This is a genomic window from Fructilactobacillus fructivorans (genome assembly GCF_000814735.1).
In the GTDB taxonomy this organism is placed as follows: Bacteria; Bacillota; Bacilli; order Lactobacillales; family Lactobacillaceae; genus Fructilactobacillus; species Fructilactobacillus fructivorans.
Genome location: NZ_JOJZ01000010.1, coordinates 57,672 through 115,342, shown reverse-complemented (window position 1 = coordinate 115,342; position 57,671 = coordinate 57,672). Strand labels below are relative to the sequence as shown.

The 57,671-nt window shown below is 36.9% G+C and carries 65 protein-coding genes, 1 tRNA gene and 3 other annotated features (1 of these 69 only partly in view); of the genes, 5 read left to right on the top strand and 61 right to left on the bottom strand.

What is annotated here, in order from left to right:
* From ftsY to LfDm3_RS02805, 8 genes are all read right to left on the bottom strand, one after another.
* Positions 1 to 479 carry the 5' end (the start) of a signal recognition particle-docking protein FtsY gene (ftsY, locus tag LfDm3_RS02840; RefSeq protein ID WP_039143976.1) on the bottom strand. 817 nt of this gene lie to the left of the window's left edge, so 479 of the gene's 1,296 nt are visible here — the first part of the coding sequence; its start codon is at positions 477 to 479; its stop codon lies beyond the left edge, outside the window.
* Positions 479 to 4,015, bottom strand: coding sequence for a chromosome segregation protein SMC (gene smc / locus LfDm3_RS02835; RefSeq protein WP_039143974.1), 3,537 nt, complete (start codon positions 4,013 to 4,015; stop codon positions 479 to 481). Before smc ends, ftsY begins: the two co-directional genes overlap by 1 nt.
* A gap of 13 nt (positions 4,016 to 4,028) precedes the next feature.
* A complete protein-coding gene (rnc, locus tag LfDm3_RS02830) occupies positions 4,029 to 4,736 on the bottom strand; it encodes a ribonuclease III (RefSeq protein ID WP_010021506.1) in 708 nt (235 codons plus the stop codon).
* A gap of 103 nt (positions 4,737 to 4,839) precedes the next feature.
* A complete protein-coding gene (locus tag LfDm3_RS02825; RefSeq protein ID WP_052236584.1) occupies positions 4,840 to 5,112 on the bottom strand; it encodes an acyl carrier protein in 273 nt (90 codons plus the stop codon).
* 12 nt (positions 5,113 to 5,124) lie between these two features.
* Positions 5,125 to 6,156 (bottom strand): phosphate acyltransferase PlsX, encoded by a 1,032-nt coding sequence (gene plsX / locus LfDm3_RS02820; protein ID WP_156112343.1) that lies wholly within the window; start codon positions 6,154 to 6,156, stop codon positions 5,125 to 5,127.
* Between the two features lie 15 nt (positions 6,157 to 6,171).
* Positions 6,172 to 8,202 carry an ATP-dependent DNA helicase RecG gene (gene recG, locus LfDm3_RS02815; RefSeq protein ID WP_039143970.1) on the bottom strand — a complete coding sequence of 677 codons (2,031 nt, stop codon included), beginning with the start codon at positions 8,200 to 8,202 and terminating at the stop codon, positions 6,172 to 6,174.
* Between the two features lie 78 nt (positions 8,203 to 8,280).
* Entirely contained in the window at positions 8,281 to 9,987 is a 1,707-nt protein-coding gene (locus LfDm3_RS02810; RefSeq protein ID WP_039143968.1) for a DAK2 domain-containing protein, read from the bottom strand.
* Positions 9,988 to 10,017: 30 nt separating this feature from the next.
* On the bottom strand, positions 10,018 to 10,380 hold the full coding sequence (locus LfDm3_RS02805; protein ID WP_010021513.1) for an Asp23/Gls24 family envelope stress response protein: 363 nt from the start codon (positions 10,378 to 10,380) through the stop codon (positions 10,018 to 10,020).
* Between the two features lie 193 nt (positions 10,381 to 10,573).
* Here LfDm3_RS02805 and rpmB point away from each other — a divergent pair, with 193 nt between their 5' ends.
* Positions 10,574 to 10,759 carry a 50S ribosomal protein L28 gene (gene rpmB / locus LfDm3_RS02800; protein WP_010021515.1) on the top strand — a complete coding sequence of 62 codons (186 nt, stop codon included), beginning with the start codon at positions 10,574 to 10,576 and terminating at the stop codon, positions 10,757 to 10,759.
* 63 nt (positions 10,760 to 10,822) lie between these two features.
* Here the strand turns inward: rpmB and LfDm3_RS02795 are convergent, their stop codons facing one another.
* From LfDm3_RS02795 to miaA, 24 genes are all read right to left on the bottom strand, one after another.
* Positions 10,823 to 11,467, bottom strand: coding sequence for a thiamine diphosphokinase (locus LfDm3_RS02795; protein ID WP_039143966.1), 645 nt, complete (start codon positions 11,465 to 11,467; stop codon positions 10,823 to 10,825).
* A gap of 2 nt (positions 11,468 to 11,469) precedes the next feature.
* Positions 11,470 to 12,129, bottom strand: a complete 660-nt coding sequence (gene rpe, locus LfDm3_RS02790) for a ribulose-phosphate 3-epimerase (RefSeq protein ID WP_010021518.1) — start codon at positions 12,127 to 12,129, stop codon at positions 11,470 to 11,472.
* Positions 12,130 to 12,131: 2 nt separating this feature from the next.
* Positions 12,132 to 13,037, bottom strand: coding sequence for a ribosome small subunit-dependent GTPase A (gene rsgA / locus LfDm3_RS02785; protein ID WP_039143963.1), 906 nt, complete (start codon positions 13,035 to 13,037; stop codon positions 12,132 to 12,134).
* Between the two features lie 9 nt (positions 13,038 to 13,046).
* Positions 13,047 to 14,387 (bottom strand): 16S rRNA (cytosine(967)-C(5))-methyltransferase RsmB, encoded by a 1,341-nt coding sequence (gene rsmB / locus LfDm3_RS02780; protein ID WP_039143961.1) that lies wholly within the window; start codon positions 14,385 to 14,387, stop codon positions 13,047 to 13,049.
* Positions 14,374 to 15,318 carry a methionyl-tRNA formyltransferase gene (gene fmt, locus LfDm3_RS02775; protein WP_039143958.1) on the bottom strand — a complete coding sequence of 315 codons (945 nt, stop codon included), beginning with the start codon at positions 15,316 to 15,318 and terminating at the stop codon, positions 14,374 to 14,376. The genes rsmB and fmt overlap by 14 nt, the downstream gene beginning before the upstream one ends.
* 10 nt (positions 15,319 to 15,328) lie before the next feature.
* Positions 15,329 to 17,734 (bottom strand): primosomal protein N', encoded by a 2,406-nt coding sequence (gene priA / locus LfDm3_RS02770; RefSeq protein ID WP_039143956.1) that lies wholly within the window; start codon positions 17,732 to 17,734, stop codon positions 15,329 to 15,331.
* Between the two features lie 34 nt (positions 17,735 to 17,768).
* Positions 17,769 to 18,977, bottom strand: a complete 1,209-nt coding sequence (coaBC, locus tag LfDm3_RS02765; RefSeq protein ID WP_039143954.1) for a bifunctional phosphopantothenoylcysteine decarboxylase/phosphopantothenate--cysteine ligase CoaBC — start codon at positions 18,975 to 18,977, stop codon at positions 17,769 to 17,771.
* Positions 18,978 to 19,079: 102 nt separating this feature from the next.
* On the bottom strand, positions 19,080 to 19,283 hold the full coding sequence (gene rpoZ / locus LfDm3_RS02760; RefSeq protein ID WP_010021524.1) for a DNA-directed RNA polymerase subunit omega: 204 nt from the start codon (positions 19,281 to 19,283) through the stop codon (positions 19,080 to 19,082).
* The gene (gmk, locus tag LfDm3_RS02755) at positions 19,283 to 19,900 is read right to left on the bottom strand and encodes a guanylate kinase (protein WP_010021525.1); all 618 of its coding nucleotides are present in this window, start codon (positions 19,898 to 19,900) and stop codon (positions 19,283 to 19,285) included. Before gmk ends, rpoZ begins: the two co-directional genes overlap by 1 nt.
* An 82-nt stretch (positions 19,901 to 19,982) precedes the next feature.
* The gene (gene recN / locus LfDm3_RS02750; RefSeq protein WP_039143951.1) at positions 19,983 to 21,689 is read right to left on the bottom strand and encodes a DNA repair protein RecN; all 1,707 of its coding nucleotides are present in this window, start codon (positions 21,687 to 21,689) and stop codon (positions 19,983 to 19,985) included.
* A 12-nt stretch (positions 21,690 to 21,701) separates the two neighbouring features.
* A complete protein-coding gene (locus tag LfDm3_RS02745; protein WP_039143950.1) occupies positions 21,702 to 22,520 on the bottom strand; it encodes a TlyA family RNA methyltransferase in 819 nt (272 codons plus the stop codon).
* A 7-nt stretch (positions 22,521 to 22,527) separates the two neighbouring features.
* A complete protein-coding gene (locus LfDm3_RS02740; protein WP_225349312.1) occupies positions 22,528 to 23,400 on the bottom strand; it encodes a polyprenyl synthetase family protein in 873 nt (290 codons plus the stop codon).
* Positions 23,387 to 23,638, bottom strand: a complete 252-nt coding sequence (locus tag LfDm3_RS02735) for an exodeoxyribonuclease VII small subunit (protein WP_010021530.1) — start codon at positions 23,636 to 23,638, stop codon at positions 23,387 to 23,389. Before LfDm3_RS02735 ends, LfDm3_RS02740 begins: the two co-directional genes overlap by 14 nt.
* Complete coding sequence (gene xseA, locus LfDm3_RS02730; protein ID WP_039143946.1) at positions 23,638 to 24,987, bottom strand: exodeoxyribonuclease VII large subunit; 1,350 nt, start codon at positions 24,985 to 24,987, stop codon at positions 23,638 to 23,640. Before xseA ends, LfDm3_RS02735 begins: the two co-directional genes overlap by 1 nt.
* Positions 24,977 to 25,840 carry a bifunctional 5,10-methylenetetrahydrofolate dehydrogenase/5,10-methenyltetrahydrofolate cyclohydrolase gene (locus tag LfDm3_RS02725; protein WP_039143944.1) on the bottom strand — a complete coding sequence of 288 codons (864 nt, stop codon included), beginning with the start codon at positions 25,838 to 25,840 and terminating at the stop codon, positions 24,977 to 24,979. Before LfDm3_RS02725 ends, xseA begins: the two co-directional genes overlap by 11 nt.
* A 94-nt stretch (positions 25,841 to 25,934) precedes the next feature.
* Positions 25,935 to 26,333: a transcription antitermination factor NusB gene (gene nusB, locus LfDm3_RS02720; protein ID WP_039143943.1), complete on the bottom strand. Its 399-nt coding sequence runs from the start codon at positions 26,331 to 26,333 to the stop codon at positions 25,935 to 25,937.
* Positions 26,330 to 26,758, bottom strand: a complete 429-nt coding sequence (locus LfDm3_RS02715; protein WP_010021536.1) for an Asp23/Gls24 family envelope stress response protein — start codon at positions 26,756 to 26,758, stop codon at positions 26,330 to 26,332. Before LfDm3_RS02715 ends, nusB begins: the two co-directional genes overlap by 4 nt.
* 44 nt (positions 26,759 to 26,802) lie before the next feature.
* Positions 26,803 to 27,363: an elongation factor P gene (gene efp, locus LfDm3_RS02710; protein ID WP_039143941.1), complete on the bottom strand. Its 561-nt coding sequence runs from the start codon at positions 27,361 to 27,363 to the stop codon at positions 26,803 to 26,805.
* 114 nt (positions 27,364 to 27,477) lie between these two features.
* Positions 27,478 to 27,774 (bottom strand): 50S ribosomal protein L27, encoded by a 297-nt coding sequence (rpmA, locus tag LfDm3_RS02705; protein WP_010021538.1) that lies wholly within the window; start codon positions 27,772 to 27,774, stop codon positions 27,478 to 27,480.
* 29 nt (positions 27,775 to 27,803) lie between these two features.
* Positions 27,804 to 28,124, bottom strand: a complete 321-nt coding sequence (locus tag LfDm3_RS02700; protein WP_010021540.1) for a ribosomal-processing cysteine protease Prp — start codon at positions 28,122 to 28,124, stop codon at positions 27,804 to 27,806.
* Between the two features lie 5 nt (positions 28,125 to 28,129).
* Positions 28,130 to 28,438, bottom strand: coding sequence for a 50S ribosomal protein L21 (rplU, locus tag LfDm3_RS02695; protein ID WP_010021542.1), 309 nt, complete (start codon positions 28,436 to 28,438; stop codon positions 28,130 to 28,132).
* Positions 28,439 to 28,454: 16 nt separating this feature from the next.
* Positions 28,455 to 28,527: a sequence feature (ribosomal protein L21 leader region), on the bottom strand.
* A 94-nt stretch (positions 28,528 to 28,621) separates the two neighbouring features.
* A tRNA-Arg gene (locus LfDm3_RS02690) sits at positions 28,622 to 28,695 on the bottom strand.
* Positions 28,696 to 28,769: 74 nt separating this feature from the next.
* Positions 28,770 to 29,291 (bottom strand): hypothetical protein, encoded by a 522-nt coding sequence (locus tag LfDm3_RS06680; protein WP_052236582.1) that lies wholly within the window; start codon positions 29,289 to 29,291, stop codon positions 28,770 to 28,772.
* Positions 29,292 to 29,293: 2 nt separating this feature from the next.
* Positions 29,294 to 30,202, bottom strand: a complete 909-nt coding sequence (gene miaA, locus LfDm3_RS02680) for a tRNA (adenosine(37)-N6)-dimethylallyltransferase MiaA (RefSeq protein WP_039143938.1) — start codon at positions 30,200 to 30,202, stop codon at positions 29,294 to 29,296.
* A gap of 92 nt (positions 30,203 to 30,294) precedes the next feature.
* Here miaA and LfDm3_RS06755 point away from each other — a divergent pair, with 92 nt between their 5' ends.
* Positions 30,295 to 30,471 carry a DUF3042 family protein gene (locus tag LfDm3_RS06755; protein ID WP_010021546.1) on the top strand — a complete coding sequence of 59 codons (177 nt, stop codon included), beginning with the start codon at positions 30,295 to 30,297 and terminating at the stop codon, positions 30,469 to 30,471.
* 45 nt (positions 30,472 to 30,516) lie between these two features.
* Here the strand turns inward: LfDm3_RS06755 and LfDm3_RS02675 are convergent, their stop codons facing one another.
* From LfDm3_RS02675 to LfDm3_RS02650, 7 genes are all read right to left on the bottom strand, one after another.
* The gene (locus LfDm3_RS02675) at positions 30,517 to 30,921 is read right to left on the bottom strand and encodes a rhodanese-like domain-containing protein (protein ID WP_052236581.1); all 405 of its coding nucleotides are present in this window, start codon (positions 30,919 to 30,921) and stop codon (positions 30,517 to 30,519) included.
* 20 nt (positions 30,922 to 30,941) lie between these two features.
* The gene (locus tag LfDm3_RS02670) at positions 30,942 to 31,904 is read right to left on the bottom strand and encodes an ROK family glucokinase (protein WP_010021548.1); all 963 of its coding nucleotides are present in this window, start codon (positions 31,902 to 31,904) and stop codon (positions 30,942 to 30,944) included.
* Between the two features lies 1 nt (position 31,905).
* Positions 31,906 to 32,133 carry a YqgQ family protein gene (locus LfDm3_RS02665; RefSeq protein ID WP_010021549.1) on the bottom strand — a complete coding sequence of 76 codons (228 nt, stop codon included), beginning with the start codon at positions 32,131 to 32,133 and terminating at the stop codon, positions 31,906 to 31,908.
* Positions 32,134 to 32,170: 37 nt separating this feature from the next.
* A complete protein-coding gene (locus tag LfDm3_RS02660) occupies positions 32,171 to 32,845 on the bottom strand; it encodes a rhomboid family intramembrane serine protease (protein WP_082019954.1) in 675 nt (224 codons plus the stop codon).
* Positions 32,846 to 32,847: 2 nt separating this feature from the next.
* Positions 32,848 to 33,396: a 5-formyltetrahydrofolate cyclo-ligase gene (locus LfDm3_RS02655; RefSeq protein ID WP_225349311.1), complete on the bottom strand. Its 549-nt coding sequence runs from the start codon at positions 33,394 to 33,396 to the stop codon at positions 32,848 to 32,850.
* A gap of 46 nt (positions 33,397 to 33,442) precedes the next feature.
* Positions 33,443 to 33,592 (bottom strand): 50S ribosomal protein L33, encoded by a 150-nt coding sequence (gene rpmG, locus LfDm3_RS06750; RefSeq protein WP_081454141.1) that lies wholly within the window; start codon positions 33,590 to 33,592, stop codon positions 33,443 to 33,445.
* A 120-nt stretch (positions 33,593 to 33,712) separates the two neighbouring features.
* Positions 33,713 to 35,776 carry a peptidoglycan D,D-transpeptidase FtsI family protein gene (locus LfDm3_RS02650; protein WP_039143932.1) on the bottom strand — a complete coding sequence of 688 codons (2,064 nt, stop codon included), beginning with the start codon at positions 35,774 to 35,776 and terminating at the stop codon, positions 33,713 to 33,715.
* 150 nt (positions 35,777 to 35,926) lie between these two features.
* Here LfDm3_RS02650 and LfDm3_RS02645 point away from each other — a divergent pair, with 150 nt between their 5' ends.
* Positions 35,927 to 38,563, top strand: coding sequence for a YfhO family protein (locus tag LfDm3_RS02645; RefSeq protein WP_039143930.1), 2,637 nt, complete (start codon positions 35,927 to 35,929; stop codon positions 38,561 to 38,563).
* Positions 38,564 to 38,610: 47 nt separating this feature from the next.
* Here the strand turns inward: LfDm3_RS02645 and greA are convergent, their stop codons facing one another.
* From greA to LfDm3_RS02605, 8 genes are all read right to left on the bottom strand, one after another.
* Positions 38,611 to 39,087, bottom strand: coding sequence for a transcription elongation factor GreA (greA, locus tag LfDm3_RS02640; protein WP_010021557.1), 477 nt, complete (start codon positions 39,085 to 39,087; stop codon positions 38,611 to 38,613).
* 63 nt (positions 39,088 to 39,150) lie between these two features.
* The gene (gene udk / locus LfDm3_RS02635; RefSeq protein WP_010021558.1) at positions 39,151 to 39,825 is read right to left on the bottom strand and encodes a uridine kinase; all 675 of its coding nucleotides are present in this window, start codon (positions 39,823 to 39,825) and stop codon (positions 39,151 to 39,153) included.
* Between the two features lie 12 nt (positions 39,826 to 39,837).
* Positions 39,838 to 40,965 (bottom strand): endolytic transglycosylase MltG, encoded by a 1,128-nt coding sequence (gene mltG, locus LfDm3_RS02630; protein ID WP_052236580.1) that lies wholly within the window; start codon positions 40,963 to 40,965, stop codon positions 39,838 to 39,840.
* A gap of 13 nt (positions 40,966 to 40,978) precedes the next feature.
* Positions 40,979 to 43,390, bottom strand: a complete 2,412-nt coding sequence (gene pheT, locus LfDm3_RS02625) for a phenylalanine--tRNA ligase subunit beta (RefSeq protein WP_039143929.1) — start codon at positions 43,388 to 43,390, stop codon at positions 40,979 to 40,981.
* Positions 43,391 to 43,404: 14 nt separating this feature from the next.
* Positions 43,405 to 44,442, bottom strand: coding sequence for a phenylalanine--tRNA ligase subunit alpha (pheS, locus tag LfDm3_RS02620; protein ID WP_039144011.1), 1,038 nt, complete (start codon positions 44,440 to 44,442; stop codon positions 43,405 to 43,407).
* A gap of 39 nt (positions 44,443 to 44,481) precedes the next feature.
* Positions 44,482 to 44,679 (bottom strand) — a binding site (T-box leader).
* 29 nt (positions 44,680 to 44,708) lie between these two features.
* Entirely contained in the window at positions 44,709 to 45,047 is a 339-nt protein-coding gene (locus tag LfDm3_RS02615) for a winged helix-turn-helix transcriptional regulator (RefSeq protein ID WP_010021564.1), read from the bottom strand.
* Between the two features lie 17 nt (positions 45,048 to 45,064).
* On the bottom strand, positions 45,065 to 45,547 hold the full coding sequence (locus LfDm3_RS02610) for an HDIG domain-containing metalloprotein (protein WP_010021565.1): 483 nt from the start codon (positions 45,545 to 45,547) through the stop codon (positions 45,065 to 45,067).
* Between the two features lie 87 nt (positions 45,548 to 45,634).
* Positions 45,635 to 46,402, bottom strand: coding sequence for a TrmH family RNA methyltransferase (locus tag LfDm3_RS02605; RefSeq protein WP_010021566.1), 768 nt, complete (start codon positions 46,400 to 46,402; stop codon positions 45,635 to 45,637).
* An 85-nt stretch (positions 46,403 to 46,487) separates the two neighbouring features.
* Here LfDm3_RS02605 and LfDm3_RS02600 point away from each other — a divergent pair, with 85 nt between their 5' ends.
* Complete coding sequence (locus LfDm3_RS02600) at positions 46,488 to 46,772, top strand: acylphosphatase (protein ID WP_039143928.1); 285 nt, start codon at positions 46,488 to 46,490, stop codon at positions 46,770 to 46,772.
* Between the two features lie 70 nt (positions 46,773 to 46,842).
* Positions 46,843 to 47,808: a membrane protein insertase YidC gene (gene yidC, locus LfDm3_RS02595; protein ID WP_039143927.1), complete on the top strand. Its 966-nt coding sequence runs from the start codon at positions 46,843 to 46,845 to the stop codon at positions 47,806 to 47,808.
* Between the two features lie 86 nt (positions 47,809 to 47,894).
* Here yidC and rpmF read toward each other — a convergent pair whose 3' ends face one another.
* The 14 genes from rpmF to thrS all read right to left on the bottom strand — a co-directional run bounded on the left by rpmF (position 47,895) and on the right by thrS (position 57,544).
* On the bottom strand, positions 47,895 to 48,074 hold the full coding sequence (rpmF, locus tag LfDm3_RS02590) for a 50S ribosomal protein L32 (RefSeq protein ID WP_010021570.1): 180 nt from the start codon (positions 48,072 to 48,074) through the stop codon (positions 47,895 to 47,897).
* 42 nt (positions 48,075 to 48,116) lie between these two features.
* Positions 48,117 to 48,671 carry a YceD family protein gene (locus tag LfDm3_RS02585; RefSeq protein ID WP_039143925.1) on the bottom strand — a complete coding sequence of 185 codons (555 nt, stop codon included), beginning with the start codon at positions 48,669 to 48,671 and terminating at the stop codon, positions 48,117 to 48,119.
* A gap of 82 nt (positions 48,672 to 48,753) precedes the next feature.
* Positions 48,754 to 49,872 (bottom strand): nucleotidyltransferase, encoded by a 1,119-nt coding sequence (locus tag LfDm3_RS02580; protein ID WP_225349313.1) that lies wholly within the window; start codon positions 49,870 to 49,872, stop codon positions 48,754 to 48,756.
* 5 nt (positions 49,873 to 49,877) lie between these two features.
* Positions 49,878 to 50,615 carry a class I SAM-dependent DNA methyltransferase gene (locus LfDm3_RS02575; RefSeq protein ID WP_039143920.1) on the bottom strand — a complete coding sequence of 246 codons (738 nt, stop codon included), beginning with the start codon at positions 50,613 to 50,615 and terminating at the stop codon, positions 49,878 to 49,880.
* 1 nt (position 50,616) lies between these two features.
* Complete coding sequence (gene rsfS, locus LfDm3_RS02570) at positions 50,617 to 50,976, bottom strand: ribosome silencing factor (RefSeq protein WP_039143918.1); 360 nt, start codon at positions 50,974 to 50,976, stop codon at positions 50,617 to 50,619.
* A gap of 11 nt (positions 50,977 to 50,987) precedes the next feature.
* The gene (gene yqeK / locus LfDm3_RS02565; RefSeq protein WP_039143916.1) at positions 50,988 to 51,587 is read right to left on the bottom strand and encodes a bis(5'-nucleosyl)-tetraphosphatase (symmetrical) YqeK; all 600 of its coding nucleotides are present in this window, start codon (positions 51,585 to 51,587) and stop codon (positions 50,988 to 50,990) included.
* Positions 51,580 to 52,149 (bottom strand): nicotinate-nucleotide adenylyltransferase, encoded by a 570-nt coding sequence (locus LfDm3_RS02560; RefSeq protein WP_082019953.1) that lies wholly within the window; start codon positions 52,147 to 52,149, stop codon positions 51,580 to 51,582. The genes yqeK and LfDm3_RS02560 overlap by 8 nt, the downstream gene beginning before the upstream one ends.
* 11 nt (positions 52,150 to 52,160) lie before the next feature.
* Complete coding sequence (gene yhbY, locus LfDm3_RS02555; protein WP_039143913.1) at positions 52,161 to 52,472, bottom strand: ribosome assembly RNA-binding protein YhbY; 312 nt, start codon at positions 52,470 to 52,472, stop codon at positions 52,161 to 52,163.
* Positions 52,473 to 52,484: 12 nt separating this feature from the next.
* Positions 52,485 to 53,603 carry a ribosome biogenesis GTPase YqeH gene (gene yqeH / locus LfDm3_RS02550; RefSeq protein WP_039143912.1) on the bottom strand — a complete coding sequence of 373 codons (1,119 nt, stop codon included), beginning with the start codon at positions 53,601 to 53,603 and terminating at the stop codon, positions 52,485 to 52,487.
* Positions 53,603 to 54,148, bottom strand: coding sequence for a YqeG family HAD IIIA-type phosphatase (locus tag LfDm3_RS02545; protein WP_328284172.1), 546 nt, complete (start codon positions 54,146 to 54,148; stop codon positions 53,603 to 53,605). The genes yqeH and LfDm3_RS02545 overlap by 1 nt, the downstream gene beginning before the upstream one ends.
* A gap of 102 nt (positions 54,149 to 54,250) precedes the next feature.
* Entirely contained in the window at positions 54,251 to 54,607 is a 357-nt protein-coding gene (gene rplT, locus LfDm3_RS02540; protein WP_010021582.1) for a 50S ribosomal protein L20, read from the bottom strand.
* 34 nt (positions 54,608 to 54,641) lie between these two features.
* The gene (gene rpmI / locus LfDm3_RS02535; protein ID WP_010021583.1) at positions 54,642 to 54,836 is read right to left on the bottom strand and encodes a 50S ribosomal protein L35; all 195 of its coding nucleotides are present in this window, start codon (positions 54,834 to 54,836) and stop codon (positions 54,642 to 54,644) included.
* 41 nt (positions 54,837 to 54,877) lie between these two features.
* Positions 54,878 to 55,384, bottom strand: a complete 507-nt coding sequence (infC, locus tag LfDm3_RS02530) for a translation initiation factor IF-3 (RefSeq protein ID WP_010021584.1) — start codon at positions 55,382 to 55,384, stop codon at positions 54,878 to 54,880.
* Between the two features lie 38 nt (positions 55,385 to 55,422).
* Positions 55,423 to 55,547: a sequence feature (ribosomal protein L20 leader region), on the bottom strand.
* 17 nt (positions 55,548 to 55,564) lie between these two features.
* The gene (gene thrS, locus LfDm3_RS02525) at positions 55,565 to 57,544 is read right to left on the bottom strand and encodes a threonine--tRNA ligase (RefSeq protein ID WP_039143908.1); all 1,980 of its coding nucleotides are present in this window, start codon (positions 57,542 to 57,544) and stop codon (positions 55,565 to 55,567) included.
* Positions 57,545 to 57,671: the final 127 nt, after the last annotated feature.

Below are 57,671 nucleotides of genomic sequence, written 5' to 3'. Positions count from 1 at the left end.
TCTAAATCATCAAAAAAGTTATCATCAACCGAACGAAAATTTGCAAATAAAGCATTTAATTTTTGTCCAAATGAAGAACGGGATTTCGCCAAACCATGTTCATAAGCTTTCTCATTAGACTCCGGTTTTGGTTCATTATCATTCTCCTCTGTTCTTTGATCTTCATTTTGCGATTTATCTTCCGAAGGAACCGTTTGTTTTGTCTCAGCTTGTTTATCTTCTGTCTCTTCAGAGACCTTGGCTGCCCGATTCTTTTCATCGTGGTGAGCTTCTGAATTCTCTTCTGTTTTAGATTTAGTTAACTTATCGGCTGATTTTTGCTCATTTTTACTCTGCTCATCTGATTTTAATTTCTCATCTTTCTGTTTTAATTCAGAATTATTATCTTCCTTTTTTTCATGATCCTCTTGTTGGTTCTGTTTCTTTGCTTTTTCCTCGGAATCTTTCTTTTTGCTTTTGAAAATATCAAATAAACCCATTATTTTTCTCCTAGCTTCTTGGACTCATCCAAATTTACTGACACAACTTTTGATACTCCAGAATCTTGCATTGTTACTCCATACAAATAATCAGCATAGACCATCGTTTCTTTTCGATGCGTAATTACTATGAACTGCGTCTTATCCTTTAAGCTCTGAATATACCGAGCAAACCGATCCACATTTGCAGGATCAAGGGCTGATTCAGCTTCATCAAGTATAACGAACGGAACTGGTTTCACCTCTAAAACTGAAAAAAGCAATGCCAGTGCGGTCAACGCTTTTTCACCACCGGATAAGAGATTTAAGTTGCGATATCTTTTACCTGGTGGCTTTACTAAAATATCAATTCCCGTTGTTAACAAGTGATGCGGATCGTCCATCTTTAAGCGGGCTTCACCACCACCAAAAATGTTCCGAAAAATACGACTAAATGCAGTTGCAATTTTATCATAAGTCTCATTAAATTTAACTTTTACCGTTTGATCCATCTGATTCATGATTTTAACCAATTGCTTCTTAGACTCAATCAAATCCTCTAATTGATGATTCATAAAATCATACCGTTCCTTGATCTCTGAGTAATCATCAATCGAATTAATATTAATTGGACCCAAGCTATCAATCTTCCGTTGATAATCTTGAATTAATGAATTGATTTTGTCTAAGTTAAAGTCAACTGGCTCTATTGATTGATCTTCATTAAATGATGTTTGGAGACGCTGATGTTCTGAAATAAGGTTATTCTCAACTACTTTTACCCTTGCTTTTAATTTTTGAATCACTTGTGTTTGAGAAATTAAACGATCTTGCCCTTGATTAATCTGACGTTCGTCATTTTGATCATCTTGACTGGCATCATTTACCTGATGATTAAGGTTGGTAAGTCGCACTTTGATTTCATCAATCTGCTTTTTTAAAGCCAAAACATCTACCTGAGTGAAGTCATCATCTTGTTTCATTGATTGATTCAAGGCTTTCATGTTACTCGTTAATTCGCTCAATTGGTTCTTCAAACTATTTCTTTGATCTATCAGTGAATTTTTTGTTTTCTCAAGTTGCTTATTTTGCTCTTTTGCAAGGATTAAACGTTCCTTTATGTCTGAAATCAATGAACTATTTTTACTAACTTCACCATTTAGCTGTTTAATTTCGTTTTTAACCAATGTGTTTTTAGTTTGATTTTGTTTAATTTTAAGTTTTAAACCATCAATCTTTTGAGAAACATCTGATTCATTATTACCGTGATCACTAAACGCATTTTTTAACTGTAAACGGAATGCATCGGCATCTCGCTGCGTTTCCCTTAAGCTCTTTTGACTAGCGTTAATATCCCCTTGTTTAACCTTAATTTTACTCTTGATTTCACTTAATTCCTGATACATCTGATCATGTTGAAGTTGTAGATCCTTTTGCTTCCCTTGGGCACGCTTAATGGCTTTCTCTCCAGCATTCATTTTTTGATCCATCTGATCAACCTGAAGGTTTAATTGGGTCAACTTTTCTTTTTGACTCAGCAATCCATTAGCTTGATTTCGGTTAGAACCGCCAGTTATTGAACCCCCAGCATTAATGACTTCGCCATTCAATGTCACAATCTGATTTCTATGATTAATTGCTTTACTAATGCCATTAGCAGTTTTTAAATCGTTAGCAATAATAATTCCACCAAGGAGATGATTCTTAACTCTCGTCATTTCGGATGGCATCTTAACCAGATCAGCGGCAACTCCAACAAAACCATCCATTTGACTCACATTATTTAAAATATTTACAGTTAAATAACGTTCATTAACAGCATTCATTGGCAAAAAAGTTACCCTACCGAGTTTATTTTTATTTAGATACTTAATAGCATCCCTCGCATCATGGACGTTTCTAGTAATTACCTGCTGAATTCTACTTCCTAAAGCCGTCTCAATTGCAAAGACATACTTATCAGGTACTTCGATAAAATCACTGACAGTTCCCTTAATTCCAGGCAGATCTTGCTTCTCTTTTAATAAGTTACGGATCCCACGATAGAGTGAATTATGATTTTCTAACATTGATTTAATGCTATCACGTTCGGTTTTGGTCTCCTGAAAGACTCGAAGTGCCCCATACCATCTTTTACGCATTTCTGCTGTCTTTTTATTCGAACTAGCGAGGGAACCATTAACTTGCTCAAGTTTACTTGCAATTCTTTTTTGATCATCGGTAAGATCTAAGAATTCCTGCTTTGAAACGTCCAGCTGTTGCCTTAATCGACTCGCTTGTTTATCAAGCGTAACAATTCTTTGTTCCTTTTCCTGTGATGCATTGTCACTACGTTTTGATAACTTCTGCATCAGTTTAAGGTCATTTTTAGCTTCAGCTAGTGACTGCATCAAATCTATGTAATCATTTCTAGTATCTTCTAACTCTGCTTGCTTTGCTACTAAACGTTCCTTAAAATGAGCAACTCTAGATTCCCTAATTTCTTGATTAAGTTTAGAAATAATGGTTCTTTTTTTATTAATTTGACTCTGATTATCATTAATATTTTGAACCACATCATCCAGTTTGATTCGAAGTTCTTTTAATTCTTTCTTCAAGTCAACATTTTTTTGTTGGTTAAATTCACGTCGTTGTTTAGATAACTTTTGTGCGCTATTAGCTGATTCAAGCTTCTTAGTATTATTTAATAGTTGATTTTGAAGGCTTTCACGCTCGCGTGATAACTCATTAATTTTTAAAGTTAACTTCCGCTTATGGCTTTGAATTGAATTAACTTTGGCTTTTAATTTATTGTAATCATTTTGCTGTTGCTTAAGTTTAAAGTTTAGACTCGAGCGACTATCTTCATGCTGTTTAATTTGAAATGTTAGCAGTGAATACTCCAAGCGATCCAAATACTTCTTTTTAGACAAATACAGCGAAGCATTTTCGCTTTGCTGTTTTAATGGCCCCATCTGTTTATCTAATTCATTAATAATATCTGAAATCCGGTCAAGATTTCCCTGAGTATCTGCTAATTTTTGTTCGGTTTCATTTTTCTGTTTCTTGTATCGATAAACTCCAGCTGCCGTTTCAATAATTGAACGCCGCTTTTCAGCATTATCATTTAAAATCTCATCTACGTTCCCCTGCGAAATAATCGAAAGGGATCCTTCACCTAGACCTGTGTCCATAAAAAGATTGTTAATGTCTTTAAGTCGACATTCTTTATCATTAATTGAATAAGAACTCTCACCATTACGATAAACTTTACGGGTAATTTTTATTTCAGTAAAATCTGAGTCTAAAAAATGATCTGAATTATCAAAATCAATGCTAACTTCCGCACGATTAAGAGCTCTGCGCCCTTTGGACCCAGAGAAAATCACATCTAACATCTTTTTACCACGTAAGGTTTTGGCGGATTGTTCACCTAATACCCAGCGAATTGCTTCAATAACGTTGCTTTTCCCGCTACCATTGGGTCCAACAATTCCTGTCAATCCGTCCTGAAAGTCAATTGTGGTTTTATCTGCGAAGGATTTAAACCCCGCAATCTCAATTGATTTTAACTTCACCTTAATGCCTCATTTACTTAATACTTGTGCTTACTCCTAGTTCATTTAAGGCCTTTTTAGCTGCCTTCTGTTCAGCATCTTTTTTAGAATGACCTAAACCAACTCCCATTTCTTTCCCATTGATCTTAACGGCTACTTTAAATTTACGGTCATTGTCAGGACCATCTTCACTAACTAATTCATAATCTAGGTCGACTGGTCCATCCTCTTGAACCACTTCTTGAAGCTCAGTTTTATGATCAAAAAACTCGTCAAACCAACCCTCATCCAATTTAGGAAAAATAACAATTTCACAAAAATGTTTAACGGTTGCCATTCCTTGATCTAAATATACTGCTCCAATAAATGACTCAAAAATATCACATAATAGTGAGTCACGTTGCCTAGCATTCGCTTTTTCTTCGCCTTTACCTAAACGAATGTACTTATCAAAATGACATTCACGGGCAAACCGACTAAAACTGTGTTCATTAACCATGGCCGCCCTTAATCTAGTCAATCGACCTTGTGGTAATTCAGGGAAACGTCTAAAGATGTAGTCAGAAACCACTAACTGATAAACGGCATCCCCCAAGAATTCCAAACGTTCATAAAACTTTAATCCCTGACCCGGATGCTCATTAACATATGAAGCTTGTGTCATGGCCTCATCTAAAAGTGATTCATCGTTAAATTTAATATTGAACTTGTCTTCTAACAAGTCATCAAACTGCTTTTGCAATTCCATTTCCTCCAAAGGTAACATTTTTCTTTTAATTATATCATTAATGCCTAAAATCCGATAATTGCATAATAAAAAATGACTCGTCATCATAACGAATCATTTATTTCTTTGAAATGTGTTTTTTGGACTTAGGATCAGTGTCTCTTATAATCACATCAACCAAGTCGCTAACATCACTAATATTTTCAGTATTCTCACTGGTAAATACATCACCAAATTCATCTTCAAGTTCCACAATAAACCCCGCCATGTCAATAAAATCGGCACCTAAATCATTAGTGAAGTTTAAATCATCAGTGACCTTATCAACTGGAACCTTAAAACGATTCGAAGTAATCTCTGCTACTTTTTTAAATACTATTTCTCTATCCATTAGTGATTCCTCCTACTGCTCACCTTTTTTAATGTCATCCATCTCGTCAGTGTGATTAGAAAAATAATTTTTCACCGATCCCACAAAGTTAGAAGTAATGATTTGTTCAATTTGAACTACAGTGTTTCTAACGGTTTTAGCTTTACTGCTTCCATGACTTTTAACCACCGGAGCCCTTAATCCAAGTAAGACCGCACCTCCATACTTAGTGTAATCCATTTTGTGAGCAATCTTTTTTAATGTATCTTTTAATAATAAAGCTCCCATTTTGGAGCCAAATCCACCATTAATAATACCATCTTTTAACATATTAATCATAGACAGTGCCGTTCCCTCAATACTCTTTAACACGGCATTGCCTGTAAAACCATCGGTCACTGCAACGTCAGTAATTCCGTCCAACAATCCACGTGATTCAATGTTGCCAATAAAATTAATGTCATCATTTTGACTGAGAGCTTGATACATCTTTTGATGAATTTTGTTTCCCTTATCAGACTCAGTTCCATTGTTGATTAATCCAATTCTGGGATTATTAATTTTAAGGACCTTTTCTGCGTAATACTTTCCAAGAAGAGCGTACTGGTAAACGTTCACTACTTTGGCATCAGCATTCGCTCCACAATCAATTAAAGTAAATCCAGTATCATTATTAATCACGGGAAGGGTCGTAATTAGTCCGGGACGATCAATCCCCTTGATTCTTCCAATTATCAGTAATCCCGCAACTAGTATCGCTCCAGTATTACCGCACGAATAAAAAGCATCAGCAGAACCATCTTTGACTGCTCGTGCTGCCATAACTAAACTAGAATTCTTCTTATCTTTAACGGCTCGAACTGGTTCGTCCTCCATTTTGATAACTTCATCTGATTGAATCACTTTAATCCGCTTTTTATTACTCAACAAAGAATTGATTTGGGTAGAATCACCAAATAGTTGAAATTCCACGTTATCTATTTCATTACGGGCAAGCTCAACTCCTTTAACAATTTCTTTTGGTGCATTATCTCCACCCATTGCATCAATAGCGATTTTTATCATTATAAGCAAAGCTCCTTAATCAAACTTAACGTCTTGATTCAAAGACTTAAGTCTTTTTACTAACATTCGATTTTGTGGTTCTTGTTCCCAGTTTTTATCATCAACAATTTCTTTTGCAACCGTCTGTGCGGTACTTAAAATGTTAATGTCTACTACTGGATCTCCAACTTTAAAGGTTGGAACTCCAGATTGATTTTTACCAAGAATATCCCCAGGACCTCTTAATTCTAAATCTTTTTGCGAAATAAAGAAACCATCAGTTGAGGAACACATTACGTTCATACGTTTGCGGCCAGTTTCGTTTTTAGGATTGGCAATTAAAATACAATATGATTGCTGATCTCCTCTCCCAACACGACCTCTAAGCTGATGAAGTTGGGCTAGTCCAAAGTGATCAGCATCATAGATGACAATGGTACTAGCATTTGAAACATCCACTCCCACTTCAATCACAGTTGTAGAAACCAAAACTTGAATCTTATTATCTTTAAACGCATCCATGACTTCATTTTTATCTTCATCATTCATCTGACCGTGAAGTAGTCCAACCGCATGCTGATCACCAAATTCGGCTTTAAAGCTTTGGTAGGTATCGGTTACGTTTCGCATGTCTACCGCATCGGATTCACCAATGAGTGGAACTACTACATATACCTGTTCGCCATCATTTAATCGTTTCCTTACAAATTTAAGCATGGTTTCAATTTGTTGATTCTTGATCCAGGCGGTTTTAATTGGCTTTCTTCCACCAGGTAATTCATCAATAACAGATACATCCATCTCACCATAAGCTGTAATTGAAAGCGTCCGTGGAATCGGTGTAGCTGTCATTGAAAGAACATTAGTTGCCTGTCCCTTTTCACGCATCGCTTTCCTTTGATTTACTCCAAAACGATGTTGTTCATCAATAACTGCAAGTCCAAGGTCTTGATACTTAACTTCCTTTTGAAATAAAGCATGCGTTCCAACTACCAAATTAATCTCGCCATTTTTAATTCGAGGTAATAGCTCGTTACGAGCTGATCTAGAAGTATCTCCGGTAAGTAAACCAATGTTAACCTTAGTATTTTCAAATAAATTTGCCAGACTATTGGCATGTTGCTCAGCCAAAATTTCAGTTGGTGCCATGATTACTGCCTGCTTGCCCGCTAAAACGGCAGCATAAATGGCAATGGCTGCCACAACGGTTTTACCACTTCCAACGTCACCTTGAAGAAGACGATTCATTTGGTAAGGACGTCCCAAATCGGCCAAAATTTCAGTTACCACTTTATCTTGTGCACCAGTTAATCGGTAAGGAAGAGCAGCAATAAATTTCTGCAAAGCCGAACGTTTGGGGATAATAACCGAACTTGCATCCGCCTCTTTTTGTTGCTTTAAAGTTTGCATACGCATTTGAAATAAAAAGAATTCGTCAAATTTGGCAGTTCTCCGTGCTAGAGCAGCTGCCCGATGATTTTTTGGAAAATGCATATTAGTAATGACACTTTTTAAATTCTCTAATTTATATTTTTGTAGAATCCAATCGGGTATAAAGTCCTCAATCTGATCTTGATACTGATCATAAGCCTCGGTTACCAATTGTCGAATTGTATTCTGCGTAATTTTATGATTGGCAGGATAAATTGAGCCAAATTTCTCTCCATCACCGGGTTTTAAAATTTTGATTCCAGCCATTGACTTCTTGTTAGCATCAAACTTTCCGTAAATGAGGATGTCATCCCCAGTCTCAACTTGTTTTTTTAACCACGGTTGATTAAAAAAGGTCACCGGAATTACATCATGACCCACCAGTAATTTAATGGTTAACCGACTTCGCCGTCTGCCAAAAAAGTTCACAGTTGGAGTTACTGCAACTCGACCTTTCAAAGTTACAACCTGTTGGTCAGAAATTTCATCCAAATTTTTAGTTCGAAAATCTTCATATCGAAACGGAAAATAAGTTAATAAATCGTAGACAGTCCGAATGCCTAAATCATCAAGAGCTTCAATCTTTTTAGGTCCAACTCCCTTTAGAGTTGCCACATTATCATCTAAGCCGCTCATAAAATTCACCTCCTAAAAAAACTGCTAATCCAATTGGACTAACAGTCTTGTTAAAAAGAAACACTATTCACATTTTACCTATTCGACAGAAATAATCAAAGGATAAACTGGTTGATCCCCTTCATGAGTCTCAACTTCCAGTTCATCATCGGTTGCTAATGCTGCATCAGATACCTTTTTCGCATCACTTGCTTTAGCATTTTTACCGAAAATAATCGTTACATTTTCGCTATCATCATCTAACATTTTTTTTAACATTTTAACGGCCGCGTCATCTAATGAATTTCCAAGGACCTCAATGTTACCATCAATAATCCCCATGTAACTCCCTTTCTTAATGTCCATTCCGTTAATCTTAGTATCACGGACTGCGGTTGTTACTTGGCCACTTTTAACGGTATTAAGAGAGGCATCCATTTGCTTCTGATTCTTCTCAAAACTGCTATCAGGATCAAATGAGAACATCGCTGTTAAGCCTTGGGGAATTGTCTTAGTATGAACAACTTCCATTGGAATATTTACAATTCCTTGTGCCTGTTCTGCTGCTAGAAAAATATTTTTATTGTTAGGAAGGACAATCGCCTTTTTAGCATTACTCTTATTAACAGCATCAACAATGTCCTGAGTACTAGGATTCATGGTCTGACCACCACTAATAATATTGGTAACACCTAAGCTTTTAAAAAGCTTCTCTAGACCAGCTCCAGCTACTACAGCAATGATAGCTAAGTCTCTTGGCTTTTTGTGATCTTCTTTTTCATTTTCAGCTCTTTTATCATTCTGTTGTGCTTTTTCGTCACTTTCCATGATTGATTCTTGTTGAAGCCGCATATTATCGACCTTAACAGTTGCTAAATCACCAAATTGTTGGCCCCACGAAAGAACCTTACCCGGATGTTCAGTATGAACATGGACTCGGACAACCTCATCATCATTGATAACTAATAATGAATCACCCAGTTTAGCTAAGTAATTGTAGAAAGTATCATAATCAAATTTTTGGGTTACTTGCTTACCCTTCCCAATTCGAACCATGATTTGAGTACAATATCCATAAACAATGTCTTCAGGATTTAACTTCCCTTGAGCACTTTTATGGTGTTCAACATCAATCATTTCATTCATTTCTTCAGAATTGGGTTGATGTTCACCCTTATCCTCGATTTTGCGTCCATTTAACACATCATCAAAGGCTTGAAAGACAAAAACTAATCCTTGACCACCTGAGTCAACTACGCCGACTTGCTTTAAAACGGGCAGGAGATCGGGGGTCTCTTTCAGGGCTTTCTTTGATGCACTAAGAATTGCATCCATTACTTCGATGATATCATCAGTATCGTCAGCCTTGCTTTCACCAGCTTTTGCTGCTAATCGAACAACGGTTAAAATGGTCCCTTCTGTAGGCTTCATCACTGAATTATAAGCAGTCTTGGCTCCTGCAATAATAGCGTCAGCAAATTCTTTAGCGTTAAGATCCTTTTTACCCTCAACGTCTTTAGCAAAACCACGGAAAATCTGGGACATAATTACCCCAGAATTCCCACGAGCTCCCATTAAAAGTCCCTTTGCAAGTGCCGAAGCTTTTCCACCAACCGTGTCATCAGTTGATTTATCAACATAACTTTCTCCACTTGATAATGATAAACTCATGTTAGTTCCAGTATCTCCATCTGGAACTGGGAACACATTTAATGAATTAATAAAATCAGTATTATTATTCAGAACGACCGCGGCAGCTTGAACCATTTGGTCGAACTCTTTAGTAGTAATCTTAGTTAATGACACTATTATCAAATCCTCCTTATACTTCAGCCGCTAGTCGTTAATTACTTTAACGCCTTGAACGATTACATTAACTGAATCGGCATTGATGCCCAACATTGATTCTAGGTTATATTTGACCTTTGATTGAACATTCCTAGAAACTTCAGAAATTTTGGTCCCATAACTTACAATCACATTAACATCGACTTGCACCTTTTTATTTACTTCTCTGACTACTACCCCTTTAGAGTAACTGTCCTTGCGAAGAATTTCATTCATATTATCTTTAAATTGGTTTTTGCTAGCCATGCCAACAACACCATAATTATCAGTTGCGGCACCACCGACTACTGTAGCAATTACATCATTATCAATATCAATTGATCCATATTGAGTGTTTAACTTTACAGCCATCGTTTGCATCCCCCTTATTTTTTCGAGCTCATAACGATATCTAATATTACCACACCCCATTATAAAACAAAAATATGAACAAAGCTGTCAAGGACATTTACTTGAAAGAAACTTTGCATTTATGGCTGTATTATGGTAAATTATTTAAGTGGACTATTAAATAAAAAAGAATTCCAAAATAAGGAGGGATATTATGGCAAAGGATCACATTAATGGCAAGAGAACTCATTTTGGTAATCGTCGTTCTCACGCTTTAAACTCCTCAAGAAGAAGTTGGAAGCCAAATCTACAAAAGGTACGTATCTTAGTTGATGGCAAGCCTAAGCGTGTTTGGGTTAGTGCTAGAACTTTAAAATCTGGTAAGGTTACCCGAGTATAATCAATGTATTTTAATTAATTAATTAAAAAAGCAGCATAACCATTCAGTGGTTATGCTGCTTTTTTAATCTCTGCTTTGAATTACCATTAATACTCCATCATCAAAAGAAAATGAAGCTTTATCACCAATAAACTCATTACTAGAATAAGAAGTTGGCTGACTTACCCACTTATGATTCAATTGATACCTTTCATCATTAAGGGTTAAATGCATGGCTGTTAAAGGACAAAAATCCAAATATTTCATTTCATTAATCTTCTCAATTTGATGCGAACCTGGCAAAAAATATCTAACCTGATTTTGACTGTCGATTAATTTCAAACGTTCTAAATATGGTTTGATGTTGGGTTTTAAAACCATTAATAGATTAGTAAGTAAATGATCCAATCGACCACCCGAAAATCCATAAACATCAATTTCCGAACTAGCGAAATGTTCACCAGCTGTCATCACACCTAGTTCCGTGTCAGTCTCATCCTTGACCGGATCGACTCGAATCACTTTTTTTGCATTTTGTGAGATTAATTTAAATTCCTCATCCGAAACTGAATCAAAGTCACCAACAGCATAATCAGGACGAATTCCCATTTTAATTAATCGTAGACTTCCTCGATCTACTCCAACAAACGGTCCCGAAATTTGGTTATCTTGTAAATTACTTGGCCAAAATTGAACTGGACCACCAACAACCACCTTAACTGTATTCATAATTAAAAGTTGGTGGCATCCTTTAAAGCTTGAATTCGAGCAGCAGGATCTTTGGCATCAAATACATACGAACCCGCTACAGCCACATTTGCTCCGGCATTATAAGCGCCAACGACAGTTTGATCATTAACTCCTCCATCAATCTCGATGTCATAAGAATAAGAATCATTTTCTTCACGGAGTCTGTTCAGTTCTTTAATCTTACTAATGGTCTCCGGAATGAATTTCTGGCCGCCAAAACCGGGATTAACGGTCATAACAAGAACTTGATCTACCATATATAAAACGGGCTTGATCATCTCTACGGGAGTCCCTGGGTTAATAACCACCTCAGCTTTAACGTTTTTATCTTTAATCATTTGAAGAGCTCTATGAATGTGAGGAGTAGATTCAACATGAACCCCGATAATATCAGCGCCGGCATCTGCAAAAGTATTAATGTATCGCTCAGGATTTTCAATCATCAAATGACAATCAAGAGTCAGACCAGTAATGGGACGAATTTCTTTTACCCAACCTGGACCATAAGCAATTGATGGAACAAACATTCCGTCCATAATGTCGATATGTAATAATTCGGCACCACCCTTATCAACTTTTTCAATGTCCTTTTGAAGGTTGACATAATCAGCACTCAAAATTGAAGGAGCAACTTTAATCATGATTAATTTCCTCTTTTCTTATTATAAACTGGCTTCTGTGCCTTTAATAAATTATATTCCTGCAGGTAATCGTCATACCTGCTCTTCAAGATTGTACCACTTTCAACTCCTGCTTTCACGGCACAACCGGGTTCATTTACATGGAGACATTCACGAAATTTACAGTTAGCTGATACTCGTTTAAATTCAGGAAAATAATTCTTTAATTCATTTGATTTAATATCAAGGGTATCAAACGAAGAAAACCCAGGCGTATCAGCAATTAAACCCTCATTTACTGTTAATAAGGAAACTTTTCTCGTCGTATGTTTTCCACGACTTAAAGACTTTGAAACCTCTCCTGTTTTTAATTTTAATTCCGGATCAATCTGATTAAGAAGAGTGGATTTTCCAGATCCAGTCTGCCCCATTACAATGGATTGCTTGTGCGGAAGCTTTTTAGCAACCTCATTAATCGCATGCGGATCATCCACCTCAACGGGCAAAATCACATCGTAGCCAATGGTGCGATAATCTTTAGCAATCTTTTTAAAAAAATCAATCTGTTTTTCAGAAGAAAGTAAATCAGTTTTACTAATATAAATAATTGGTGTGATTTTTTGCTTTTCAAGTGCCACTAACTGTTTATCCAGAAGTGAAAATGAAAAATCCGGTTCAACCGCTGAACTCACAACAACGGCCTGATCGGTGTTTGCCACCGGCGGACGAATCAACTCGTTAAATCGAGGTAACATCTTCAAAATATACCCCTCATTAACGTTAGTAATATCAAACTCAACCATATCTCCGACAATGGGTTTAATGTTTTTCTTTCTAAAATTACCACGTGCTTTGGTTCGATATACTTTACCATCGGACTTAACGTCGTAGAATCCACTTAAAGATTGGTAAATCTTTCCCTTTTTCACATTAATCTCCTATTTGATCCGCTGAAATCCAGAAATAAAGAAGCCATCAGAATCATAATCATCCGGATAAATTCTTAAACCATCTGTTTCTCTTTTTGGTTTAAGATTTTGTTTTGTTTCCACCCAAATCGGCTTAAAATTTGGATGATTATCTAAGAACTTTTTCACGTTATCACGATTTTCTTGATTCAAAATAGTACAGGTACTAAAAACTAACTGTCCACCTACTTTCAGTGTAGGAGCAACTGCATCCAAAATTTCAGCCTGAACTTTCGAAAGATGAGAAACATCGTCTAGCGTTTTGTCATATCTAATCTCTGGTTTTCGACGCATCAATCCTAGTCCTGAACAGGGAGCATCAACCAGAATTTTATCAAAGACTTCATTACGAAATAAATTTGAGACTTTTCGAGCATCAAGTGCATGGACTTCAATTTTATCCTTTACACCCATCCGAGCTGCATTCTGTTCGATTTTATTCAACTTCTTCTGATGTAAATCCAATGCTTCAACTTTTCCAGAGGCCAAATACTCAGCAATTTGCGTGGTTTTACCGCCGGGTGCAGCACACGCATCAAGGATGTAATCATCACCATGAATGTCCATTGATTGCACTGGTAACATCGCACTTTCATCCTGTATGGTGAACATCCCGGTTTTAAATAAGGGACTTGAACTGTCACTTTTCCCTGACAAAATTAATGCATGGTCCGCCACTTCACTGGTTTTAACATCATACCCTTCTTGAACTAACTCCCTTGTTAAATTAGCATCAGAAATTTTTTGTTGGTTAACCCGAATCGATTGCTTAGCTGGCTGATTAATACTTTTAAAAATGTTAATTGTCTTATCTAGGCCAATTTGTTCATTTAACTGCTCAACAATCCAGAGAGGAACACTATAAAGAATTGAGTAATATGAAGCCGAATCTTGGGGTTTATCAATTTGAGGTAATCCATTACGTTGGATGTGATGAAGCACTCCGGTTACAAGCCGTCTGATTCCGTCATGACCACGTTTCTTAGCGATTTTAATTGACTCATCAAAAATGGCTCGGTCAGGAACTTTATCAAGGTATTGCATTTGATAAATGGCGGTATAAAGTAATTCTTTTACCCATCCATCAAGCTTATCAGGCTTTTTTACCAACTGATTTACATAATATTCTAACGTTAATCGATGTTGAATTACCCCATATACAATGTTAGTAAATAATGAGATGTCCCTTGAACTCATGGTACTTGAATCAATGACATTGTTAATTTGTAAATTTGAATATGCTCCACCATGAACTCGTTCTAGAGTTTTAACGGCTAGATATCTTGGATTACTTGAATTATTTTCTGTCAATAAATTGATCTCCGATTTCTAATTTTTGGTTCCCGTTTAAATATTCGGTAATTGATTTTTGGGGCTTACCAGCTGGTTGAATCTCATCAATTCCGATAACTGTTCCATCACCAGCTGCAACTTGAAGATGATGCTTATCCTTATTAACAATCTGACCTGGATCCAAGTTAGTTGTTTCATTAATTACCTCAGTCTTCCAGATTTTATTGGGCTTACCATCGATCATTGCAAACGCAGTTGGATCTGGTCTCAAAGCTCTTACCTTAGCATCAACTACTCGAGCAGGAAGTGCAAAATCTAATTCTTCTTGTTCTCGTTTAATGTTTGGAGCAAAAACAACCTGGTTTTCATCTTGTTTTTGAGGTTGAACCGTTCCATCAATAATTTTAGGAAGGGTTTTTAAAAGAAGATCTCGTCCGACTAAGCTTAACTTCTTAAACATACTTTCAGTATCGTCAGTATCCTCAATTTCAACGGATTGTTGAGCTAAGACATCCCCAGCATCCATCTTTTTAACCATGTACATAATTGAAATCCCAGTTACTTGATCGCCATTCATAATGGCATATTGAACTGGAGCTCCACCCCGGTATTTAGGCAACAGAGATCCATGAACATTAACATCAGCAATCTGAGCGGCCTTCAGCAGTTTGGTCGGAAGAAACTGCCCGAAAGCAGCGGTGATGATAAAATCTGGTTTCATTTGAATAATTTGTTCCATCTCATCACTACCACTCAGCTTTTGCGGTTGTAGCACTGATAAACCTAATTCTTTACTTGCTTGCTTAACTGGTGATTCCACAATTTGATGTTTCCTCCCCACCGGACGATCAGGCTGAGTAACAACTGCTAACACGTTATAATTATCATTTAAAGCTTTTAATATTGGAACACTAAAATCGGGTGTTCCCATGAATACAACTGATTTCATAATGATTCACCTACATAAAACTTACTGGTTCGGGATCAATCCCAATCCTTAAGCCCTTTCTAACTTCTTTTTGTGACACTTGAAGGACGTGCTTTAAACTCTGATTAAGTTTTAAATCACGTTTATATTTAATAATGATCTGAAAATAATACCGTCTTTTCATTCTTGCAATTGGTCTTGGAGTTGGTCCTAGAATAATGGTCTTGTTATTAAGAGATCCCTTAAGATAATTAGCTACGTCGTAAGCCTCTGAGGCAGCTTGCTTTTCGTTTAACGAACTAATTGAGACTTTAATTGTAAAGAAATAAGGTGAGTAATCTGCTAGATGCCTTAACTGCATTTCTTTTTGATAAAAAGCCTCATAATCCTGATGCTTAGCTAATTGAATCACGTAGTTTTCAGGATTATAAGTTTGAATGATAACTTCTCCGTCTTTATCGGCTCTCCCAGCTCTTCCAGACACCTGGGTTAAAAGATCAAAAGTTCGTTCACTAGATCGAAAATCTGGCAAGTCTAATCCTGTATCAGCGTTTAACACTCCTACCAACGTTACATTCGGAAAATCAAGGCCCTTAGCAATCATCTGTGTTCCAAGAAGAATATCAAAATGATGATCACCAAATTCATGAAGAATTTTTTCATGTGATCCCTTTTTCCTGGTTGTGTCGACGTCCATTCTGACCACTCTAGCTTTAGGAAGGAGTTCGTGTAGCTGTTTCTCAACCTTCTCAGTCCCTGTCCCAAAATAACGAATGTTTTTACTATGACAATGCGGGCAATACTTAGGGATGGGCTCCTCAAATCCACAGTAATGACACTTCATCGTATGAGAATCCATGTGAAGGGTTAAAGAAATATCACAATTAGGACACTTTAAAACGTATCCACAATCACGACACATCAAAAAGGAGGAAAAGCCGCGTCGATTGAGCATTAAGACCACTTGTTCATTCTTATCAATCCGCTGGTCAATGGCCTTAAGTAATTCTCCCGAAAAAATCCCATCATGAGTTTCTTCTTCTTGAGTCATATCAACAATTGACACCTCTGGCAGATGCTTTTGATTAATTCTTTTTGGCAGGCGGAGAAACTTATAAACCCCCTTACCTGCACGCGCTCTCGACTCAAGCGAAGGTGTGGCACTTCCTAATACGACAGGGCAATGATGATATTTGCCACGCCATATAGCAACATCTCGCGTATGATAACGTGGATTATCATCTTGTTTATAACTTGTGTCATGTTCTTCATCAAGAATAATGATACCAATGTTATCTAATGGAGCAAAAACAGCAGATCGAGCTCCAACTACCACTCGCGCATCTCCACTATTGATTCTTCGCCATTCATCGTATTTTTCACCCGTTGATAGTCCACTATGAATCACGGCAACTTGATTTCCAAACCGATTTTTAACCCGATTAACCATCTGTGGAGTTAAAGATATCTCCGGAACCAACATTAAAGCTGTCTCTTTTAAATCCAATGCTCTTTGGATTGTTTGAAGATATACTTCAGTTTTACCCGAACCAGTAACACCTTCAAGAAGATAGGTATCATTTTGGTGACTATCAATAGAACGATTAATTTCTTTGACAGCGTCCTCTTGATCCTTAGTTAGTTTTTTTGGTTGATCAACCTTAATTTCATGTTTGTAAGGATCGCGATACTTTTCAACTTGAATCTTCTTCAACCAGTTCTTCTTTTCAAAACTTTTAATGGCTGAATTAGAAATTCCCAAATCCTTAACAAGATGTGATTGAACGAGTGGTTGCTTGGGATTCTTTTGCAAAACTTCTAATAGATTGAGTTGAGCGGTAGCATTCTTTCGAATTTGTTTTTGGGTTCCATCAAAATCATTAATTTGGTTAACAACGGCCGTTTCTTGCTTCTTTTTGGCCTCGTTTTGAACCTTATAAACCACTTTAATTTTATTTGCCTTACGCAACTTCGCCAGTTTACCCATCTCTGGGCCATCAAAATGTTCTGAATCAAACGGGATCATATCACTAGCTTTAAATTTCTTACTAATGTCCTCGTCATCAATTGGACCAATAGCCTTTACATATGTCGCATATTTGGCCTTCATAGCATTGGGTAACATGGTTAAAAGGCAACTAATTTGAAAAGAGTAGGTTTTGTCAGCCAACCACTTTGATAGTTTAATTAATTCATCATTTAAAACCGGAACGAGATCCATCGTACGATCAATTTCTTTTAGTTGAGGAGATTGTTTAGCATCAGTTTCTTCAATATCTACCACAAATCCCTCAACCTTACGATTCCCATTACCAAATGGAACAACAACTCTCATTCCACGCTTTAATTGGGTTTCTAAACCATTAGGAATGCGATATGAATAAGGGGTATTTGTTTGCATAGTTGGTACATCAACGATTACTTTTGCAATTTTCAAATGACCCCTCCTTTCAGGTATTGTATACTACAAATTAGTTCAAACGTTTACACAGGATTTCTAAAATTTCCTTAGCAATTTTAGATTTTGACTCAATGTTAGTCTTCTTGATTAACCCTTTATCAGAAATAATTGATACTTGATTATCATCACTATTAAAGCCGATGGCCGAATTTGATACATCGTTTAGAACAATTAAATCAAGATGTTTTTGTTTTAATTTATGGGTAGCATTTTCCACTGGATGATTAGTTTCGGCAGCAAACCCAATCACAATTTGATCCGGTTTCTTAGTCTTGGCTACCCTTGAAACAACGTCATGATTTTTAATCAGATGAAGGTCCAACGAATCATGATCAAGATCTTTTTTAATTTTTTGGGATGAAACGTGGTCTGGCTTAAAATCACTTACCGCTGCAGCCATAATTAAAACACGATTATGGGGAAAGTTAGCTTGTACTTGTTGCTCTAGTTGATCAGCTGAATGAACGTTGATAACCCTTACTCCAGACGGAACCTGACAATGACTGTTAGCACTAATTAACGTCACATTGGCTCCCATTTGCTGGGCAACTTCAGCAATTGCATACCCCATCTTTCCCGAAGATTTGTTAGAAAGATACCTAACGGGGTCAATTGGTTCTCGTGTCCCACCAGCTGTGACCAAAAGGTTAACACCATCTAACGGCTTATAATTACCATCAATAAAATTTTGATCCAAAAAATGATAAATTTCTTCAGGTTCATCCATTCTACCATTAGCAGAATAACCCTCCGCTAGTAAACCAACTTTTGGTGCAATAAAATGAGCTCCATCGTGCTTTAATTGCATAATATTTCTCTGGGTTGCAGGATTATCTAACATAACATCATTCATGGCAGGCGCATAATACTTGGGACAATCCATGGCTAACAGAGTGGTACTAGCAAAATTGTCCGCAATTCCATTGGCTGTCTTGGCAATAAAGTTAGCTGTAGCCGGGACAATCACCGCTAAATCGGCCCATTTGGCTAATCCAATGTGGTTAATGGTAGTTGAATCATCAAAATAACTTTGATCATCGTAAACATCATTTTTGGATAAGACTTGAAAAGTTAATTTAGAGACAAACTTTTCGGCAAATGAAGTCATCACAACTTTTACATCCACACCATTCTTCCTGAATATTCTTAATAAATAAATTGCTTTATATGCTGCAACACTACCGGTCACAAACAGAGCAACCCGTTTTCCCTTTAACAAATTAAGTCCCTCCAACACATTTCTTATCAATTATACTACACAATCATTATTAATCATTTAATAAAAAAAGACCTTGCGATGAGGTCATCACAAAAGCCTTTATTATTTGTCTTCTGGAGCGATTGTTAATACACCAGCAGCAATTTCTTCAAGTGCCATTCCAACTGATTTTACTGATTTGTAATGAGGAAGTAGTGGTTTTGCACCCTGATCAAGTTCTTCAGCTCGCTTACTAGCTAACATCACGAGTGAATATCGTGAATCAACGTGTTTTAATAAATCTTCAAGTGGTGGATAAATAAACATTAAATTTCATCTCCTAATTTGTTAAGGTAATTCGGCATAACTCGATTTACCTTTAAACGTTCACTTTTAACAATTGTCTTAATTCGATCAACAGCATTTGATACCTTATCATTGACGACGGCATAGTCATAGTTCTGCATCATTCTAATTTCTTTAGAAGCCTTTTCAATTCGCTTATTGATGACTTCAATATCATCAGTTCCACGACCAACTAAACGATTTCGAAGTGAGTCAATATCAGGGGGTGTTAAAAAGATAAAGACGCCATCAGGACAATTTGCACGCACTTGCATTGCCCCATTGACTTCGATCTCCAAAAAAACATCTCGTCCCGAATCTAATGTCTCGTTAACGTATTGTAGTGGTGTCCCATAATAATTGTCAACGTATTTAGCGTACTCTAACATCTCACCATTCTTAATATTTTCCTCAAATTGATCCTTTGAAACAAAATAATAGTCTACCCCATTAACTTCACCTTTGCGGGGCTTTCTGGTGGTCATTGAAATTGAATATTTAAAATCAACATCAGGTTCATTGAAAAGTGCTTTTCTAACCGTTCCCTTACCTACACCACTAGGACCTGAAAGAACAATTAACATTCCTCTTTCACTCACTTAAACCGCTCCTTTTTCGTAACTTCATTAATTATATTATGCAATTTATCAATCAATTAATCAACACGTGATAAACTGAAACTCATTTCTTTTTTTGGTCTTTTTGCTTGTTTGCTAAGTTTAAAAGTTCAGAGGCATGCTCCATCGTTAGCTTCGTGACCGTGGTCCCAGCAAGCATTCGAGCTAGTTCTTTAACTCGTTCACTACCAGATAAGGGTTGAACGGAAGTCTCAGTTCGATTGTTGGCGTCAACGTGCTTAGAGATAAAATCATGATTATCAGCCATTGCGGCCACCTGGGGAAGATGTGTGATACATAAAACTTGTGATTTTTGTCCAATAGCACTGATTTTATCTGCAATCGCCTGGGCAACTCTACCCGAAACTCCTGTATCGACCTCATCAAACACAATCGAAGTTACACCTTGAACCCTTGAAAAAATAGTTTTAAGTGCCAACATAATTCGAGACAGTTCTCCACCAGAAGCAATTTTAGCTAACGGTGCCATATCCTCTCCTGGGTTAGTCCGAATATAAAATTCAACATCTTCAATCCCGTTTCGATTGAATGTATCTTTTGTTAGGTTGGAAAAACGAACTTCAAACTGGGTTTTATCCATGTAAAGGTCCGCCAACTGCTGGTGAATTTCAGTGGTTAACTTTTCGGCTTGCTGGTGTCTAATCTTACTTAGTTCTTTTCCCAAATGGTTTAATTCATCAACGGCCGCATTATACCGTTCTTCTAAATTATTTCCACTTTTCTCATCAGATTCCATTTCAGCTAATTCCCCTGAAATTTTGTCATAATACTTTAAAATCTGAGCGATTGAATCGCCATATTTCCGTTTTAATTCAAAAATGGTATTTAACCGCTGCTCAACCTCATTTAACCGATCGGGGTCAAACTCTAACGTGTCAATTTGATTACTAATTTCACCAGAGGCATCTTGAAGTGTGTAGTAAGCATTTTTAACGTTCTCAGAAATTGACTTAAATTCATCATCAAGTCGTTCCACGTCTTCAAGCGCGCTCATGGCATCTCCAATCATATCAATTGGACTAATGCTTTCATCCCCATTAATATCATTAAAACTTCTACCTAAACTATCGCTGATAGCTTGAAAATTATTTAACCGATCTCTTTCAGCAATCAAATCTTCCTCTTCTCCATCGGTCAAATCAGCAGCCTCAATCTCATTAACTTGATACTTTAACATATCAATCCGTTGCGCCCATTCTTTTTCATTTTTGTTTTTACTGTTTAGTTCTTTTTTTAATTTCAGGTATTTTTCGTATTTATTTCGATACTTTTTAAGCGTTGGTTTGAGGTTGCTACCAGCAAATTCATCAAGTAAACCAATGTGCTTATCAGGTTGCATTAACGCTTGATGTTCATTTTGACCATAAATATCAACCAAAGTTTCACCGACCTGCTTCAAGGTGTTTGTATTGACCAACATGCCATTAATACGGCATACATTCCGTCCATTACGATACAATTCACGTTGCAAAATGACAGTGTCATCATCATGATCAATGCCAAACTTATCTAAGACTCGCGCCGTCAAACCGTCAGTAGGAATAGCAAACATTCCTTGTAAAATCGATTTATTAGCACCCTTTCTGATAAAATGCGACGAACCACGTCCTCCGGCTAGTAGACCTACAGCATCAATAATAATTGATTTTCCAGCTCCAGTCTCTCCGGATAGAACGGTCATCCCTGAATAGAAATTAACCTCTAATTGATCAATGATTGCAAAATCTTTGATTGAAATTTCCTGTAACAACTTCTCACCTTCTTAATTATTCAAGCTTTTATAAGCCTTATCCATCGCATCTTCTGCAGAAACACTTGGTGCAACCCGTGGATTATCAGATGATTTTAAGTGAATCAAAAATTCAATGTTTCCCTCTCCACCTTTAATTGGCGAAAAGTCTAAACCTAAAACTGAGAAACCAGCATCTGTAGCAAATTGAATTACATTATTAATTACTTGGTGATGAACCCTTTTATCATGAACAATCCCATGTTTTCCAACGTTGCCACGACCAGCTTCAAATTGTGGTTTAATTAAAGCCACAACTTCACCATCAGTGGTTAAGATTGATTTTAATGGCCCTAAAATCAATTTGAGCGAAATAAAAGATACATCAATTGATGCAAATTCAGGTTTCCCATGTGTAAAATCAGCGGGTTTACTATACCTAAAATTAGTGTTTTCCATTACAATCACCCGAGGATCATTTCGCAATTTCCAAACTAATTGGTTCGTTCCGACGTCAAGGGCATAACTTAACTTAGCACCGTTTTGCAACATGACGTCAGTGAATCCTCCAGTAGAGGATCCGATGTCTAAAACAATTTTATCTTTTACACTAATGTTAAAACTTTTCAGGGCTTTGGCTAACTTCAAGCCTCCACGACTAACGTATGGAAGTACATTCCCCTTTAAATGAAGCTTAGTTTCAACTGGTATTTTCACACCTGGCTTATCCATGCGCTGTTCATTTTTGCCTAACACTTCACCTGCCATGACGGCTCTTTTAGCTTTCTCTCTCGTATCAAACAATCCCTGATTAACTAGTAAGACGTCCACTCGTTCTTTTTCTTTTGCCATTTAAACCTCACTTCTGGACCATGAAATATGATAAAAAGGAACTTAACAGGTCAGGTGAAAATTTCTCTGGCAATTCTTCTAATGAATGCTGACTTGCTTGCACAGTTTCTTTTAATTTTTGTTTAGCACCTTTCATTCCCAATAAGTTTACATACGTATTTTTATCAATATCATCTTGATTTTCATCATCTGGTGCATCTTTAATATCATCAAAGATCTGAAAAGCCAACCCAAAATTCCAAGCAAAACTTGATAAGGCCTTTTTACTCTGCTCATCAGCATCGGCAATAATGGCTCCTGCCATGACACAATAATGAAAAAGCTCGCCAGTTTTTTGCTTATGTAAATGCATCAATTCGTCAAGACTTAACTGCTTTTTGTCAGAACTTAGATCAACAGTTTGTCCAGCAACCATTCCATCAGGACCGGCGGCATGTGCCAACAGATGAACTAATTTAATTTTTTTGGTATCCGATAAACTAGTGTTTGTTAACCATCCAAATGCCAAAGTTAATAGTCCATCACCGGCTAAAGTTGCAATTCCCGCACCAAATTCTTTATGATTTGATAACTTTCCGCGCCGATAATCATCATTATCCATTGCGGGAAGATCATCATGAATCAGCGAATAAGTGTGAATTAATTCAACGGCAGAACTAGCTTGGACCATTGCTTCATCAATGGGATGCTTCAGGGTTTGGAGAGTAGCTAACGTTAATAAGGGACGTAGTCGCTTTCCACCCGCCATCAGCGAATATTCCATCGCTTTTACAATTAATTTGACTGAGCTAGCTTTTTGAATGTTGTTCTCTAGAACCCGATCAACTTGTGGAATATACTCCTGTTTGAACTCTGTTAGAACTTGCTTATTGGCCATCATCACTGTCACCATTTTGCTGATCGCGATCAAATGGAACTTCATTATCACTATCATCCATCATTTTGGTAAGAGTCTTTTGGGCATTCGACAGGGTCTTTTGCATTTCATTACTTAACTCAACTCCATCTTTGAATTCAGACAAAGCCTTCTCAAGGGGCACATCGCCCTGTTCAAGCTGATTAACGATTTCTTCTAACTTACTCATATTTTCTTCAAACGTTGGTTTTTTATCTGCCATTATTTGTTATCTCCTTTAGATTCAGTTCGGTCAACAGTTGCTTTGGCACTCCCATCGCTAAATTGAACATCAATCTGCTCATTTTTCTTCAAATCTTTAATTGACTTAACCATTCGGCCGCTACTATCTGTCACCATACTGTATCCTGAACTCATTAAGCGCAACGGACTCAAATGATCAAGTGCAGATGCATTTGAACTTAATTGATTTCGCTTTCCATCTACAATTCCTTGGACTGATTTTTTGATGGAAGCAAGATAATAATTAACTTGATTCTGCATCCCACTAATTTTATGGACGGGCGAACTTAGCTTTAATTGTTCTGACTCTCCCTGAAGTTGATTATGATAATGATTGATTAAATCTTTCATACTAGTACTGAGTTTTGTATTTAAGGTATCCAATTGTTGGACATATGACTCATACAACCGTTCTGGCTGATTAAAAACATAGGAATTCATGACCCGATCGTATTCGGATCGCGACCGTGCCAAAAGATTATCCATCGCATTATAAATTCGAGTTTGTTTCGTCTTTAAATCTAAAAGCACATCGCTAAGTACGGGAACAGCTAATTCTGCCGCCGCAGTCGGAGTAGCGGCGCGTTGATCAGACACTAAATCAGCAATAGTAGTATCAGTTTCGTGTCCTACAGACGAAATAACAGGAACTTCACTATCATAGATTGCTCGTGCAACTATTTCTTCATTAAATGGCCACAAATCTTCAATTGATCCACCACCACGTCCGATAATTAAAGTATCAAATCCACCAATTTCATTAACTCGTCTAATTTGATGGGCAATCTCCGCTGCAGCATTTTCTCCCTGAACCGCAGCTGGAAACAAAACAATTTGGGCGATTGGAAACCGTCTTCTAACGGTGGTAATCATGTCCTTGATAACGGCCCCACTTTGCGATGTCACTACTGCGATCTTTTTCGGATACATTGGCAGTGACTTTTTATGAATTCCCTCAAACAGTCCTTCTTTAGCTAACTTGTTCTTTAATTGTTCATAAGCTTCATAAAGTTGGCCCACACCATCCGGTTCCATATGATCAATATAAAATTGATACATCCCGGTTTTTTCATAAACAGAGACATGTCCAGTTACTAGAACTTTCATTCCCTCTTCAGGCATAAACTTGATCTTAGAAAACGCTGATTTGAACATCGTAACGTTAATCTTAGAATTATCATCTTTCAAACTAAAGTATTGGTGTGTCGGACGTAAACGAAAGTTCGAGATTTCACCCGTAAGATAAACTCTCCCTAAGTATGGATCAACGTCGAATTTCTTTTTTATATACTGCGTCAATGCTGATACAGTTAGATATTTACTTGCCAATCTTTTTACTCCATTCACACATATCAACCGTTTGCTGCATCAAAGTAGCAATTGTCATTGGACCAACTCCACCCGGAACGGGTGTAATGAATTCAATGTTGTCACTCTTGGCTTTGTAAGCTACATCGCCAGCTAGTTTACCGTTTTCATCCATATTTTGACCAACATCAATTACCACCGCACCTGGTTTAAAATCATCATCATTTAAGATGGCGTACTTTCCAACGGCCGATATAACGATATCCGCATGTTTAGTGTACTTTGAAATATCATCAGTATGACTGTGGACATCGATGACCGTTGCATCAGCATTTAACATCAATGCCAACATGGGCTTTCCAACAATTGAGCTTCTTCCAACCACCACAATGTTTTTGCCGTCCAAATTAATTTTATATTTAGCAAGCAAAGTCATGATTCCTTTGGGAGTACATGCAACGGGATAATGGCCCTTTAAATTAAGAAATAATTTTCCAACGTTCACCGGATGAAAACCATCCACATCCTTTTTAGGATCAATAGTTGCAATAATCTGTTCTTCGTCAATATGATCGGGAAGAGGTGATTGAACTAAAATTCCGTTAATGCGGTCATCATGATTAAGGTCTTTTACGATTTGAACTAATTCAGATTGGGTGACAGACTCCGGCAATGCCCGTTTTATTGAAAAGATTCCGAGTTCTTTGGCCTTCTTCTCCTTACTACGCACGTATCGCTGACTTGCTGGATCATCTCCGACAATTACTACCGCTAACCCGGGAGTTACGTCCTGTTTTTTCAAACGTATAACTCTTTTTTTAGTTTCTAAATTGAGGTCATTAGCGACCTTTTTCCCATTAATTAACTGAACCACGAAAACATCTCCCGCTACGTTATTATTAGTACAATTCTAGCATATTATTTTTAATCTAGCTAAACGTAAAAAAATAAGAATCCGAGTGGGATTCTTATTTTTCAATTAAGCTGTCTAATACTCCATTAATAAAGTTTCTGGATTTATCATCACAGAACTTTTTAGCTAATTCCAAAGCTTCATTAATAGCAACTTTATTCGGCGTTGCTTCTACATATTTAATTTCAAATAACGCAATTCTTAGAATAATTAAGTCAGCCTTACTTATTCGATCAATGGACCACTTATTAGCTAAGTGATCAGTAATAATGGCATCAAGCTCCGTTTTATGATCTCTTACTCCGTTGACGAGCTCTAAATAGTACTTAGGAGCGGTCACATCTTCTTTTACCAGATAATCAAAAAACTCACTTGGTTCCACCGAGTCATTACTTTCCATTGCAAACAAAGTTTGAAAAGCTAACTCCCTAATTTGATGTCGACTTATTTTCACTTTTTATCCTCATTATCGAATAACTTATCAGTATCAACTTTACCAGTACTCTTTGGAGGAATCATCCCTTCAACGTGAACATTAACGGCACCGATTCGAAGGTCAGTCATAAACAACAATTGTTGTTTTACTTGACTCTGAATCTCTAATGCTACCTTAGGAACCGAAACGCCATAATTAAGATAGACAAAAATATCAACATTTAGTTTTCCATTAGCGATCGCTAGTTTGACACCCTTACCACGTTCTTTTCTTCCAAATAATTCATTTACACTAGAAGAAAAGCTACCACGCATACGATTGACACCTTCAACTTGCACAGCTGCAATTCCAGCGACTACTTCAATCACACGCGGTGCAATTTTAATTGATCCTAGGTCTGATTTCTTATTATCGAGTGTAATGAAACTTTCATCTGCTGCCATAATATAAACCCCCAATTGGTATAATAATCAGAATCGCCTAATTATTATGCCCGAGAAATGTAAGTACCATCGTCAGTATTGATAACTAACTTGTCACCTTTGTTAACGAAGAATGGAACTTGAAGGGTTAAACCTGTAGTCATAGTAGCTGGCTTTGATCCACCAGAAGCAGTATCACCCTTAATTCCAGGCTCAGTATCAGCTACTTCAAGTGTAACCGTCTTAGGGACTTCGACTCCAAGTGTTTCTCCACCATACTGAATTACCTGAACTTCCATGTTTTCTTGCAAGTAGTTCATTTCTTCTTTAACTTGTTCTCTTGGAATTGTTAATTGCTCATAATTATCCATATCCATAAAGACCAAACCGCTACCATCATCGTAAAGATACTGCATCTTTTTAGTCTCAATGTTAGCTTTTTCAACCTTAGCGCTGGCTCTGAAAGTCTTTTCTTGAACCGCTCCGGTCCTTAAGTTCTTTAACTTAGTCCGAACAAACGCTCCACCCTTACCAGGCTTTACGTGTTGAAAACTAACGATTTTCCAGATGTTATTGTCAGCTTGAATGGTCATACCATTTTTTACTTTTACAATTGAAATTGACATTTTCATGCCTCCCACATATTTATATTCCTATCATATCAATATCGATCATGTAAAAGCAAGTTACGATACTGATAAAAAAAGAGACCCCCACGTTTCCGCTAGGTCTCTTTTGATTTACTTAGTTGCTACTTCTGCTTCAGGGTAAACAGAAACTTGACGTTTGTCACGGCCTAAACGTTCGAAACGAACAATTCCATCAACTAAAGCGAATAATGTGTCATCTCCACCACGCTTAACGTTTTTGCCTGGGTAGATATGAGTTCCACGTTGACGGTATAAAATTGTACCAGTCGTTACTGATGAACCATCAGCGGCTTTTGTACCTAAACGACGTCCAGCAGAGTCACGACCGTTAGATGATGAACCACCAGTTTTATGGTGAGAGAAGAATTGTAGATTCATTTTTAACATGTGTTTACACCTCCAAATTAAAAGGATTATTATTTTACTTCAACATAATTCGAATATTGTTTTGAAATATCCTTAAGACCATTCATAAAGCTTTTAAGTAAAGTCTGGACCTTAACATCATCCCAGTGCTCATCAGGAATCTTAACCTGGAGATAACCTCCATTCTTTTCATCCTGTTTAACAAAGGGATCAACATCACAAACAGTAATTAAACCGTTCACAGAAGAAATAGCCAACGCTGACACAGCAGCACAAACAATGTCATGTCCGTACTCCCCAGAATCAGCATGCCCGGTTACTTTAAATCCAGTAATTAGATTATGATTTAAATCAAACTTAGCTTTAATCATGAGAATTAAGCATTAATTTTGTTGATAGTAACTTTAGTGTAAGGTTGTCTGTGACCCTTCTTTGATTGAGCGCCCTTCTTAGGCTTGTATCTAAAGATACGGATCTTCTTGCCCTTACCTTGCTTATCAACTTTTCCTTCGACTGAAGCACCATCAACTAATGGTGAACCAACCTTAGGAGTCTTACCACCAACAAAGACAACATCATCAAAAGTAACTTTATCGCCTTCATTAGCATCAAGCTTTTCAACAAAAATGGCTTCGCCTTCGGCAACTTTGTATTGCTTACCACCGGTTTCAATAATTGCGTACATGTAGTGCACCTCCCTATAATTTGCTTAGACTCGCCAGTATTAAGTGCCTAATGGACTTAAAAACTCATACTGAGCGGTTGTAGCTGTGGAAGTCCACAATTACAACATCATAAGTATATAAAAATTACTGGTATAAGTCAAATTAAAAAGGCACATCTCCTAAAAGATGTACCCTTTTAAATATGTCGCAGGAGCGATTCGAACGCTCGACCTACGGTTTAGAAGACCGTTGCTCTATCCAGCTGAGCTACTGCGACATAAACTCAAACAACAAGAACAATTATATTGAATATTAAACTATAAGTCAATGGTTTTTAATATATTACTAGATTTAGTGGTTATCTAAGACCGTGTTCAAGTCATTTTGAATCATTTCATCAAACTTGTCTGTGATTTCTTCTGCCTGAAAGCCTAGATCAACAATTCCAAACTTCAAAAACAAGGTCCAAGCGTGTTTATACCCAATTTTGCTCTTTTCGTAATAACTTTTGAGCAGCATATTTAGCATTGACAAATACAACGAATTTAAATCATCAGTTTTCTTCATTGCAGACAATTTATTTAACGTTTGTTCATCTACATTAATAATGTCAGTCCAGCTTTGTAAATTAGCGATTAACAGAAAGTCCCGAAGTGTCTTGACATAATTCTCTAATTGGTAGTCTCGATTGCCACTGGGAACGGTAATATCCGTCTTTAACATCCCTGAACTTTTAGCCAGTTCACTCATGTGAATATTAAGTGAAACGTAAGAACTTGAAACATGGGTTCCTGGTTTCCAAATTTTCTGATTTTTGGCATCTAACTGTCGGTATAAGTTAACCGTGTCCGATACCATTTTACTGATATTCATATTTACTTCCTCCATTCTTTAATTTGACGTTCAATTTGTTGAATTTCATCTGGATGTTGCACTAAATCATACCAACTGACGCTCATCTTGTTTCTAAACCACGTTAGTTGCCTCTTAGCATAATGTCGTGAGTCTTTCTTGATCTCGCTTCTAACTTGATCAAGATCCTCTCTACCGTCAAAATAAGGGATAAATTCGCGATATCCAATTCCCTTACCAGCAGGAATTTTACGCCCACCACTTTTAAAAAGCCACTCATTTTCTTCAATTAGACCATTTTGCATCATCAGATCAACTCGATCATTAATCCGCTGATATAGAACTTTTCGATCGGTGTTTAATCCAATCACTAAATCATCATATTGTTTCCCAGAATTCACCTGATGTGAAATTGGTTTCCCCGTACTTTCATATACTTCAAGGGCTCGAATAATCCTCCGAGTATTTTCAACGGAAATTTTTGCCGCCGAAACGGGATCAATTTGCTTCAATGTTTCCCACATTTTCTTTGGCCCACTCACTTTTAATTCATCATTTAGTCGAGTACGAATATCAGGATCTTTCTTACTTCCTAAACTCAAACCATTTAACAACGAACTAACATAGAAGCCTGTTCCACCAACAATAATGGGTAAATGCCCACGACTTATGATTTCAGTAATTAATTTTTGGGCTGCTTCAGTAAAATCTGCGACTGAGTACTGCTCATTAACGTCAATAATATTAATTAAATGATGTGGGATTCCCTCTTGTTCAGGTTCAGATACCTTAGCGGTGCCCACATCTAAATGTCGATAAACTTGCATCGAGTCACCCGAAATAACCTCACCATTGAATCGCTTGGCAATCTTAATTGATAAGTTCGTTTTCCCAACTGCCGTTGGACCAACAATTGCTAATAATTTTTCCATAAATTCACCTAATTTAATGATGTTCTATACTGGATATATTAGCGCAAATAAAGCATAATAGACAAGTAGATAATAAAAAGGAGGCAATGACTATGAGTAAATTTACACAAGGATTTACTACCGGAGTTGCGGCATGTGTTGGAATTGCTGCAGGAGTTTGGCTTTCATTTAAGAAGACAGTGGTTCAACCAATCGAAGAACAAGAATCTAAGATTGATGAAAACCGCAAGAAGGCAAACCGAAAGAGTCATTCAGCTCATTTAAGTTAATAATATTCAGCAAAAAAGAGAACTCAACTGAGTTCTCTTTTTTATTTAACCTTTTTTAATCTTGCCATCCCATCTTTGATATCCTTCATCAAGGATTGAGATGTCTTTAAAACCCTTTTTATGAAGAAGCTTAGCAGCTTTCATGCTCAAAGTCTTATTTTGATCATACAAATAAACTGGTAGATCTGGCCTCAGTTCTTGATAAAAACTTCGAAAAGTTGAATATGGCATGTTCCTTGCACCTAAAATATGTCCATCGTTAAAAGCCTTACTTTCACGTAAGTCAATAACTTGAGATTTGCGAATCCCTTTTTGAAATTCGTCTTCATTCAAAAACTTACAATAACGTTTGGCCATTAAAATAGTAAATTCATGATACAACCACCAAATTAACAAAACCACTCCCAGAGTGATCAAAAAATAAAGAACTGAAACTATCACGCTACTCAATTAAAATCTCTCCAATACTTTTATCTAAATTGTAATGCTAATGAAGCTGCTCCAATCACACCAGCATCATTCCCCAATTGGGCTAATTTAATTTTAGTTGAATCACGAATTGATGGGAAGGCGTTTTCTTGGAAATATCGAGTGGTTGGTTGAAGCAAAGTGTTACCTGCATTCGAAACTCCACCACCAATAATAATACTTGCGGGATTAAGAGTGTTTCCAATGTCGGATAAAGCAAGACCAAGGTAGAAACAAATTCGGTTAACTACTTGGTTTGCCAAAATGTCACCATTGTCTGCTAAGTAGAAAATCATCTTAGAAGTAATCTTTTCATCAGTATTTTCTAGGTCTTTTAGACGCGAATGTCCATTAAATTCTTTTGACATGTCTTTTGCGACATGAACAATTCCAGTTGCTGAAGCATACTGTTCCAAACAACCTTTCTTTCCACAAGTACAGAGATAACCATTTGGTTGAACAGCAATATGACCAACTTCACCGGCACCACCGTTAACACCGTGGAGCAGTTTCCCGTTGGCAATCACTCCACCACCAACTCCAGTTCCTAAAGTAACGAAGACAACATCATCTTCAGTGCTACCTGCACCTCTCCAGTATTCTCCTAAGGAAGCCACATTGGCATCATTATCTAATTGAAACGGTAACCCAACCCCATTTTGAATTAATTCTCTAACTGGTTGTTCATCCTTCCAGTTAAGGTTGAAAGCTTCTGAAACCGTACCCTTCTCACGATTTACCGTTCCAGGTGTTCCCATTCCAATTCCAACAAAGTCATTAATGGTTTTATCAGAATCTTCGATGTGTTTGTTGATTGACTTGACGATATTTTCAACGATGTGAGCACCTTTGTCACTAGTGTCGGTAAGCACTCTCCACTTATCAAGAACCTCACCATTTTCGTCCAAAAAAGCCATTTTGGTGGTCGTACCACCTAAGTCAATTCCAATCAAATTCTTTGCCATTCTATAGACCTCCCGTCTCATTTTTAGATTTTAAGTTTTTCTCTTCAATTCTGTGTTCACGTGTTAATACCAGTTTTGCGGATGTAAACTCTCGATCACTAACTACATGAGCATCATGGAGATGGTCAAGTTCCAGAGCCATCACCTCAATATCCCAAAGTCGTTTCCCGACATATACATATATTCCAAATTTTTTTAACAGTTGTTGAACATCATATAAAGTTGTCATTTTTAATCATCATCCTAAATTAACTATGTATAACGTGTCAACGAACAGAACCTAAATAGTACATTATTATTATACCAATAATTAAAGCGGTTGCATAAAATAATCGCATAATTTTATTTAAATTGATATTTTGTCTTAATCCTACAACAAAACTGACCAAGTAACCACCAATGAATCCACCGATGTGACCATAAATGTCAATCCCCGGAGTAAAAATATCAAACACTAAGTTAATTACCACAAAGAGAACGAACGTTTTCGCTGTACTTCTCACAAAATCATTACCACGATACTGAAATGCAATCATCAAAAAAGCACCAAATAATCCAAAGATAGCAGTACTAGATCCAGCTGAAATTCCATTTCCGAGGGCAAAACTCATCAGATTACCACAAACTCCAGAAACCATAAAGATGATGAAATACCTTAAGTGCCCAACAATTGGCTCAATCAATTTTCCCAAATAATATAATGTAATTCCATTGATTAGAATGTGTTGAAAGCCAATGTGAACAAAGATTGGGGTAATTAACCGCCACCATTGTCCATCCCGGACCAGTTGATTCGACTGAGCACCAAATTTCAATAAATTAAATACGTTTTCTGATCCGCCACTCACGGTCATCAATAAATAAATCACAATCATGACAAATAATAACAAATATGTGACCCACGGATAATTATTAATCCTTCTAATCTTTTGTCTTATCATGCTCATCCTCTATAAATAATTTGATCTAATTTAACGTCAAAATTCTCTGGCTTCCAATCTAAAGCAGAGATAATTTGTTCCTCTTGAGCTAGCGCTACTTTATATCCTTTAAAATGTGATAAGTATCGATCATAAAAACCGGCCCCATAGCCAATTCTCTGCTTGCTTTGGGGGTTAAATGCCACCCCTGGAACAATCATTAAATCAATTTTATTCGATTTAACCACTGAACCAGCAACTGGTTCCCAAATTCCAAATCTAGTTTGCTGGAAAACCAAATTATGATCCATTTCAACAAATTCCATCTGATGATTTGGTAAGGTTCTGGGGACAACAATCCGTTTGCCTTCACCTAAAGCCCTGAAAATAATGGGAGCCGTGGGAATTTCATTTGTCGTATTCATGGTCGTAGCTACTATGTCAGCGTGATTCCATTCTGAAAGATGAAAAAGTTCTACATACAGATCAAAAAACTTTTGATCTGATTGTGTAGCACCTTCCATTTTATTTAATATTTGCTTTCTAACTTTATCCTTATTCAATTTTAGCACCCATTAATTTTATAATAAAAAAGATCTTGGGCAATAACCCAAAATCTTATTTTGTTTCGCGATGTAAAGTAACTTTTCTTTCACGTGGGCAATACTTTTCTAATTCTAAGCGATCGGGATTGTTACGACGACTCTTAGTTGATAAGTAATTGCGTTCGTGGCATTCAGTACATTCCAAAGTGATATGAACACGCATGTCAAATACCTCCAAACATATTCGTTTTTTTAACTAACTCAACAATCATAATCTTAACATCTTTAAACTTAGATATCCAGTCCTTTTAACATAATGTTAAGTATTTTCCCTTAACAGCAACTAAGGCTTGTTCTGAACATCTGACCAGTATGCTTGATAAATTTGTTTAGCTAAATTCAAGTTATTATTTTCAGCATTAACAGGTAGATTTGGAATTGCAAGGGCAACCACCACTTGAGGATCCTTTGAAGGTGCATATGATGCCAAACTTAAAGTAACCGTTGGCTTACCTTCATAAAAGGTCTGAGCAGTACCAGTTTTCGCAGAAACCTCTGGAGAGATACTGGATAGATCTCCACCAGTCTTGTATTTATTGGTACCATGAACAACCTGGTATAGTCCTTGCGTAACAACGTTTCGCTCTGCTGGAGTCATTGGAATTTCATTTAGCACTGTCGGCATTGTGGTATTTTGAACGGCCCCAAGTTGGCCATTCTTCGTGTTAGTTGATCTTACGTTTTGAACAACATGGGGTTTCATCCGATACCCACCATTAGCAATTGTTGACATATATTGAGCTAACTGAATCGTAGTGTATGAATCATAGTTACCAAACGATTCATCAAGTGCTTTACCAATGTTAGCAAAGGTTGATGGTCCTTGAATTCCGGCAGTTTCACCAGGTAAATCAATTCCGGTTTTAACTCCTAATCCAAATTGATTGAAGTAATTTCGCTCAGTGTTAAAGACGTTAGGACTCATGTTTAACGAACCCCCGGCCTTATACTTAAAGCCGCCTTCCTTCATAGCAAGCTGCATCATGTATGAGTTCGATGAAACTTCCAGTGCCCCTTGAGCATTAACGGACATGTTAGCTTCCCCATTCTTATTAAACCACGAACTCTTTTTAGCTCCACCAATATCAATTGGCATATCTTCCATCGTACTACTATTTGGGGTAATAACTTTATCCATCAATGCTCCAGATACCATAGCACCCTTTACGACGGATCCCATTACGATAGCACTGTTGATCGTTCCTAATTCGTTTGGCGTGATTTTCCCAGTCTTAGGATCACGATTTACTCCAGCCATTCCAATAACTGCACCATTCTTGGGATTCATGACGACCGCATAAGCTCCGGTTGAATTACCAACTCCTCCTGACTCAGAACCCTTTACTAGATCTTGGAGTTTATTCTGAAATTTGGAATTAATGGAAAGTTGAAGGTTTTGACCACGCTGGCCAGGATACTTCTTAACCTCTTTAACAATCTTATTATCACCACCGACTTTTACTTCAGTCTGTGATTTTGATCCTCTCAAAACTGGTTCATATTGTTGTTCCAAATTACTTTGACCAACGGAATCATTTCTCGAATATCCTTCAGCTAATAATTCATTAACCCGATCAGATGGTAATCCCGTTTTACTAGAGGACACGTTTCCAACAATGCTCTGAATTTCATTACCAGATGGATAATCACGCGACCAACTCGTTCCAACTTGAACTCCGGGCATTTCAGCAGCGTGTTCACCTACTTCAGCAATTTCCTTGTTACTTACCCCATCAGTTTTAATATTGGTGGTTGATAATTGATAAGCCCCACTCATTTCAGTAAAAATAGCAGCGGCGTTCTTCATTTGAGGTGTAACCTTAATAAGCTTGCCATCCTGAATCATATCTAAGGCTTTATCGTAAGCAGCTTGAGGTGCTAATTTTTCACCGTTAGGAACGGCCTTCGTTGCTTTGGTTAAATTAGTTTTATCAGCTAAGTAATATTCACCAATTTGTTTCTTAGTAAGTGTCTTGGTTGGAATGGTAATGTAACTACCAAGCTTATTGGCATTATTATAAATCTCCTGTGGCATGACACTTAAGCCCTTAGTATAAGTGATAGCTCGATGAGTTTTGTTCCCAACTAAAACCTTCCCCGTTGAATCATAGATCATTCCACGAGGAACGTTTCCGTATTTCACTGAATTATCACTTTGATTAACATCTGACTTATATACTGACCCCTGAAAAATTTGCATGTATGCTAAACGAAAGACCAAAACCGCAAACAATATTCCCACAATAGCAAAAATAAAATTCAATCTAAACGGGATCTTGGAATTACCGTTTCGACGGCTTGAACCACGGCTTCTTCTCCTAAATAACCGATCAAAAAAGTTTTTCACAACGCTAACGCTCCTTAACTAACATTAATAACTCGAATTCATTATTTATGACGCTTTTTTTAATTCATGTATGATAACCTATTTACTAGAAAAACAATCAAGCTGATTCCATTATAATTCACCAGTTTGATAAATTAATGAGGTAATCAAATGCTTAACCAAAAAATAAAAAAAATTTTGTCTAAGAATTTGTCATTAATTCTAGGCTTTTTGATACCACTAGTCATTATGGCATTATATGCAGTATATCGCAATATGGCTCCCTTCGGCAATAACACGATTTTAACGGTTGACTTAGGCCAACAATACATTGATTTTTTTGCTTACTTTAGAAGAGCAATTTTACAACATCCATCATCTATTTTTTACTCTTTTTCGAATGGTTTAGGAAATGAAATGATTGGAACATGGGCATACTATTTAATGAGTCCCTTAAATCTCATTCTGCTTTTCTTCAGTAATGACAATTTACCAATCGGAATCTTATTTCTTCTTTTAATCAAAATTGGCCTATCCGGCTTCACTTTCAGCGTTCTCATAAAGAAGCTCAAGCTTACCAAATCATGGTTAATTTCATCATCATTTGCAACCGCATACGCTTTAAATGGTTGGATGGTAGCTAACAACTTAAACATTATTTGGTTAGACGCCATGATTTTGCTTCCCTTAATTACATTAGGGCTCTCTCAACTTTTAAAAAATAAGCATTCGGCACTGTTCATCATTTCTTACACTGCCATGTTAATCATCAACTACTACATGGCTTATATGATCACCATCTTTATCATCTTATTAACAATTTATTATTTAGCTGTTAATGCCAAGAGCATCAAAGAAGCTGCCACTAAACTACTACGACTTCTTATCAACGGAATCATTTCCGTTGGACTAGCTGCTTTCATCTTATTCCCTGTCTTTTACTCTTTGCTTAATTCAAAGGGACAAGGATTCTCGTCTAAATTAAATTTTAAGTTTGAATACCCCATTTTAGACATTGTCACCAAGTTAACTCCTGGATCATTTAACTTTGATCAAATGCCGAATGGACTACCAAACATTTTTGTTTCTTCAATGATCCTAGTGTTATTTTTATTGTTTTTTATTAATCGAACCTTTTCTAAAAGGCTTCGATTCGCCACTTTCATAATGACAATTTTTCTCATCTTGTCAGCTTGTTTTGAACCACTTAATCTATTCTGGCACGCCTTTCAATTTCCAATATGGTATCCATACCGCTTTTCATTTGTAATTTGCTTCTGGTTAATTATGGTTACCTTAACAAGTTTAAAGCACATTCGATCCATCAACCTCACACAAAAAGGCCTTTGGATCATAATAATAATCTTAATAGCAATGATTGGATACACTTGCCTTAGAATTCCCAAATATAACTATTTAAAGTGGTACACAGTGACAATTGAAGGATTAATGATATTAGCTTCACTAATTGTCTTAATAACTCCATTCCGCAAAGAAAAATGGTTTAATGCTGGTATTTTTTCATTGGTCATTTTTGGTATTGCCACTAATCTTTTCCTATCACTAGACAACATTTCATATTTAAGTAACGTTGAATACCGAGGTTACGTGACAAAACTAAACCAAGTAACCACGAATCTTCATGCCAAATCTTCTAACCAGCTTTTTCGTATCAATAAAGATTTTTCCCGCACTAAAAATGATCCGTTTAACTTTGGCTTCAACGGTGCGTCTCTATTTTCTTCCGTTATGAATCCTCAAATGTCGAACTTGATCGGTAATCTTGGTCAACCAAATGGAGACGGAGTCATTGAATATTCTAGTGGAACCATGGTTTCGGACGCGTTATTATCCATGAATTATCATATTGCTCGCCCATTGACTGCATCCGTTGACGTTCCTGGGATTCGCGAGTTCCCTGAAAGATATGATCAAGCCGCTTATAAATATCAAAATAATGTCGCGGGATTCTCATTATATAAAAACCAGTACGCCCTGCCAATGCTATTTAGTGCTAGTAAGCAGGCAATTACGAGCCAGGCTACTAGTGCCGATCCAATCCAATATCAGTCAGAGTTGTGGTCCAATCTAACCGGTAACCAAAGTGTTAGGAGGAACCTTTTTTCAAACCGCAACTTTGACAACGTGAGATATAACAATGTAACTAAACATAACCAATTAACTGGTACGACTTTTAATAAAGTTAACCTACTCAAGCCGGCATCATTAGAACTCGAATTTAACCCACAGACTAATGACTCCTACTATTTGACCCTTGGTACTGAAATGCAAAATAGCAAGTGTGATTTATTCGTAAATGGTAATCAATTATCACTTAGTCCCGAATCAAATTCCATCAAGGTGATAAACATTGCCAACCAATCAAAGGACAAAGTTGTTGACGTTAAAATCCAATTCAAGAAATCATCGTTGTGGCTTCAGAATTTTACTCTCTACCAATTAAATAATTCTCTTTTTAAGCAGACTGACCGTCAACTCCAAGCAGGATCGATCAAGGTTACTAGTCCTAATTCAAGAAGGGTTAATGCCATTATCGATACCAACAATTCAAAGTCCGTTGTGGCTTCAAGTATCCCTTATTCAAAGGGATGGCACGCTAAAGTTAACGGAAAAAATCATCCTCTTACCAAATGGGATAATTACTTTATTGCCATAAAAATTGGTAAGGGCAAGCAAAACATTCAGCTTTCATATTGGCCAACATTTTTAAACCTTGGAATCTTGGTAAGTGTGCTAACGTTACTTATATTACTTGTCCAAACCAGATTCAAAAAATTACGTAAATAAATAAGACAATCGTCAGTTAAGACGATTGTCTTATTTAAATTGCACAATTATTTAACTGATAAAATTTTAACGTGCATAACGCCCGCGGGAATATCAATATCAACATTCTCTCCTACTTTGTGTCCAAGTAAAGCTTGGGCAATCGGAGAATCATTTGAAATTTTTCCACTCATTGGATCTGCTTCAGCGGCTCCAACGATTTTAAACGTTTCAGGATCTTCATCGGGCAATTCTTTAAACTGAATTTCTTTTCCGACCGTAACTTCATCTTCATCGGTTTCTTCTTTATCAACAACCTGAGCATATTGGAGCATGTGTTCAACCGTAGCAATTCGACTTTCTAACATGCTTTGCTCATTCTTTGCTGATTCGTATTCAGAATTCTCAGATAAATCACCATAACTTCTAGCAACTTTAATTCGATCAACAATCTTAGGACGCTGATTAACTTTCAAATCCTTTAATTCAGTTTCAAGCTTTTCCTTACCCTCTTGCGTCATTGGATACATTTCATCTTCAGCCATTCTTACACCTCACTAATTTATTCAAAATTAAAATACCATTTAAATCAAGATTTAGCAACTTAACTAGATTGTCGTATCAATTGCATTACTAATTGGATCATCACCAATGTCATTTAAAATCGACTGAATTTTAGTAACAAGTAAGTCAATTGCCACTTGATTTTTTCCACCTTCAGGGATAATTATATCAGCATACCGTTTCGTCGGCTCAACAAATTGAAGGTGCATTGGACGAACCGTTGCCAAGTACTGCTGAATTACTGAATCAAGTGACCGTCCCCGTTCACTTGTATCCCTTTGAATTCTTCTGATTACCCGAATGTCGGCATCGGTATCAACGTACACTTTAATGTCCATCAAATCACGTAATCTTTTATCATCGAGAATCAAAATGCCCTCAACAATGATGACATCCCGCGGTTCCTGAGTAATCGTCTTGCTACTCCGCGTGAACTTAGAGTAGTCATAAACTGGTTTTTCAATTGATTCATAATTTAAAAGTTGCTTTAATTGTTTAACCATCAAATCGGTATCAAAAGCTAGTGGATGATCATAATTAACTTGTCTTCTTTCATCCATCGTCATATTAGCTTGATCCTTGTAGTAAGAATCTTGTTGCAAAATTGCAATGGAATGCCCTAACAAACGGTGCAGTATTGCACGACTAACCGTCGTTTTTCCACTACTAGAACCACCAGTGACCCCAATAATAACTGGTCTTTCCTTCTTTTTCACCATGTCTCTCCTCCACTACCGATTAATGTGAGTTTTAATGTTATTTTGTTGTTCTTTCAAGTTTTTAGCGTAATAAATCTTTTTGGTCTTGTTATCAGCCAAGAAATACAAGTATCCCTTATCCATATCCGTTGGATACAAAACCGCATGAACTGAACTTAATGAAGGACTATCAAACGGACCAGGTCCAAATCCCTGGTTGATATAAAGATTATATTTAGAATTAACCGTCAGGTCACGTTTAGAAAGGGTCTTAGTATTCTTATGAAGTGCATATAAAACAGCTACATCTGATTGGAGTGGCATTTTCTTCTCAATTCGATTTCTAAGTACCCCAGCCATCTTATTGCGATCATCCTGGCTAACGCCTTCCCGTCCAATCAATGAAGCTAAAGTCAGGGTTTGTTGTACCGTTAACTTTTGATCTTTCATTCGTTGATAATATGGCTGATACATTGCGTTACTCTTAGCAAGCATCAAACTCACCAACATCTTTAACGATGAATGTTTTGGAACCGGGTAAGTTGCCGGATACAGATACCCCTCAAAAAAGTAGCGAGTGTCTTTTGCATTTTTAGCTGAACTTAACAGCTCAGGATAATTTTGTACCATGGCATCAAAGAACTTACGGTCCTTCATAAGGGACAGAAACTCATCTTTAGAGAAATCGGTATTCTTAGCAATGATATCCGCAATTTGATCAATGTTATCACCCTCAGGAATGATTAGTTTACTATTGGTACTTTGAATTGGCTCAGAACTTCCACCCTTTTGGAGATTCTGCGCAATGTTATCCAAAGACATCGAAGGCTTCAATTGATAATATCCGGACTTAAAATTAGTAATATTGTGAGACTTAACGTAGTAATTAAACACCATTCCACTTTTAACCACTTTCGATTTTTGTAAGATCGCACCAATTTTTTTGGTAGATGATCCCCTGGGAATGTCGACTTGGGTCACTTGCTGATCATGGGGATCAAGTGGTTGAAGGGATGTTTTGAAGTAATGATGACCAATTAACACAATTGCAATGACTAAAATCACAATAATTACAATCACTGAATAAATAATTTTCTTGCCAAACGAACTGGTCTTGGCTTTCAAAATGACACCCTTTAAACGTTTCTTTTTGTCATCCATTACAAATCCGCCTTTATCTAATCTCAGCGTTTAACTCGTTAGTTAAGCGCTTTTGAATTTTATCTACTGCTTTATCAACAGTCTCATCTTTTAAGGTGGCGTTGGGATCTTCAAATGTCAAAGAATATGCAATTGATTTTTTACCTTCAGGGACATTACTACCTTGGTATACATCAAACACGGTAGCATCTTGTAAGTATGCGCCGCCTCTTCTAGTAATTAATTTATTAATATCAGCATTCGTAACGTTCTCATCAACTAACATGGCAATATCACGGTGAATTGCTGGGTATTGACCGACCTTTTGATATTGTTGGCCCGATTTTGGTGCTGTATATAAATAATCAAGATCTAGTTCAAAAACATAGGTTTCCTTAATCTTAAATTGCTTAGCAACTTTAGGATGAACTTCACCAATAAATCCAATAAGATGGTCATCTAGTTTAATCAGAGCGGTTCTACCAGGATGCATATCGGCCATTTTGTCCGTAGAAACATAAGTGATATGTCCCTTTAAAGAAAGGCTTGCCAAATACTTTTCCAGAATTCCCTTAATTTGATAAAAATCAACTGGCTTGGCCTTTTGGTCCCAACTATTAGCAACAAGTGATCCAGAAATGGCACCAGCAATATGTTCCACTTCATCAGGTCGAACCTGATCTTCATCTTGTTTGTAAAAGACCCGTCCTTGCTCATAAAGTGGTACGTTCAAAACATTTCGTGCCTGATTATAAGCCACGTCATCCAATAAACCTGAAATCAAATTCATTCTTAAAATAGCATGATCTTCAGTCATGGGCCACTGTAATGGGGTTTCTGAACTAGTTCTTAACATAAACATTTTTGCTTTTTCTTGAGTAGTTAATGAATAAGACATTGCGTGAGTTAGTCCAAGTCCTTCAAGCGTTTCCCTTGATTTCCTGATCATTTCTTGTTTGGGGGTTAATCCGCCTTCAGTTGTCTGAGTAATTGGTAATGTAGACGGAATGTTATCATATCCATATATTCGAGCTACCTCTTCAACTAGATCAGCATCAATTTTAAGATCCCAGCATCTAGTTGGAACCGTGACAGTCAGATTATCACCGGATTCTTCTACACCAAATCCTAAACGTTTAAAAATTGAAACAATTTCTTTAACACTAAGGTTCGTGCCGAGGACATGGTTAATATAAGAAGCCGAAATTGAAATGACACGTGGTTGAACTTCTTCATTACTACCATTAACAACGCCTTGTTCCGACTCACCGTTGGCCAGGTCTTCTGCCATCCCAGCGGCATACTCAAGGGCTGCTTCAACGTTTCCATGGTCAACTCCACGTTCAAAACGCTGCGAGGCATCCGTGTGGAGAAGCTGTTTCTGGGCCATTTTTCGTGTCTTAACGGGATCAAAGACACCCGCTTCAAAAACAATATTCTTGGTCTCAGACGTTACTTCCGTGTCCTTACCACCCATTAATCCAGCGAGTGCGATTGGTTTATCATCCGCAATTACAACATCAGTACTGGTTAACTTTCGATCATTTCCGTCCAAGGTAGTAATTACTTCACCATCTTTAGCATTTCTGACCTCAAGATCCTTTGAATTCAACTTATCCAAATCATAAGCATGCATTGGTTGCCCAACTTTAACCATGATGAAGTTAGTAATATCAACAATGTTATTAATCGGCTTAATACCAGAATTCCATAACTTAATCTGGAGCCACAATGGACTTGGCTTCACATCCACATTTTCGACAACTTTCAGCTTATAAATTGGAGCTAAGTTAGGATCTGCTTTTGCCGAAATAAGTTCGTCAGTGTCATGGGTCCCAGTGGGTGCACTAGCATGCTCAATGAAATTAACTTTTTCATCAAAAACGGCGCCCAAATCATATGCCGTACCACGAACACTCAACATGTCACCACGATTAGGCGTAACGTCTAGGTCAATTAGGGATTCGTTCATTCCTAGATAGTTATAAACTTCATCGCCAACCCTAGCGTTATCTGGCAAGAAATAAATGCCGTCCTTCCATTCATCAGGAATGATTGATTTATCAAAGCCAATCTCATCAAGCGCACATAGCATTCCATTTGATTCAACACCACGCATTTTAGACTTCTTGATTTTAACATTATCCGCAATTCGGGCACCTGACAAGGCAACAATGACTTTTTTACCGATCTCAACGTTTGGAGCACCACAAACAATTTGAATGGGTTCATCTTCACCAACATCGACTTGTGTAATATGAAGATGATCGGCATCTGGATGATCTTTAATGGACAAAATTTGACCAACCACGATTTTTTTAAGTCCATCACTCCGTTTAAAAACAGAATCAACCTCAACGGACGTTTTCTCAATTTTATTAGCTAGTTCTTCGGGAGAAAGCTTAATTTGAACATAATCTTTCAACCATTCATAAGATATCAGCAAATTTATTTCCTCCTTTAATCAAACTGTGACAAGAATCTTAAATCATTAAGGTAGAAGTCACGAATATCATCAACACCGTATTTCAACATGGCAAAACGATCTGGTCCAACTCCGAATGCAAAACCACCATATACATTACTATCGACTCCAGCCATTTTTAAGACGTTTGGATGTACCATGCCGGCTCCAAGAACTTCGATCCAACCAGTGCCTTTGCATACATCACATCCCTTACCGTTACAATTAAAGCAGGTAATGTCTGCCTCAACTGATGGTTCCGTAAAGGGGAAATAACTAGGTCTCAGTCGAACCTGAAATTTATCACCAAAAAGTTTATGAGTCATCACTTCAAGGGTTCCCTTAAGATCAGCCATCGTGATGTGTTTATCGATCACAATTCCTTCTACTTGATGAAACTGATGCGAATGAGTCGGATCATCAGTATCACGTCTATAAACGACCCCCGGTGAAACCATTTTTAATGGTCCCTTAGTAAAATCATGTTTTTGAAGAGCACGGGCCTGCATTGGTGATGTATGAGTTCTCATAAGAATGTCTTTAGTAATATAAAAAGTATCCTGCATGTCCCTAGCCGGATGGTTTTTAGGTAAGTTCATCATTTCAAAATTATAAACTTCCTCTTCAACTTCAGGACCAGAAAGAACTTGGTATCCCATTCCGATAAAAATATCATCAATCTCATCGATGATCTGTTGAATAACATGAGGATGTCCCTTTGGAACTGAATCACCTGGAAGAGTTACATCAATTTTTTCATCCTTTAATTTTTGATTTAAGGCTGCCTGATCTAATTCTGCCCTTTTAGAATCAATTGTTTTTGCGAGTTCATCTCTTAATTTATTTGCCAAACTACCAATCTTAGGTCTTTCTTCAACTGGCAATTCAGAAATTCCATGTAGTGCCTTAGTAATTGATCCTTTTTTCCCTAATAAGTTGACCTTTAAATCATTTAAAGTTTTTCCATCTTGAGCTGCTTTAATGCTTTGTAAGCCATTTGTTTTAATTTGTTCCAAGTCTTCCTTTAAAGCCATGACAACCTCCGTTTCCATAAAAAAAGCTTCGTCCCCAATCAAAGGGACGAAGCATCGCGTTACCACCCAAATTCACACTAAAGTGTGCACTTATAGATGATGAATAACGACATCAACCGAACATTTTTAATATTCAATGCTAACATCAAAAAGCGAATTCAATCGTAACGTTCAATCTCAGCTAATTTGAACTCTCTGTATAAACCGATCTACTACTTCTTTTATCATTGTATTTATTTAAATATTATAGCAATTTAGCAACATGGTCAAGCTTTATCAGGGTCGCACCACTTGTCTGACCAACCATGAACTTCCTTCATAATAGGCCGTAATTCTTCTCCCTTAGTGGTTAATTGATAATGAGCAACTCCTGAGTTACTACCAGCTTGCTTTTCAACAATTCCTTCACGAGCTAACTCCTTTAAACGTTCAGTTAAAACACGATCACTGCAACCTTCAACCTTGTTAGCTAATTCACGAAAGCGAAGTGGCCCCGCCAACAAAAATGATTCGATAATTAAACCATTCCACTTCTTTCCTAGAATTTGAAAAGCGACCTGAAACTTAGGACATAAATGAATTATTTCTTTATCAGTAAAATTCATCTTCACATCCTCCTAACTTATCTTTTTAACAAACCTCTGACCTTTTTCTTCATTGGTGAAAAGAACTCATCAACAGCAGAATAATCATCAACCAAGGAAACAATCACACTTTCCATGTATTTTGGTCTTGCAAGGGTTAGTCCCCACATATGTTTTAAGATAATATCTTGTTCTTTAGGTGTGATGTCAGTAATTTTCTTGGCATTTCTAAGTGCCACTCGGGGATGAATGTAAGCATGAGTTCCTAAATCAAATTTGGTTGTCCGCCAATCATAATAAAAGAGATCATGTAATAAACCACCACGGGCAGCTGCCCGATAATCCAAATTCATTTTTTTAGCAATTTTATAACTCTCGTACGATACCGCAATTGAATGCTTTAGCCTAGTCGAGTGGTGATGTTGGGTATAATCACCCAATTTTTGAATCTGAGGACTTTCTAATAAATCAGAAATAATTGAAACATACTCAGGGTCATTTTTCCATGATTCAGTTTCCATTTTACATTACTCCAATCTGTCTCTACGTTAATTCTACATAATTAGACAAGTCATGTTCAATGATAAAGCCTTACCTTAATAAACAATTTAGCTTTTAATGCGAAACATAATAACCGCAGCCGCAATGGCAACATTTAATGACTCTGCATTTCCTTTAATGGGAATGTATAAGTTATCATTAGTCATTTTTAGTAAGTCTTTATTCATTCCATTTCCCTCGTTACCCATAATTAAGGCAAAATTATCCATTGGCTGGACATCTTGATAATTAATTGCATCTGGATTTAACTCGGTTCCGTATATTTTAACGTGTTGTGCTTTAAATATTTCCATGGCTTTCTTTAAATTCATCCGAATTACAGGCAGATGAAATTGACTGCCCTGCATTGCACGCAAAACTTTACCATTATACTCACTAGAAGTTCCATCACCAAAAATAACACCAGCAAACCCAGCTGCATCGGCAGTTCGCACCATCGTTCCAATGTTGCCTGGATCTTGGACGTTATCAAGTAATAGCCAAGCTCCACTGTCTTTTTGAACGTTAAAACTTTGCTCCTCAATTTTACATACGGCAAAAATCCCCTGAGTCGTCGAAGTATCACTCAATTCGGCCGCAATTTCATCCGATATGACAATAATATTCTCACCAGAAAGATCATCACCATGGGCTAAATACTGGTCCTCGGTAGCCAAGATGGTCACTACTTGATTTAAATTAAGATAATTAATGGCTTCTTGCACCAAGTGCCAACTTTCAATTAAGTATTCACCACTCTTCTGGCGACCCTTATGCGTGTGCAATTTTTTGATTTCTTTAATGGTTTGATTTTGTTTAGAATTAATTCTTTCCATTTATATTCCCTTTCAAATGAATTAGAATTGAGATAGTTGTCTTCATCATATCACAGTCATAGCTTAAGCTTTTAAGGAGATTAATTTGTTAAACAATCAATCGGTCAAAATAACTGTATCAGGACTCGTGCAGGGAGTTGGATTTAGATATAGTACCAAGGAAATTGCTGAACATTACTCAATCAGTGGCAGTGTTAAAAACATGGCAAATGGAAATGTTTTAATTATTGCAAGTGGCTCTAAACAAAATCTCGATAAATTTATCAATGAGATCAAAACTTCGCCTAATAGCTTTGCTCAAATTCAAAACGTAAAGGTACAACCGGTTAAACTTAACCAACATCCTCGTTCATTTAAAATGAAAATATAACTTGAAATTGATGAAATACGCCGATTAGGTTAATATGTAACATGTCACTTAAAAGTTAGGAGTTAACTAAATGAAAAAAATTAAGAAACTGGGCCTTTTCGGTTTTATTGCAATGGTTGGAATATTTCTAACTGGATGTGTAAGAACGGATTCTAAGGGTCGTCCATTTGGATTTGTTTATCATTATCTAGCAATTCCAGGACAACATGTTATGGACTGGTTGGCTCAATATGTTGGTGGTTATGGTTGGGCATTGATTGCCATTACTGTAATCGTTAGAACTCTCCTTCTCCCAATGATGATTAGTCAGATGAAGAAGTCGACGATTCAGCAAGAAAAGATGAATTTGGTCAAACCACAAATGACTAAAATTCAGCAGCTTTTAAAGAAAGCCACCACTCAGGAACAACAAGTTGCCTTGAATCAACAAATGATGCAACTTTATAAGGATAATGGCATTAGCATGACCGGCGGGATTGGATGTTTACCACTCTTGATTCAATTGCCCGTTTTTGCTGCCTTATATGCTGCCATTCGTTACTCACCCGAAGTCTCCCACACTGTTTTCATGGGAATTAAGCTGGGACAATCTAGTATTATATTGGCAATTCTCTCATTTGTAGCATATGCTCTTCAAGGTTATCTTTCCACCGTGGGAATTCCCAAAGAGCAAAAAAAGCAAATGGCTATTATGATGTTAATTAGTCCAATTATGATCTTATTTGTTACCTTATCATCCCCTGCTGGACTAGGAATTTACTTCTTTATTGGTGGATTATTTGCTTGTGTTCAAACTTTTATTATTAACCTTTCCCGTCCTCGAATCAGGAAGCAAATTAATGAAAAGGCAAAACAAAACCCACCCAAAGTTGTTATTCCAAAAGAATTAGAAGAAGAAATCGAGACTGGTAGCGAGCCAGATTCAGACACCACTTCTAACAACCATAAAAGTTCTGCTAAAACTGAAGTTGAAGAAGAACACGAAAATAACCGAAAACGAAATGCTGGAAAGCAACAACATCATCACGATGAATAACTCAGAGAACCGACAAAAATTTGTCGGTTTTTTTATACAAAAAAAGAACTTCAAAAACCCATGGTGTTTTTGAAGTTCTTTTTTAATTAACCTTTTTTGGCAACTACTTCTTTGCCATCATAGTAGCCACAGTTAGGGCATACAAAATGTGATTTACGTAGTTCACCACAGTTAGGACATGGACTCATGCCAGGAACTGATAAACTGTCATGCGAACGACGCATGTTTCTTCTTGCTTTAGAAGTCTTTCTCTTTGGTACAGCCATTATTCACAACCTCCTCTTAATTTGATTTCCACTAGTGAATTTTTAAGTCTTGTCATCGTCTGAAGGTTTGAAATCCTTTAATTTTGCAAGACGTGGATCAACATTTTTATCTTCTTTCTCCTGACGATTAAAATCGTCTTCAGAAATAACCTCCCAGTCATTCCCTTTAGGCATCCCTTTGCCATTTTGTTCCTCAGGTGAAAGAACCTGCATTGGAATGTTTACAATTACATTATCAGCAACGGCCTTATCAAAATCAATCAGGCCGCTATCACCAACAATTAATACAACTTCTTCATTGTCATATCGATTAAGTGCCGTCTCAGTTAATACATAAATCTCACTAATGTGAAAATCCATGGGTAACTTAACTGGCGTCAACGATCGTGAAGAAGGAACTGTCACACTTCCCTTTACGTCTGCATCAATAATGATGTCCCCATTATCGGGAGTTGCTTTAGCAGTAACTTCAAAGGGAGTGGAGTCTAGAATTGTTTCTGGATATCGATGAATCAAATCATCTTTTAAATCCACCGTTTCATGAGTCGTAAACGGTTCTCTCTTATATCCAAGGAGCTTTTCAAATGACCACTTCATAATTAAACCTCCAATGCAACACGATTAATTATACATACCATAATTTTTATTGTCAAGGCTCTGTGCTTGATAGCACAATCGCCTAAATCATAATGGGATGAGTGAACTTATCCTGAACTCTACCATTCAACATTCCATATAAAATTCCTGAATGACATTCTATCTCTAACGTCTTATTAAAGGCATCTTTTCCAATTCGGTCAACAATTGGAAATCTAACCGTCTTTTTAACTTGATTCAAATAATTTCGACCATTCTGATTCATTCCCAAGACACGGATGGCTTGCCTAGAATTCGCCATTTCTGCTTCTGTCATTTGAAACAACGTGTAGACCAACAATCTTTGGAGGCGTGTGTACGTGTATCGTTTAGTTTTAATATCAGTAATAAAAGAATCATAAGTTTGATCTTTTATGGCAGCTCGTTTTAACCGATACTCGAGCCCCTCCCTCATTTGATAAATCCGTCCTAAATCAGACAAACTACTCTGGGTTAATTCATACCTCAGATAAGGCCAAAAATCTGACCAGAAAAGAGGATTTTCAGTTTCAATATGAACTGAGGAACGAGGAATAAATTTTTGATAGGAATCATCATGAGAACGAATTGCAGAACGAATCGCTTTGCCACTAGCAATCTTACCCGCTAGCTTATCACTATTATGTTCGCTTGCATAACGTTTAATTGGAATGAGCTTTAGCGGGCAGCTCAATTGCCGATTAGCCTTAGCATACCAAAATGCCAACGTATCATTTGGCTGATTAAGGTCAATCCCACTCTGTTTTTTAACAGTACGCCGAAATAATTCAGGATAAGTATAGCGATAATCATGAAACTCATTAGATTCCCCAATGGTAACAGTTGCTAATTTCATAAAATTCCAATCACTGTGTTCACTACCAAAGGATAAATATGAACACTTCATACTACTTACAAGATTAACCGCTCGCTGAGCAAAAATACTAGCAGGTTGAACAGCATCCACGATTGGAAGCTCAATCACCAGATCCGCTCCATTTTCTAGGGCCATTTGGGCTCTCACCCATTTATCATAGATCGCAGGTTCCCCTCTCTGGGTCCAATTACCACTCATAAAGACAATGGTAGCATCTGGATGAGTCAATTGTTTAGCCTGCTGTAATTGATAAAGATGTCCGTTATGAAACGGGTCATATTCCGATATTATCCCCATCGCTTTCATCACTATTATTCCTCGCTACATACAAAAAACCATCGCGTCGTATCATCATGAACTTCATCATTACCAAAATCACTGCTTACCCGAACATTATTAAATCCGGCAGACTTTAAAGCGTCCTGATATTCAACCAGTGAATAAGTTCGTTCCTTATGTGTCTCATTATATTCATCAAAAGCATCAAGCTCATGATTGTAATCAAAAAATGATAGATCGTGTTCGACCGAATGTGGAACCTTACCAATAAAAGTATTCCACATAAAAGCATGGTCACCATCATTAGTATTAAACATGTAGCCGGGATAAACAATATCAGTCTGATAAGGTGTAATTACGTCAAATAAAAACTTACCATTGCTACTTAAATGATTTCTCACCTGAGCAAACATCTGCATAACTTGATCAATGTTTGCTAAATAACAAATTGAATCATCAAAACACGTAATTGCCCCATACTTTGGTAATCCATCTAGATCAAGCATGTTAGCGTTAATTAACTCAACATCAAAAATTCCATTTTCATTCAAGTGGTCATTCGCAATCGCTAACATGTCATCAGATAAATCAGCGCCAGCAACTTGATAACCGGCATTTTTCAATTGAACTAATAGTCGTCCAGTTCCACAAGCTAAATCCAAGATCCGAGCACTTTTAGGAACATTACTCACTACAAAGTTACACCACTTTTTATATAATTCATTGTCGAATAGTTCATCATAAAATGATGCAAATTCCCCATAAATCATGCTAGTCTTCACTTATCCAATCGGTAACATCAACATTAGGTGCATCAGACCACAATTTTTCTAAATTGTAAAAGGCTCGTTGTTCACTCTTAAAGATGTGAACAATGATGTCACCCAAATCAATTAAGACCCACGCACCACTATTCAATCCTTCAACACGAAGTACTTCTACGTTTTCTTCATCCAATTTATCAATAATATCATTGGCAATGGCCTTTACTTGACGGGCACTTGGCGCATCCATAATGACAAAGTAACGTCCAACCAATGACAACTTTTCAATATCTAGCACAACGATATCGTGAGCTCGTTTGCTGTCAGCTGTCTCAACAATCCCTTGTAAAACTTTCATATTATTCATAATATCTCCTACTACTTTCCAGCAACAATCACATTAAAAGTTGAAATTGCTCCAGGATAAATTGCTTTTCCATTATTTGCCAAATATGAAATGGTACTCTTAGTTTGGTATTTCACACCATCCCATAGGTTTTGGCGGGTAATTTTCCGAGCTTCACCTACCCCATCAAATTCACGACCAGGTTCAATGTAATCAGCCATATAGGTAATTTGTGCAATCTTATCCATATATGGAGATCCAATTGTATGATATTTAATGGCGTTAAGAATCCGATTGTCATGAATTCCAAGTTCAGACTCAACGATCAAATAACCAACATAACCATGCCAAATTGATCTGCCATAGTTAAGCAATTCGGGATTTAAATGGTGCGATTTAATAATATCGATGAACTCTGAATCAGGACGCTGTTTAGCGTAATCATGAACCAAACCGCTAAGTCCAGCAAGTGTAGGATCAACATCAAATCTTTTTGCTAAATCAATGGCCGTGTCTTCAACTCTTAAACAATGTTGAAACCGTTTGTCTTTTAATGTGTCCTTTAATTTGGCAATAATTTGGTCTCGGTTATACTTAGAATACTTTTGATAATCTAATTTTTCCTTATTCATATAAATGATGCTCCTCAATATAATGTAAAACCTCGTCTGGCAATAAATATCGAACGCTACTTCCATTTTTGATATTTGACCGAATGAGCGACGATGAAATTGCAACCTCAGGAGAATTAATCCAAGTAACGGGATAATCAGTTCCTTTGGAATTTCCTGGACGATTAACTCCCACAAATTTAACCATTTTTATCAAATCATCAATTCGATACCACTTTGGCAGATATTCAACCATATCACCACCAACAATAAAGTAATAGTCAACGTTTGGATGCAACTGCTTCAATTCACTTAGGGTATCATAACTGTAACTTTTTCCCCTTCGCTTTATTTCAATCAATTCAATCTGAAATTTAGAATTATTTTTAATCGCCAAGTTAATCATATTCACCCGATCTTGAGCGTCGATGGCCGTTTTATGATCAACGTGTGGAGGAAGATAATCCGGCATAAACAACACGGAATCAAGGCTTAATTGCGTCAACGCCTGCTCAGCCATAATTAAATGTCCATAGTGAATCGGATTAAAAGTTCCCCCTAAGATTCCAATCCTTTTACGCATTTATCAATCTCCTATAAATCAGATACTTCAACTGATAACTTACGTGAACTTTCTTTACTAGACTCCTTAAATAATAAGAGAGTTTTTCCAATGGTCTGAACAATTTGAATGTCAGAGTTTTCTTCAATAAATTGTTTTACGTCCTTAACGTCAACATCGGCAGTTTGTTGAATGTTAATCTTAATTAATTCCCGATTATCAACCGCGTTTTCTACTTCATCCAACCACGTTTGATCTAATCCATTCTTACCAACCGAAAAAATAGGACGCATATGATTGGCCTTTGATCTCAAAAATCGTTTTTGTTTTCCCTTTAAATCCATCATTAAATACTCCTAAAACATTGCTTTCCTAATCAACACTGAAACACCCTTAGGTGCATATCCCGCTACCGTTGATCCCTTTGGTACGGTAATCCATCCTAATCCTTCAATTACTAAGTCACTTCTATCAGTAACTTTAAATTCATGCCTTTGTAACTCTACCACATTATCTTTTTCAGTAGGTGGGGTTAAAAGTTCCCCAGCATGTTTATCAAAAAATTCATCTGCATTTTCTAATTTAGTTCTATGAATCATTAAATTATTATCAGCATAAACCGTAAATCCGTGGCGTTCACCAGAAATAAAGTCAAACCGTCCAATTGCACCTAAAAATAGTGTTTGTCCTGGATCTAATTGATAAGTTTTAGGCTTAATTCTTTTCTGTGGTGAAACATACTTTAAATCTTTAGAACCTAAGTAATGCGCCATCTGTCCCTCATGAATTACTCCTGGCGTATCAATTAGTTCCTTTCCATCTTCTAAAGGGATTTTAATTAAATCAAGTGTCGTACCAGGAAACTTAGAAGTCGTAATAACCTGTTTCTCGCCGGTACTTTGTTGAATGATCTGATTAATTAAAGTTGATTTTCCGACATTCGTCACACCTACAACGTAGACATTACGACCTTTTTGATGCTTGGAAATCGCCTTTAGTAAATCATCCACAGACTGATTGGTTTTAGCCGAAACCAATTCAATATCAATAGGGCGAATCCCGTTTTTATTGGCCATCTGCCGCAACCAATCCTTAACTTTATTATGGTTAAAAGACGATGGAAGTAAGTCAGACTTATTACCAACTAGAATGATTGGGTTTTTGCCCACAAAACGTTGAATTCCAGGAATCATACTTCCATCAACATCAAAAACATCCACTACATATACTACCAGTGAATTAGTTTCACTAATTTTACTCAATAATTTTAAAAATTCATCGTTAGAAACACGACTCGGTTCAATTTGATTGTAGTGACGCAATTTAAAGCAGCGTTGACAATACAATTTCCCGGAATCGATTCCTTTCTTAATAGCAGAAGTTGGGGTATAACCAACGGAATCTGGATCAGTATCCTGAATCTCTGCTCCACATCCGATACAATATAGGGGTTCCTTACTTTCATCGTTATTCATTAATCAATATCATCCTTCCACTTCAAATCATCATACTTGCGCATCAATTTAGTGTAAACAAAGGCCTCAAAAAAGCGATTAATACGCGTATTCCATGCATCTGAAGTAACCAAGGGCTTTACTAAGATACTTCGAATTCTAGTATTATTAGCTGCCCAAATATCCGTTAAAATCTGATCACCAACCATCACAACTTGACTGCGCTTTAAATGATACGTTTTAAGGGCCCGTAAAATACCAAAAGTTAGTGGCTTTAAAGCACGGGCTACAAATGGTAATTGAAGACTATTCAACGCTTTTTCAATCCGTTCGCGATTATTATTAGAAACAACGATTACTCTGATCCCATAATCACGAATTCGTTCTAACCATTCATGTAACTGAACGGTCCCCTCAGGATTGTTCCATGGAATTAGAGTGTTATCTAAATCAGTTAAAATCGCACTAATCCCATAACTTTTAAGTTTTTCTGGGGAAATTTGATAAATATTATTAACCATCCAAGTTGGTTTGAATAATGATAGCATATAAACCTCTCTGTAAATAAGAATTGATGTTTCTATTTTAAATCATTTATGTATAGATTGGGAGCATCCCAATCCGATAAAAAAACTTCCACCAAACAAAAGCGGTGAAAGTTTTTTAGCTTATTTTAATGCTGCTTTGGCTTTTTCAGCTAGTGCAGAGAAAGCATCCGCATCGTTAACTGCTAAATCAGCCAACATTTTTCTGTTCATATCAATGTTAGCAAGCTTCAATCCATGCATGAATTTACTGTAACTCAAACCGTTGTTTCTAGTAGCGGCATTGATTCTAGCAATCCAAATTTTTCTGAAGTTACCCTTGTTGGCACGACGGTCACGAAAGGCATACTCTTGTGACTTCATTACTTGATCTTTAGCAGTTTTGAACAAACGATGCTTAGCACCGCGATATCCTTTAGCTAATTTAAGAACACGTTTACGACGATTACGTGTGGTAGTTCCACCTTTTACTCGTGGCATATTAAAATCCCCCTATACAAACTATATTATTCGCTTATTTTTGTAGTAATTCTTTGTAAGTCTTCAAGTTTGACTTAGCCATCATACGTGTTCCACGTAAGTGTCTACGTTGCTTCTTAGTTTTACCGTGGAAACGGTGACTAGTGTAGGCATGACCACTCTTTAGGCCACCATTAGCAGTCTTTCTGAAACGTTTAGCAGCAGCACGATTTGATTTCAATTTTGGCATATTATATTCCTCCTCATCGATTCATAACTCAGCTCACTGAATTATTTCTTTTCATTCTTACTTGGTGCAAGCATTAAGAACATACTTCGGCCATCCATCTTTGCTCGTTGAGTAACATCGGCAACATCAGAAGTAGCCTCAGCCATCTTATTAAGAACATCTCTTCCAATACTTTTATGAGTAATGGCACGTCCCTTAAATCTAATAGAAACACGAACACGTTCGCCCTTTGTTAAGAACTTCTTTGCATTCTTGAGCTTAGTATTAAAATCATTACTATCAATTGTAGGACTTAATCTAATTTCTTTAACGCTAACCGTCTTTTGACGCTTACGAGCTTCACGCTCTTTCTTTTGACGATCAAAACGATACTTCCCGTAATCAATTATTTTAGCTACGGGTGGTTTAGCCTTAGGAGCAACTACAACTAAATCCAAATTAGCCTCTTCAGCAATTGCTAAAGCTTCCTTAGTAGATTTAATTCCTAATTGATCTCCATTAGCACCGATTAATCTCAATTCACGGGCATGGATGCCCTCGTTAACCATCTTATCTCTTGCTATGGTAATTCACCTCCAAGTAATTTTAAGCAGAAAAATAGCGGATGCCACAAAGCACCCGCTACACCTAAAAATATTAGGACTTTCATTCGTAGATTGCCCAGCGATCAAAATCACTCAGGCGAGAAGCGGGAAGCTTCTGCTTTTGACTATACTATCGTACCAATCTTATTTAACTTTGTCAACAGACTTTGATTTAGCATCATCGTCATCGTTTCTAGAATAGGTAGCAATATCATGAAGAACTTCAGAGATAAAGTCATCGATCGACATATCTCTACTATTATCTTCACCATATTTACGAACTGAGACCGTATTGTTCTTAATCTCATCATCACCAACAACAATTGTATATGGAATCTTCTTAGTTTGTGCATCTCTAATTAGATAGCCCATCTTTTCACCACGTTCGTCAACGTTGGAACGTAATTTTAAGGCACGGAATTTTTCGTTTAACTTACGTGCATAATCACCGTGTTTGTCATCACTGACCGGGATGATCTGAATCTGATCAGGTGCAAGCCAGGTTGGAAAGGCCCCCTTATACATCTCAATTAGATAAGCTGTAAATCTTTCCATTGTCGAAACAATCCCTCTATGAATCATAACAGGACGATGTTCCTTCCCATCTTCTCCAACATAGTGAAGATCAAATCGTTCTGGCAACATGAAGTCTAACTGAATGGTAGATAAAGTTTCTTCATTTCCAAGAGCCGTCTTAGTTTGAACGTCAAGTTTTGGACCATAAAAGGCCGCTTCACCTTCCGCTTCAACATAATCAAGGCCTAAATCGTCCATAGCACCCTTTAACATTGTTTGTGCCTTATTCCACATTGCATCATCATCAAAGTACTTTTTAGTGTTCTTAGGATCACGATAACTTAATCTGAAAGTATAATTATTAATATCAAAGTCATGGTAAACTTCCATCATCAAATTCAAGATCTTTTTAAATTCTTCTTGGATTTGATCTGGAGCAACAAAAGTGTGACCATCATTCAAAGTCATTTCACGAACTCGTTGTAAACCACTAAGAGCACCAGATTTTTCGTATCGATGCATCATTCCTAATTCAGCAATTCGTAATGGTAGTTCCTTATATGAACGAATATGGTGGTTATAAATTTGAATATGTGATGGACAATTCATTGGACGAAGCTCAAGCATTTCGTCATCATCCATTTTCATTGGTGGGAACATGTCATCTCGATAATGATCCCAGTGACCAGACTGCTTGTACAAGTCAAGATTAGCTAGGACTGGAGTGTAAACATGTTGGTAACCATGTGCAATTTCCTTGTCAGTAATATAACGTTCGATGGTTCGACGAATCGTAGCACCCTTTGGCATCCAATAAGGAAGTCCTGCACCAACCTTAGGATCAACAAAGAACAGATCAAGGTTATTCCCAATCACACGATGATCACGTTCCTTAGCTTCTTTACGGTGCTTTAAATCCTCATCCAAAGCATCTGCTTTAAAGAAAGCTGTTCCATAAATTCGTTGAAGCATTGGGTTTGATGACTTACCTTCCCAGTAAGCACCAGCAACTGACAATAACTTAAAGTGCTTAAGATCTTTTAGACTTGGAGCAACAACACCCTGTGCTAATGTTTTGACACCATCAATGCTATAAAAAAGAATGTTATCTGAATCAATTTTAGCAATTAATTTAGCTTGGTAAGGATCTCCATCAACTTCTTTTAATGCATCATCTTTACTTAAGTAAACTCTGTTAACCGTTGCATTGTTTTTGATGATTTTTTTCATTTTAGAAGCTAATTCTTCAAGTTCATCTGAACTAACCTGACGATCTTCCTTATCAGTGTCAACAAAGAAACCATCCTTATCAGCGGAAATTTCACCAATTCTGATATCATGATACTTCTCTTTTACCGCTGTCTCTAGCAATTGAGCAGCACCTTGTCGTAAAATTTGAAGACTTTCATCCGAACCAGAGGTAATAATATCAATCTTGCCACCTTGGTCTAAGGGTTGCATTAGATCAATCATTTTACCATCCAATTTAGCAGCCACGGCTTTTTTAGCCAAACTAACTGAAATTGACTTAGCAATGTCTTCAGCAGTTACACCAGAATCAAATTCTTTCTTGTTGCCATCTGGAAATTCAAATGATAATTTAGCCATTCTATTCATTCCTTTCATAAAAAAAGTCCCTAGTAAATAAATACTAGGGACGCCATTTAGCGCGGTTCCACCCAAATTCGTCCATAAACTGGACATCTCGTTTAAAACCTATTATTAATGTCATTAA

What these genes read in the sequence shown, in the direction of transcription:
- LfDm3_RS02665 (WP_010021549.1), bottom strand. Translation starts at nt 32,133, where the DNA reads ATGACAACTTTATATGATGTTCAACAACTGTTAAAAAAATTTGGAATA.
- plsX (WP_156112343.1), bottom strand. Translation starts at nt 6,156, where the DNA reads ATGATAAAAATCGCTATTGATGCAATGGGTGGAGATAATGCACCAAAA.
- yidC (WP_039143927.1), top strand. Translation starts at nt 46,843, where the DNA reads ATGAAAAAAATTAAGAAACTGGGCCTTTTCGGTTTTATTGCAATGGTT.
- LfDm3_RS02715 (WP_010021536.1), bottom strand. Translation starts at nt 26,758, where the DNA reads ATGGCAGCAGATGAAAGTTTCATTACACTCGATAATAAGAAATCAGAC.
- infC (WP_010021584.1), bottom strand. Translation starts at nt 55,384, where the DNA reads ATGGTTAACGAGGGCATCCATGCCCGTGAATTGAGATTAATCGGTGCT.
- yhbY (WP_039143913.1), bottom strand. Translation starts at nt 52,472, where the DNA reads ATGGATTTAAAGGGAAAACAAAAACGATTTTTGAGATCAAAGGCCAAT.
- rpoZ (WP_010021524.1), bottom strand. Translation starts at nt 19,283, where the DNA reads ATGTTTATTTATCCACCACTTGAAGATTTATTAAAACACGTTGATTCA.
- LfDm3_RS02660 (WP_082019954.1), bottom strand. Translation starts at nt 32,845, where the DNA reads ATGATAAGACAAAAGATTAGAAGGATTAATAATTATCCGTGGGTCACA.
- LfDm3_RS06755 (WP_010021546.1), top strand. Translation starts at nt 30,295, where the DNA reads ATGAGTAAATTTACACAAGGATTTACTACCGGAGTTGCGGCATGTGTT.
- LfDm3_RS02700 (WP_010021540.1), bottom strand. Translation starts at nt 28,124, where the DNA reads ATGATTAAAGCTAAGTTTGATTTAAATCATAATCTAATTACTGGATTT.
- thrS (WP_039143908.1), bottom strand. Translation starts at nt 57,544, where the DNA reads ATGGCTAAATTATCATTTGAATTTCCAGATGGCAACAAGAAAGAATTT.
- rpmB (WP_010021515.1), top strand. Translation starts at nt 10,574, where the DNA reads ATGGCAAAGGATCACATTAATGGCAAGAGAACTCATTTTGGTAATCGT.
- rsfS (WP_039143918.1), bottom strand. Translation starts at nt 50,976, where the DNA reads ATGAATAATATGAAAGTTTTACAAGGGATTGTTGAGACAGCTGACAGC.
- rplT (WP_010021582.1), bottom strand. Translation starts at nt 54,607, where the DNA reads ATGCCACGAGTAAAAGGTGGAACTACCACACGTAATCGTCGTAAACGT.
- yqeH (WP_039143912.1), bottom strand. Translation starts at nt 53,603, where the DNA reads ATGAATAACGATGAAAGTAAGGAACCCCTATATTGTATCGGATGTGGA.
- mltG (WP_052236580.1), bottom strand. Translation starts at nt 40,965, where the DNA reads ATGGATGACAAAAAGAAACGTTTAAAGGGTGTCATTTTGAAAGCCAAG.
- greA (WP_010021557.1), bottom strand. Translation starts at nt 39,087, where the DNA reads ATGGCTGAAGATGAAATGTATCCAATGACGCAAGAGGGTAAGGAAAAG.
- LfDm3_RS02735 (WP_010021530.1), bottom strand. Translation starts at nt 23,638, where the DNA reads ATGGCAGATAAAAAACCAACGTTTGAAGAAAATATGAGTAAGTTAGAA.
- LfDm3_RS02805 (WP_010021513.1), bottom strand. Translation starts at nt 10,380, where the DNA reads ATGGCTGTAAAGTTAAACACTCAATATGGATCAATTGATATTGATAAT.
- LfDm3_RS02645 (WP_039143930.1), top strand. Translation starts at nt 35,927, where the DNA reads ATGCTTAACCAAAAAATAAAAAAAATTTTGTCTAAGAATTTGTCATTA.
- rpe (WP_010021518.1), bottom strand. Translation starts at nt 12,129, where the DNA reads ATGATTAAAGTTGCTCCTTCAATTTTGAGTGCTGATTATGTCAACCTT.
- LfDm3_RS02575 (WP_039143920.1), bottom strand. Translation starts at nt 50,615, where the DNA reads ATGATTTATGGGGAATTTGCATCATTTTATGATGAACTATTCGACAAT.
- LfDm3_RS06680 (WP_052236582.1), bottom strand. Translation starts at nt 29,291, where the DNA reads ATGAATATCAGTAAAATGGTATCGGACACGGTTAACTTATACCGACAG.
- LfDm3_RS02580 (WP_225349313.1), bottom strand. Translation starts at nt 49,872, where the DNA reads ATGAAAGCGATGGGGATAATATCGGAATATGACCCGTTTCATAACGGA.
- yqeK (WP_039143916.1), bottom strand. Translation starts at nt 51,587, where the DNA reads ATGAATAAGGAAAAATTAGATTATCAAAAGTATTCTAAGTATAACCGA.
- LfDm3_RS02745 (WP_039143950.1), bottom strand. Translation starts at nt 22,520, where the DNA reads ATGGCAAAAGAAAAAGAACGAGTGGACGTCTTACTAGTTAATCAGGGA.
- rplU (WP_010021542.1), bottom strand. Translation starts at nt 28,438, where the DNA reads ATGTACGCAATTATTGAAACCGGTGGTAAGCAATACAAAGTTGCCGAA.
- fmt (WP_039143958.1), bottom strand. Translation starts at nt 15,318, where the DNA reads ATGAAATCAGTTGTATTCATGGGAACACCCGATTTTAGTGTTCCAATA.
- recG (WP_039143970.1), bottom strand. Translation starts at nt 8,202, where the DNA reads ATGAGCGGCTTAGATGATAATGTGGCAACTCTAAAGGGAGTTGGACCT.
- rpmF (WP_010021570.1), bottom strand. Translation starts at nt 48,074, where the DNA reads ATGGCTGTACCAAAGAGAAAGACTTCTAAAGCAAGAAGAAACATGCGT.
- efp (WP_039143941.1), bottom strand. Translation starts at nt 27,363, where the DNA reads ATGTCAATTTCAATTGTAAAAGTAAAAAATGGTATGACCATTCAAGCT.
- rpmI (WP_010021583.1), bottom strand. Translation starts at nt 54,836, where the DNA reads ATGCCAAAATTGAAATCAAATCGTGCTGCTGCTAAACGTTTCAGAAAG.
- LfDm3_RS02670 (WP_010021548.1), bottom strand. Translation starts at nt 31,904, where the DNA reads ATGGCAAAGAATTTGATTGGAATTGACTTAGGTGGTACGACCACCAAA.
- LfDm3_RS02795 (WP_039143966.1), bottom strand. Translation starts at nt 11,467, where the DNA reads ATGAATACAGTTAAGGTGGTTGTTGGTGGTCCAGTTCAATTTTGGCCA.
- LfDm3_RS02560 (WP_082019953.1), bottom strand. Translation starts at nt 52,149, where the DNA reads ATGCGTAAAAGGATTGGAATCTTAGGGGGAACTTTTAATCCGATTCAC.
- LfDm3_RS02740 (WP_225349312.1), bottom strand. Translation starts at nt 23,400, where the DNA reads ATGATGGCCAATAAGCAAGTTCTAACAGAGTTCAAACAGGAGTATATT.
- pheS (WP_039144011.1), bottom strand. Translation starts at nt 44,442, where the DNA reads ATGGCTTTAAAGGAAGACTTGGAACAAATTAAAACAAATGGCTTACAA.
- LfDm3_RS02825 (WP_052236584.1), bottom strand. Translation starts at nt 5,112, where the DNA reads ATGGATAGAGAAATAGTATTTAAAAAAGTAGCAGAGATTACTTCGAAT.
- LfDm3_RS02605 (WP_010021566.1), bottom strand. Translation starts at nt 46,402, where the DNA reads ATGGAAAGAATTAATTCTAAACAAAATCAAACCATTAAAGAAATCAAA.
- LfDm3_RS02615 (WP_010021564.1), bottom strand. Translation starts at nt 45,047, where the DNA reads ATGAATTTTACTGATAAAGAAATAATTCATTTATGTCCTAAGTTTCAG.
- LfDm3_RS02610 (WP_010021565.1), bottom strand. Translation starts at nt 45,547, where the DNA reads ATGGAAACTGAATCATGGAAAAATGACCCTGAGTATGTTTCAATTATT.
- LfDm3_RS02585 (WP_039143925.1), bottom strand. Translation starts at nt 48,671, where the DNA reads ATGAAGTGGTCATTTGAAAAGCTCCTTGGATATAAGAGAGAACCGTTT.
- miaA (WP_039143938.1), bottom strand. Translation starts at nt 30,202, where the DNA reads ATGGAAAAATTATTAGCAATTGTTGGTCCAACGGCAGTTGGGAAAACG.
- rpmG (WP_081454141.1), bottom strand. Translation starts at nt 33,592, where the DNA reads ATGCGTGTTCATATCACTTTGGAATGTACTGAATGCCACGAACGCAAT.
- udk (WP_010021558.1), bottom strand. Translation starts at nt 39,825, where the DNA reads ATGGTGAAAAAGAAGGAAAGACCAGTTATTATTGGGGTCACTGGTGGT.
- rpmA (WP_010021538.1), bottom strand. Translation starts at nt 27,774, where the DNA reads ATGTTAAAAATGAATCTACAATTCTTCTCTCACCATAAAACTGGTGGT.